Annotated in this window: 53 protein-coding genes (1 of these 53 only partly in view); 29 read left to right on the top strand and 24 right to left on the bottom strand. The window is 72.6% G+C overall.

The features are described from left to right. Positions 1–108: 108 nt before the first annotated feature. Positions 109–2,076, bottom strand: a complete 1,968-nt coding sequence (locus ACIBVP_RS32200) for an alpha-1,4-glucan--maltose-1-phosphate maltosyltransferase (protein ID WP_396110168.1) — start codon at positions 2,074–2,076, stop codon at positions 109–111. Between the two features lie 124 nt (positions 2,077–2,200). Between ACIBVP_RS32200 and glgP the strand changes: the two genes are divergently transcribed. Then, a complete protein-coding gene (glgP, locus tag ACIBVP_RS32205; RefSeq protein ID WP_396110169.1) occupies positions 2,201–4,705 on the top strand; it encodes an alpha-glucan family phosphorylase in 2,505 nt (834 codons plus the stop codon). On the opposite strand, the gene ACIBVP_RS32210 is transcribed toward glgP, so the two are convergent. Next, positions 4,702–5,802, bottom strand: coding sequence for a hypothetical protein (locus ACIBVP_RS32210; protein WP_396110170.1), 1,101 nt, complete (start codon positions 5,800–5,802; stop codon positions 4,702–4,704). The genes glgP and ACIBVP_RS32210 overlap by 4 nt on opposite strands. Positions 5,803–5,923: 121 nt before the next feature. On the opposite strand from ACIBVP_RS32210, the gene ACIBVP_RS32215 reads away from it, so the two are divergent. Next, a complete protein-coding gene (locus ACIBVP_RS32215; protein ID WP_396110171.1) occupies positions 5,924–6,466 on the top strand; it encodes a dihydrofolate reductase family protein in 543 nt (180 codons plus the stop codon). On the opposite strand, the gene ACIBVP_RS32220 is transcribed toward ACIBVP_RS32215, so the two are convergent. The 6 genes from ACIBVP_RS32220 to ACIBVP_RS32245 all read right to left on the bottom strand — a co-directional run bounded on the left by ACIBVP_RS32220 (position 6,467) and on the right by ACIBVP_RS32245 (position 12,080). Then, positions 6,467–6,859 (bottom strand): rhodanese-like domain-containing protein, encoded by a 393-nt coding sequence (locus ACIBVP_RS32220; protein WP_396110172.1) that lies wholly within the window; start codon positions 6,857–6,859, stop codon positions 6,467–6,469. Between the two features lie 73 nt (positions 6,860–6,932). Beyond that, on the bottom strand, positions 6,933–7,478 hold the full coding sequence (locus tag ACIBVP_RS32225; protein ID WP_396110174.1) for a cysteine dioxygenase: 546 nt from the start codon (positions 7,476–7,478) through the stop codon (positions 6,933–6,935). Positions 7,479–7,640: 162 nt separating this feature from the next. Beyond that, entirely contained in the window at positions 7,641–9,755 is a 2,115-nt protein-coding gene (gene glgX / locus ACIBVP_RS32230; RefSeq protein WP_396110175.1) for a glycogen debranching protein GlgX, read from the bottom strand. A gap of 32 nt (positions 9,756–9,787) precedes the next feature. After that, positions 9,788–10,396 (bottom strand): hypothetical protein, encoded by a 609-nt coding sequence (locus tag ACIBVP_RS32235; protein ID WP_396110176.1) that lies wholly within the window; start codon positions 10,394–10,396, stop codon positions 9,788–9,790. A 110-nt stretch (positions 10,397–10,506) separates the two neighbouring features. Then, the gene (locus tag ACIBVP_RS32240) at positions 10,507–11,739 is read right to left on the bottom strand and encodes a hypothetical protein (protein WP_396110177.1); all 1,233 of its coding nucleotides are present in this window, start codon (positions 11,737–11,739) and stop codon (positions 10,507–10,509) included. Next, complete coding sequence (locus tag ACIBVP_RS32245; RefSeq protein ID WP_396110178.1) at positions 11,736–12,080, bottom strand: WXG100 family type VII secretion target; 345 nt, start codon at positions 12,078–12,080, stop codon at positions 11,736–11,738. Before ACIBVP_RS32245 ends, ACIBVP_RS32240 begins: the two co-directional genes overlap by 4 nt. A 137-nt stretch (positions 12,081–12,217) precedes the next feature. On the opposite strand from ACIBVP_RS32245, the gene ACIBVP_RS32250 reads away from it, so the two are divergent. Genes ACIBVP_RS32250 through ACIBVP_RS32265 form a run of 4 tightly spaced genes read left to right on the top strand, consistent with a single transcriptional unit; the run spans position 12,218 to position 15,900 of the window. After that, positions 12,218–12,985: an ABC transporter ATP-binding protein gene (locus ACIBVP_RS32250; protein WP_396110382.1), complete on the top strand. Its 768-nt coding sequence runs from the start codon at positions 12,218–12,220 to the stop codon at positions 12,983–12,985. Between the two features lie 44 nt (positions 12,986–13,029). Next, entirely contained in the window at positions 13,030–13,809 is a 780-nt protein-coding gene (locus ACIBVP_RS32255) for an enoyl-CoA hydratase/isomerase family protein (protein ID WP_396110179.1), read from the top strand. Then, complete coding sequence (locus tag ACIBVP_RS32260; protein WP_396110180.1) at positions 13,799–14,755, top strand: class I SAM-dependent methyltransferase; 957 nt, start codon at positions 13,799–13,801, stop codon at positions 14,753–14,755. The genes ACIBVP_RS32255 and ACIBVP_RS32260 overlap by 11 nt, the downstream gene beginning before the upstream one ends. After that, positions 14,752–15,900, top strand: a complete 1,149-nt coding sequence (locus ACIBVP_RS32265; RefSeq protein ID WP_396110383.1) for a class I SAM-dependent methyltransferase — start codon at positions 14,752–14,754, stop codon at positions 15,898–15,900. The genes ACIBVP_RS32260 and ACIBVP_RS32265 overlap by 4 nt, the downstream gene beginning before the upstream one ends. 1 nt (position 15,901) lies before the next feature. On the opposite strand, the gene ACIBVP_RS32270 is transcribed toward ACIBVP_RS32265, so the two are convergent. Then, positions 15,902–18,226: a hypothetical protein gene (locus ACIBVP_RS32270; RefSeq protein ID WP_396110181.1), complete on the bottom strand. Its 2,325-nt coding sequence runs from the start codon at positions 18,224–18,226 to the stop codon at positions 15,902–15,904. An 89-nt stretch (positions 18,227–18,315) separates the two neighbouring features. Continuing rightward, positions 18,316–19,254: a nucleoside hydrolase gene (locus tag ACIBVP_RS32275; protein ID WP_396110182.1), complete on the bottom strand. Its 939-nt coding sequence runs from the start codon at positions 19,252–19,254 to the stop codon at positions 18,316–18,318. A gap of 60 nt (positions 19,255–19,314) precedes the next feature. Between ACIBVP_RS32275 and ACIBVP_RS32280 the strand changes: the two genes are divergently transcribed. The 3 genes from ACIBVP_RS32280 to ACIBVP_RS32290 all read left to right on the top strand — a co-directional run bounded on the left by ACIBVP_RS32280 (position 19,315) and on the right by ACIBVP_RS32290 (position 21,720). After that, complete coding sequence (locus ACIBVP_RS32280) at positions 19,315–20,073, top strand: acyltransferase (RefSeq protein ID WP_396110183.1); 759 nt, start codon at positions 19,315–19,317, stop codon at positions 20,071–20,073. A gap of 62 nt (positions 20,074–20,135) precedes the next feature. Then, positions 20,136–20,756, top strand: a complete 621-nt coding sequence (locus ACIBVP_RS32285) for a hypothetical protein (protein ID WP_396110184.1) — start codon at positions 20,136–20,138, stop codon at positions 20,754–20,756. Positions 20,757–20,811: 55 nt separating this feature from the next. Further along, the gene (locus ACIBVP_RS32290) at positions 20,812–21,720 is read left to right on the top strand and encodes a hypothetical protein (protein WP_396110185.1); all 909 of its coding nucleotides are present in this window, start codon (positions 20,812–20,814) and stop codon (positions 21,718–21,720) included. 4 nt (positions 21,721–21,724) lie between these two features. On the opposite strand, the gene ACIBVP_RS32295 is transcribed toward ACIBVP_RS32290, so the two are convergent. The 4 genes from ACIBVP_RS32295 to ACIBVP_RS32310 are packed head-to-tail and all read right to left on the bottom strand — an operon-like array spanning position 21,725 to position 26,094. Next, positions 21,725–22,972 carry a glycosyltransferase family 4 protein gene (locus ACIBVP_RS32295; RefSeq protein ID WP_396110186.1) on the bottom strand — a complete coding sequence of 416 codons (1,248 nt, stop codon included), beginning with the start codon at positions 22,970–22,972 and terminating at the stop codon, positions 21,725–21,727. Beyond that, on the bottom strand, positions 22,972–24,465 hold the full coding sequence (locus ACIBVP_RS32300) for a 1,4-alpha-glucan branching protein domain-containing protein (RefSeq protein WP_396110187.1): 1,494 nt from the start codon (positions 24,463–24,465) through the stop codon (positions 22,972–22,974). The genes ACIBVP_RS32295 and ACIBVP_RS32300 overlap by 1 nt, the downstream gene beginning before the upstream one ends. Next, positions 24,462–25,220: a methyltransferase domain-containing protein gene (locus ACIBVP_RS32305; RefSeq protein ID WP_396110188.1), complete on the bottom strand. Its 759-nt coding sequence runs from the start codon at positions 25,218–25,220 to the stop codon at positions 24,462–24,464. The genes ACIBVP_RS32300 and ACIBVP_RS32305 overlap by 4 nt, the downstream gene beginning before the upstream one ends. Before the next feature lie 31 nt (positions 25,221–25,251). Further along, on the bottom strand, positions 25,252–26,094 hold the full coding sequence (locus tag ACIBVP_RS32310; RefSeq protein WP_396110189.1) for a DegV family protein: 843 nt from the start codon (positions 26,092–26,094) through the stop codon (positions 25,252–25,254). A 175-nt stretch (positions 26,095–26,269) separates the two neighbouring features. On the opposite strand from ACIBVP_RS32310, the gene ACIBVP_RS32315 reads away from it, so the two are divergent. Both ACIBVP_RS32315 and ACIBVP_RS32320 read left to right on the top strand, forming a co-directional pair. Further along, positions 26,270–27,049 carry an electron transfer flavoprotein subunit beta/FixA family protein gene (locus ACIBVP_RS32315; RefSeq protein ID WP_396110190.1) on the top strand — a complete coding sequence of 260 codons (780 nt, stop codon included), beginning with the start codon at positions 26,270–26,272 and terminating at the stop codon, positions 27,047–27,049. 13 nt (positions 27,050–27,062) lie between these two features. Continuing rightward, the gene (locus tag ACIBVP_RS32320; RefSeq protein WP_396110191.1) at positions 27,063–28,019 is read left to right on the top strand and encodes an electron transfer flavoprotein subunit alpha/FixB family protein; all 957 of its coding nucleotides are present in this window, start codon (positions 27,063–27,065) and stop codon (positions 28,017–28,019) included. A 169-nt stretch (positions 28,020–28,188) separates the two neighbouring features. Here ACIBVP_RS32320 and ACIBVP_RS32325 read toward each other — a convergent pair whose 3' ends face one another. Beyond that, positions 28,189–28,719, bottom strand: coding sequence for a putative immunity protein (locus tag ACIBVP_RS32325; RefSeq protein WP_396110192.1), 531 nt, complete (start codon positions 28,717–28,719; stop codon positions 28,189–28,191). A 132-nt stretch (positions 28,720–28,851) separates the two neighbouring features. Here ACIBVP_RS32325 and ACIBVP_RS32330 point away from each other — a divergent pair, with 132 nt between their 5' ends. The 13 genes from ACIBVP_RS32330 (at position 28,852) to ACIBVP_RS32390 (ending at position 43,173) form a co-directional block, all read left to right on the top strand. Further along, positions 28,852–29,622, top strand: coding sequence for a GNAT family N-acetyltransferase (locus tag ACIBVP_RS32330; RefSeq protein WP_396110193.1), 771 nt, complete (start codon positions 28,852–28,854; stop codon positions 29,620–29,622). Continuing rightward, entirely contained in the window at positions 29,619–30,473 is an 855-nt protein-coding gene (locus ACIBVP_RS32335; protein ID WP_396110194.1) for a lysophospholipid acyltransferase family protein, read from the top strand. The genes ACIBVP_RS32330 and ACIBVP_RS32335 overlap by 4 nt, the downstream gene beginning before the upstream one ends. Positions 30,474–30,561: 88 nt before the next feature. Continuing rightward, positions 30,562–31,857 carry an MFS transporter gene (locus tag ACIBVP_RS32340; RefSeq protein WP_396110384.1) on the top strand — a complete coding sequence of 432 codons (1,296 nt, stop codon included), beginning with the start codon at positions 30,562–30,564 and terminating at the stop codon, positions 31,855–31,857. 40 nt (positions 31,858–31,897) lie between these two features. Further along, complete coding sequence (locus ACIBVP_RS32345) at positions 31,898–33,133, top strand: cysteine desulfurase family protein (RefSeq protein ID WP_396110195.1); 1,236 nt, start codon at positions 31,898–31,900, stop codon at positions 33,131–33,133. Beyond that, positions 33,130–34,218, top strand: a complete 1,089-nt coding sequence (gene mnmA / locus ACIBVP_RS32350) for a tRNA 2-thiouridine(34) synthase MnmA (RefSeq protein ID WP_396110196.1) — start codon at positions 33,130–33,132, stop codon at positions 34,216–34,218. The genes ACIBVP_RS32345 and mnmA overlap by 4 nt, the downstream gene beginning before the upstream one ends. Before the next feature lie 107 nt (positions 34,219–34,325). Next, positions 34,326–35,969, top strand: a complete 1,644-nt coding sequence (locus ACIBVP_RS32355; protein ID WP_396110197.1) for a S8 family serine peptidase — start codon at positions 34,326–34,328, stop codon at positions 35,967–35,969. 62 nt (positions 35,970–36,031) lie between these two features. Further along, positions 36,032–38,608 (top strand): CHAT domain-containing protein, encoded by a 2,577-nt coding sequence (locus ACIBVP_RS32360; RefSeq protein ID WP_396110198.1) that lies wholly within the window; start codon positions 36,032–36,034, stop codon positions 38,606–38,608. A 147-nt stretch (positions 38,609–38,755) separates the two neighbouring features. Further along, a complete protein-coding gene (locus ACIBVP_RS32365; protein ID WP_396110199.1) occupies positions 38,756–39,361 on the top strand; it encodes a DUF4178 domain-containing protein in 606 nt (201 codons plus the stop codon). Next, a complete protein-coding gene (locus tag ACIBVP_RS32370; protein ID WP_396110200.1) occupies positions 39,358–39,843 on the top strand; it encodes a DUF2617 family protein in 486 nt (161 codons plus the stop codon). The genes ACIBVP_RS32365 and ACIBVP_RS32370 overlap by 4 nt, the downstream gene beginning before the upstream one ends. Continuing rightward, on the top strand, positions 39,840–40,256 hold the full coding sequence (locus ACIBVP_RS32375) for a DUF4247 domain-containing protein (protein ID WP_396110201.1): 417 nt from the start codon (positions 39,840–39,842) through the stop codon (positions 40,254–40,256). The genes ACIBVP_RS32370 and ACIBVP_RS32375 overlap by 4 nt, the downstream gene beginning before the upstream one ends. Next, entirely contained in the window at positions 40,253–41,185 is a 933-nt protein-coding gene (locus ACIBVP_RS32380; protein ID WP_396110202.1) for a hypothetical protein, read from the top strand. The genes ACIBVP_RS32375 and ACIBVP_RS32380 overlap by 4 nt, the downstream gene beginning before the upstream one ends. Positions 41,186–41,193: 8 nt before the next feature. Next, on the top strand, positions 41,194–41,619 hold the full coding sequence (locus ACIBVP_RS32385) for a DUF350 domain-containing protein (protein ID WP_396110203.1): 426 nt from the start codon (positions 41,194–41,196) through the stop codon (positions 41,617–41,619). Continuing rightward, positions 41,620–43,173: a polyamine aminopropyltransferase gene (locus ACIBVP_RS32390; RefSeq protein WP_396110204.1), complete on the top strand. Its 1,554-nt coding sequence runs from the start codon at positions 41,620–41,622 to the stop codon at positions 43,171–43,173. On the opposite strand, the gene ACIBVP_RS32395 is transcribed toward ACIBVP_RS32390, so the two are convergent. Genes ACIBVP_RS32395 through ACIBVP_RS32405 form a run of 3 tightly spaced genes read right to left on the bottom strand, consistent with a single transcriptional unit; the run spans position 43,170 to position 45,123 of the window. After that, on the bottom strand, positions 43,170–44,132 hold the full coding sequence (locus ACIBVP_RS32395; protein WP_396110205.1) for an S-adenosylmethionine:tRNA ribosyltransferase-isomerase: 963 nt from the start codon (positions 44,130–44,132) through the stop codon (positions 43,170–43,172). The two genes, ACIBVP_RS32390 and ACIBVP_RS32395, sit on opposite strands and share 4 nt — an antisense overlap. Then, positions 44,129–44,473 (bottom strand): VOC family protein, encoded by a 345-nt coding sequence (locus ACIBVP_RS32400; protein WP_396110206.1) that lies wholly within the window; start codon positions 44,471–44,473, stop codon positions 44,129–44,131. Before ACIBVP_RS32400 ends, ACIBVP_RS32395 begins: the two co-directional genes overlap by 4 nt. Next, positions 44,470–45,123 (bottom strand): SDR family NAD(P)-dependent oxidoreductase, encoded by a 654-nt coding sequence (locus tag ACIBVP_RS32405; protein WP_396110207.1) that lies wholly within the window; start codon positions 45,121–45,123, stop codon positions 44,470–44,472. The genes ACIBVP_RS32400 and ACIBVP_RS32405 overlap by 4 nt, the downstream gene beginning before the upstream one ends. 115 nt (positions 45,124–45,238) lie before the next feature. On the opposite strand from ACIBVP_RS32405, the gene ACIBVP_RS32410 reads away from it, so the two are divergent. From ACIBVP_RS32410 to ACIBVP_RS32420, 3 genes are read left to right on the top strand one after another with little or no spacing between them, the layout of a single operon-like run. Beyond that, complete coding sequence (locus ACIBVP_RS32410) at positions 45,239–46,354, top strand: GAF domain-containing sensor histidine kinase (RefSeq protein ID WP_396110208.1); 1,116 nt, start codon at positions 45,239–45,241, stop codon at positions 46,352–46,354. Then, complete coding sequence (locus ACIBVP_RS32415; RefSeq protein ID WP_396110209.1) at positions 46,351–46,971, top strand: response regulator; 621 nt, start codon at positions 46,351–46,353, stop codon at positions 46,969–46,971. Before ACIBVP_RS32410 ends, ACIBVP_RS32415 begins: the two co-directional genes overlap by 4 nt. 42 nt (positions 46,972–47,013) lie before the next feature. Next, a complete protein-coding gene (locus ACIBVP_RS32420) occupies positions 47,014–47,883 on the top strand; it encodes a glycerophosphodiester phosphodiesterase (RefSeq protein ID WP_396110210.1) in 870 nt (289 codons plus the stop codon). Here ACIBVP_RS32420 and ACIBVP_RS32425 read toward each other — a convergent pair. Further along, positions 47,829–48,719, bottom strand: coding sequence for an EamA family transporter (locus tag ACIBVP_RS32425; protein ID WP_396110211.1), 891 nt, complete (start codon positions 48,717–48,719; stop codon positions 47,829–47,831). The genes ACIBVP_RS32420 and ACIBVP_RS32425 overlap by 55 nt on opposite strands. A gap of 73 nt (positions 48,720–48,792) precedes the next feature. Here ACIBVP_RS32425 and ACIBVP_RS32430 point away from each other — a divergent pair, with 73 nt between their 5' ends. Then, a complete protein-coding gene (locus ACIBVP_RS32430) occupies positions 48,793–49,689 on the top strand; it encodes a LysR substrate-binding domain-containing protein (protein WP_396110212.1) in 897 nt (298 codons plus the stop codon). Here the strand turns inward: ACIBVP_RS32430 and ACIBVP_RS32435 are convergent. Genes ACIBVP_RS32435 through ACIBVP_RS32455 form a run of 5 tightly spaced genes read right to left on the bottom strand, consistent with a single transcriptional unit; the run spans position 49,686 to position 54,951 of the window. Further along, the gene (locus ACIBVP_RS32435) at positions 49,686–50,246 is read right to left on the bottom strand and encodes a GNAT family N-acetyltransferase (RefSeq protein WP_396110213.1); all 561 of its coding nucleotides are present in this window, start codon (positions 50,244–50,246) and stop codon (positions 49,686–49,688) included. The two genes, ACIBVP_RS32430 and ACIBVP_RS32435, sit on opposite strands and share 4 nt — an antisense overlap. A 10-nt stretch (positions 50,247–50,256) precedes the next feature. Beyond that, positions 50,257–51,477: a glycosyltransferase family 87 protein gene (locus ACIBVP_RS32440; protein WP_396110214.1), complete on the bottom strand. Its 1,221-nt coding sequence runs from the start codon at positions 51,475–51,477 to the stop codon at positions 50,257–50,259. Positions 51,478–51,520: 43 nt separating this feature from the next. After that, positions 51,521–53,416 carry a S9 family peptidase gene (locus ACIBVP_RS32445; RefSeq protein WP_396110215.1) on the bottom strand — a complete coding sequence of 632 codons (1,896 nt, stop codon included), beginning with the start codon at positions 53,414–53,416 and terminating at the stop codon, positions 51,521–51,523. Positions 53,417–53,436: 20 nt separating this feature from the next. After that, positions 53,437–54,027: a hypothetical protein gene (locus ACIBVP_RS32450; RefSeq protein ID WP_396110216.1), complete on the bottom strand. Its 591-nt coding sequence runs from the start codon at positions 54,025–54,027 to the stop codon at positions 53,437–53,439. A gap of 33 nt (positions 54,028–54,060) precedes the next feature. Beyond that, on the bottom strand, positions 54,061–54,951 hold the full coding sequence (locus tag ACIBVP_RS32455; protein ID WP_396110217.1) for a serine/threonine dehydratase: 891 nt from the start codon (positions 54,949–54,951) through the stop codon (positions 54,061–54,063). A 33-nt stretch (positions 54,952–54,984) separates the two neighbouring features. On the opposite strand from ACIBVP_RS32455, the gene ACIBVP_RS32460 reads away from it, so the two are divergent. Further along, positions 54,985–56,008: the 5' portion of a hypothetical protein gene (locus ACIBVP_RS32460; RefSeq protein WP_396110218.1), read on the top strand. The gene runs 254 nt beyond the window's last position; only the first 1,024 of its 1,278 coding nucleotides appear in the window; the start codon lies at positions 54,985–54,987; the stop codon falls past the right edge of the window.

Consider the following 56,008-nt stretch of genomic DNA (forward strand, 5'->3'; position numbering starts at 1 on the left):
TCCCCCCCTGTTGTCGTGGTCAGTCTCATATCGCGGGCCCCCACCCCCCCCACAACGGGTTGTGTAGCTGCGCCCGACTCGCGGTGTCTGGGGGCGCGACTCGCGGGGTTAGTGGGTTACGGAGAGGATGTGGGAGACGGCTTGTACCGGGTCCAGGCGGACGTAGTTCGCCTGGTGCCATTCGTACGTCGCGCCCGTGACCTCGTCGTGGACGACCAGGGTGTCGCTCCAGTCACGGCCGATGGCGGGCAGGTCGAGGTAGACCATGCCCTCCTGGGGGTGTTCGGGGTCCAGGTTCACGACCACGATCACCGTGTCGCCGGTGCCCGGGTCGCGCTTGGAGTACGCGAGCAGGGCGTCGTTCTGCGTGTCGTGGAAGTGCAGCGTGCGCAGCTGCTGCAGAGCCGGGTGGGCGGCTCGGATCGCGTTCAGCCTGGTCAGCCACGGTTCCAGTGAGCGGCCCTCGGCGAGGGCGCGCTCGAAGTCACGCGGTCGCAGCTCGTACTTCTCCGAGTTCAGGTACTCCTCGGAGCCCTCGCGCACGGCCTCGTGCTCGAACAGCTCGTAGCCCGAGTACACGCCCCAGCTCGGCGAGTACGTCGCCGCCAGCACCGCGCGGATCGCGAACATCGCGGGCCCGCCGTACTGCAGCGACGCGTGCAGGATGTCCGGCGTGTTCACGAACAGGTTCGGCCGTGCCTCGTCCGCCCGCGCCACGATCTCCCGGCCGAACTCGATCAGCTCGGACTGATGCGTCCGCCACGTGAAGTAGGTGTAGGACTGCGTGAACCCCAGCCGCGCGAGCCCGTAGAGCCGGGCGCGGCGCGTGAACGCCTCGGACAGGAACAGCACGTCCGGTTCGAGCGCCTTCACCTGGTGGATCAGCCAGTGCCAGAAGTTCGGCGGCTTGGTGTGCGGGTTGTCCACCCGGAAGATCCGCACGCCGTGGCTGACCCAGTGCATGACCACGCGGAGCACCTCCGCGTAGATGCCCTCCGGGTCGTTGTCGAAGTTCAGCGGGTAGATGTCCTGGTACTTCTTCGGCGGGTTCTCCGCGTACGCGATCGACCCGTCCGGCCGGGTGGTGAACCACTCCGGGTGCGCGGTGACCCACGGGTGGTCCGGCGCGCACTGCAGTGCCAGGTCGAGCGCGACCTCCATGCCCAGCTCGTTGCACCGGGCGACGAACCGGTCGAAGTCGTCGATCGTGCCCAGCTCCGGGTGGATCGCGTCGTGGCCGCCCTCCGCCGAGCCGATGGCCCACGTCGAGCCGACGTCCTCCGGCACCGAGATGACGCTGTTGTTGGGTCCCTTCCGGTTCACCGCGCCGATCGGGTGGATCGGCGGCAGGTAGACGACGTCGAAGCCCATGCGGGCGACCCGGTCGAGCTGCTTGATCGCGGTGTCGAACGTGCCGTGCACCGGCTTGCCGAACTCGTCGAGCCCGCCGGTGGACCGGGGGAACAGCTCGTACCACGACCCGTACAGCGCCTTGGGCCGGTCGACCCACACCTGGTACTTGCGGCCGCGGGTCACGAGGTCGCGCAGCGGGTTGTCCTGCATGTACCGCTGGATCGGCTCGTCGAGCGCCTCCGCGATCCGGCCGGGCAGCGGCCGGTCGGTGTCGCGCAGCGCGGCGGCGGCCGACACGAGCATGGCGCGCTCGCCGTTGTGCGGGAAGCGGCGGGCAGCGCGGTCGAGCAGCAGCGCGCCCGTCTCCAGGTCGTTGGCCAGCTCCTCGGCGGTCTGCGCGGCGCCGACCTTCACCTCGACGGTGTGCCGCCACGTCGCCCACGGGTCGCTCCACGCGTCGACGCGGTAGGTCCACATGCCGGTCGCGTCGGGACGGATGTGCGCGATCCAGGTGTCGTCGTTGGGGTCGTCGACCGCCATCCTGGTGAGCCGCTCACCCTTGTCGTGTGGGCCGCGCCACACCACGGTGGCGGCCACGGCGTCATGGCCCTCCCGCCACACGGTGGCGTGCACGGGGATGTGCTCGCCCACCACCGCCTTCGACGGATAGCGGCCACAGCTGATAACCGGGGAAACGTCGTCGATGCCAAGGCGGCCACTCACCGGGCAAGCCCCTCCCGCAGAGGTCCTTCGGTTGATATCGAGAAGTGTGCCCGTTGACACTCTCGGCCACACCCCCGCCCCACACCTGATTTTCTGTCGGGGGTGACCGCTAGGGTCGGTCGGCGTGAAAGCTGTACGCCGCTTTACCGTGCGCGCCGGTCTGCCCGAGTCGCTCGCCGAGCTGGAGACGCTCGCGACCAACCTCCGGTGGACGTGGCACCCGCACACGCAGGACCTGTTCGCCACCATCGACCAGGGGATTTGGGACCGCCTCGGTGACCCGCTGCGCCTGCTCGCCGAGGTGCCCGCGAGCAGGCTGGAGCAGCTGGCGGGCGACGAGTCGTTCCGCGGGCGGCTCGCGGAGACGTCCGACGACCTGCGCCGCTACCTGTCCGAGCCGAGGTGGTACCAGCAGCGCCGCAGGGAGCTGTCCGGGCAGGGCAGGATGGCGGAGTCCATCGCGTACTTCTCGATGGAGTTCGGCGTCACGGAGGCGCTGCCGAACTACTCCGGTGGTCTCGGTGTGCTCGCGGGTGATCACCTGAAAGCGGCGTCCGACCTTGGTGTTCCCCTGATCGGTGTCGGTCTGCTGTACCGGTCTGGCTACTTCCGGCAGTCGTTGTCACTCGACGGGTGGCAGATCGAGCACTATCCGGTACTCGATCCGAACGGGCTGCCGCTGTCGCCGCTCACCGAGCCGTCCGGCGCGCCGATCCTCGTGCACGTCGCGATGCCCGGCGGCCGCGTCCTGCGGGCCCGGATCTGGAAGGCGCAGGTCGGCCGCGTGCCGCTGCTGCTGCTCGACTCCGACGTGGACGGCAACGACGACGACCTGCGCAGCGTCACCGACCGGCTGTACGGCGGTGACCAGAACCACCGCATCCGGCAGGAGATCCTGGCGGGCATCGGCGGCGTGCGTGCCGTGCGCACGTACTGCGAGCTGACCGGGCACCCGCAGCCCGAGGTGTTCCACATGAACGAGGGGCACGCGGGTTTCCTCGGCCTGGAGCGGCTGCGCGAGCTGATGTCCGCGCACCAGCTGACGTTCGACGAGGCGTTGTCCGCGGTGCGCGCGGGCACCGTCTTCACCACGCACACCCCGGTCCCCGCCGGCATCGACCGGTTCCCCGTGGACCTCGTGCAGCACTACTTCGGCGACGGCGCGCTGCTGCCGGACGTCGACATCCGGCGCGTGCTCGCGCTCGGCGCCGAGGACAACCCCGGCATGTTCAACATGGCGCACATGGGCCTGCGGCTCGGGCAGCGCGCCAACGGCGTGTCCAAACTGCACGGGCACGTCAGCCGCGAGATGTTCGGCGGGCTGTGGCCGGGCTTCGACACGCACGAGGTGCCGATCACGTCGGTCACCAACGGCGTGCACGGTCCCACGTGGACCGCCCGCGAGATGGCGTCGGTCGGCACCGACCTCGACGACAACGGCCTGTGGGACCTGCGCTGCAGGCTGCGCAAGACGCTGGTCACCGAGGTGCGGCGGCGGGTGCGGGAGGCGTGGCTGCAGCGCGGCGCGTCGCCGCTGGAGCTGGCGTGGACCGACACGGTGTTCGACCCGGACGTGCTGACCGTCGGGTTCGCCCGGCGCGTGCCGACGTACAAGCGGCTCACGCTGATGCTGCGCGACCACGACCGGCTGCGTGCGCTGCTGCTCGACCCGGACCGCCCGGTGCAGATGGTCGTGGCCGGCAAGTCGCACCCGGCCGACGACGGCGGCAAGGCGCTGATCCAGCAGGTCGTCCGGTTCGCCGACGAGCACGACGTGCGGCACCGGATCGTGTTCCTGCCCGACTACGACATGTCGATGGCCCGGTACCTGTACTGGGGCTGCGATGTGTGGCTGAACAACCCGACCAGACCTCTGGAGGCGTGCGGCACGTCCGGCATGAAGGCGGCGCTCAACGGCGGGCTGAACCTGTCCATCCGCGACGGCTGGTGGGACGAGTTCTACGACGGCTCCAACGGCTGGGCCATCCCGACCGCCGACGGCGTGTCCGACCCGCTGCGCCGCGACGACCTGGAGGCCGCGGCCCTGTACGAGCTGCTCGGCTCGCAGGTGGCGCCCCTGTTCTACGACCGGTCCGAGCGCGTGCCCCGCCAGTGGCTCGCCATGGTGCGGCACACGTTGTCGTCGCTCGGGCCGCAGGTGCAGGCGTCGCGGATGGTCGAGGAGTACGTCGAGCGGCAGTACACCCCGGCGGCGACCGCGGTCGAGCTGGCTGACGCGGAGGGCTTCCGCGCGGCACGTGAGCTGGCGGCGTACCGGGAGCGGATCTCGGGTTCGTGGCCGCACATCCGGGTCACGTCGTGCGAGCTGTCGCTGAACGGCTCGGACACCCCGGTGCTCGGCGAGCGGGTGGCGGTCCGCGCGTCGGTCGACCTGGCGGGACTCACGTCCTCGGACGTCCAGGTGCAGGCGGTGATCGGCCGCGTCGCCGACAGCGACGAGCTGTTCGACGTGGTCACGGTGCCGATGACGCCGGACACCGACGGCCGGTACGCGGCCGAGGTGTCGCTGCCGCACGCGGGTTCGCTCGGCGTCACCGCGCGGGTCCTGCCGAACCACGAATTGCTGGCGAGCCCGGTGGAACTGGGTCGGGTGGTCCTGGCGGGTTAACCAGCCACCTCGAGACGGGTGCGGGTGGTGGCCACTCGGGGCCACCACCTCGCCAGCTTCTCCGCCTCCGTCAGCACCTGGCGGGCGGTGCGGTTGTCGCCCGCCGCCATGTGGGCGCGGGCCAGCGTGGCCAGGTCGTCGGCGCGGCACAGGACGTCGTCGGTGGCGCTCGCGGCCATCCGCGCCAGCGTGATGGCCTCCTTCAGGTTGCCGCGCAGCAGCTCCACCATCGCCCGTGCGCCGTTCAGGCGGTGGCGTGGGTAGCCGAGCGCGGTCGCGTTCTCGATCGCCAGGCACGCGGTGACCAGTCCGGTCTCGGCGTCCAGCTGCCCGGACTCGACCGTCGCGCACGTCAGACCCGCCAGCACGGCGAACGCGCCCGGGTCGTGCCCGGCGGTCAGGCGGACCGCGAGTACCACGGCCTCCGCGTACCGGCCCTGCGCGGCCAGCACCCGGATGCGTGCGGCGAGCGCGGGCGGCAGGTCCGGGTGGTGTGCGCGGAGCCGGACCGCGAGCTGTTCCGCGGTCCTGAGGTCACCGGCCTGCGCCGCCCGCAGCACCTGGTCCACCAGCGGCGCCGCCTGCCCGGCGGCCGACCGGGGCAGCCGGAACAGCAGCCACCCGGTGGACGTCGACGTGGCGGTCCGCGCCGGGACCAGTGACACCGCCAGCGCCGCGACCGCCGCCGTCGCGAGGCCGCGGGTGAACGGCCCGTCCGCCAGCAGGACCCCGCCGGCCGCGGGCACGGCCTCGCACACCAGCCCGCACAGCGCGACCACGCGGATGCGGCCCGCCGTGGTGGCCCGCACCGACACCGACAGGATCACCGGCACCGCGCGCACCGTGACGATCCGGTCCGGTGTGGACCGGTCCGCCACCCGTGGCCCGGTGCCGAGGACGAGCTTGCGCAGGGTCACCCCGGGCACGAGCACGCTCGCCAGCAGCCCGGCCTGGTTGGCCACGACCGCCGCGAGGCCACCGGCCAGCGCACCGAGCAGCCCGGTCACCACGTCCGGCCACGACAGCACGACGGCCACGGCGACCGTCACGGCCGTGGCGAGACCGCCGGGCCGGAACAGAACGTGAACAACCCGCACCGTCCCGACGCTACGCGGCCCGCGCGCCGCGCCCACTGTCTTCCTGGACAGCCGAAAGGGCAGCTGCGATGAGTTCCGCCGCTCCCGCTGGTCTACCTGCCACCACGACCAGGAGGCAACAATGAGCAAGGTTCTCGTCTACGCGGCCATGTCCCTCGACGGTTACATCGCGGGCCCGGACGTCTCGCACGATCACCCGATGGGTGTCGACGGCGCGCGGCTCCACGAGTGGATGTTCGGCGAGCACGTCGACCCGGCCGACCGGGTGATCACCAAGGCGGTGTCCGCGGACACCGGTGCGGTGGTGCTCGGCAGGCGCACGTTCGACGTCGGCCTGGCGCACTGGGAGGACGTGCCGTATCCGGCCCCGTCGTTCGTGGTCACGCACGAGACGCGGCCGGACCTTCCGCAGAAGAGCGGCACGTTCGCGTTCGTGCCCGGGGTCGAGGCCGCGGTCGAGCGCGCGAAGGCGGTGGCGGGGGACCGGACCGTGACGGTCATGGGCGCCGACATCCAACGGCAGGCGCTGGCGGCGGGCCTGGTCGACGAGGTGTTGATCAGCCTCGTCCCGGTGCTGCTCGGCGCGGGCGCGAAGCTGTTCGACGGCCTGCCCCCGATGGCGTTCACGGGGCCGGTCACCCACGTCCGGCTCGGGACGGCATGATCAGGTGATCGCCTGCGTGCCGCCGTCCCGGACGGGCAGGCCCGCGTCGCGGTAGGCGCGGAAGCCGCCGACCAGGTCCGTCGCCTTCCGCAGGCCGAGTGCTCGCAGGTCGCGGGCGGCGAGGCTGGACGACCAGCCTTCGTTGCAGAACACCACGACCGTGGTGTCCTCGGTGAACCCGTCGATGCGGTGGTCGCCGCGCGGGTCGAGGCGCCACTCGAGCACGATCCGCTCGATCGGCACGGCGCCGGGGATCTCGCCGTCGGCCACGCGGTTGTGCAGGGGGCGGATGTCCACCAGCAGGTGGTCGTCGGGCAGCCTGGCCACGTCGGCCGCCGCCACCCTGACCAGGTCGGCGCGGGCCTTCGCCAGCACGTCGTCGATCGCGCTCACGACGCCCCCTCGCAGGCTCCGGGGCGCCGCTCGCGGTCGCCCTGCGTCCATTGGTTCGCTCCGCAAGCTGCGCTCACTGTTCGACCGGCTCCTTCCGCAGTTCGTCGAGCGACCGCCGGGGCGGCAGCGGCGGGATGACCGCCGGGATGTCCCACAACGAGTTGTACTCCCTCGTCGGCACGAGCGGCGGTGAGTACGCGTGCACGGTGGCCGCCTTCCCGGAGTCGGTGTTCCACACCTGGTGGGCGCGGCCGGCACCGAAGCCGACCGCGTCGCCGGTCCGGTGGGTGCGGGTGTGGACGTCGGCGCCGGGGTAGCGGTACGTCTCCGACACGCTGCCGAGCACGACGGAGAACGCACCTGCCGCGCCGCCGTGGTCGTGCGGGGCGGTGTGCTGGCCGGGCAGCCACGACAGCAGCCAGACCTCCACCTCCTCCGTCAGCTCCAGGCGCGCCCACCAGCGTTGCGGGCTCGCGAACCGGACCTGTGCGAGCAGGCCGTCGCGGTGGACGGTGCCGATCGTGGTCACCAGGTGGCGCAGCTCGGCCGGGGTCCAGAGCGGACCGCGGGCGCGGACGAGGGACGAGATGGGCAGGGCAGGGGAAAGGGCCGTGGACACGGTGGTGCTCCCGGAGAGGTCGAGGACGCGGCGTGGGGTCACACGGCGGTACAGCCGCACGAGGCGACCAGGAGCAGGTCCACCGTGCGGTCGCGCCAGAACGTCAACGACCGGGGCATGCCTCGCATCGTGGCAGGGGCCGCCACATGGTGGCCACTGATCTCACCGTGTGATACGCGGCGTGCGGTACACCAGCAGGGTTCGAGGTGGCACCGTGACGACCTTGCCCGCCTCCAGCGGGCTCTGGTCGACCGGCTCGCCACGCGGGGTGCCGCTGTCCAGCACGGGCACGAACACGTCACCGAAGCCCGGGCCCGGCAGCGCCATCTCGACCGGCTGCTCGCCCGCGTGCAGCAGCACCAGCCAGTTGTCGTCCGCGATCAGTTCGCCGTCGCGGTCGCGGGACAGGCTCGTCGAACCGTCGATCCACATGCCGATGGTGCGGCGGTCCTCGTCGAACCACTCGTGGTCCGCCATCGGCTCGCCGTCGGGGGAGAACCACACGAGGTCCGGCTGGCCGGAGTACGTGGGGCGGCCGTCGAAGAACTGCGGCTGGCGCAACGCCGGTGAGCTCGCCCGCAGCGCGATCACCCTGCGGGTGAACGAGAGCAGGTCGTCGGCGCGTGCCGACGGTGCCCACGACACCCACGAGACCTCGTTGTCCAGGCAGTACGGGTTGTTGTTGCCGCCCTGCGTGCGCCACCGCTCGTCGCCCGCGGTGAGCATGGGGGTGCCGGTCGACAGCAGGAGCGTGGCGAGGAGGTTGCGTGCCTGCCTGTCCCGCAGCGCCAGGACCACCGGGTCGGCGGTCTCGCCTTCGACCCCGCAGTTCCACGACCGGTTGAAGTCGGCGCCGTCGCGGCCGCCCTCGCCGTTCTCCTCGTTGTGCTTGTGGTTGTAGGACACCAGGTCCCGCAGCGTGAAGCCGTCGTGCGCGGTGATGAAGTTGATCGACGCCCACGGCCTGCGCGTGTTCGCCGCGTACAGGTCCTCCGACCCGGACAGGCGGTAGGCGAGGTCGCGCACGTTCACCGCGCCGCGCCAGAAGTCCCGGGCACCGTCGCGGAAGCGGTCGTTCCACTCCGTCCACTGTGGTGCGAACCCGCCGACCCGGTAGCCGTCCGCGGTCGCGTCCCACGGCTCGGCGATCAGCTTGCAGCGTGACAGCGACGGATCGACCATGATCGCGGTCATCAACGCCGAGTCGGGGTCGAACCAGCCGCCGCGCGGGCGGCCGAGCGCGCTCGCGAGGTCGAAGCGGAACCCGTCGACGCCGAGGTCGTTCGTGAAGTACCGCAGCGAGTCCGTGACCAGCCGGACGACCTCGCGCGAGCCGGGGTTGAGCGTGTTGCCGCACCCGGTGAGGTCCACTGTGGAGCCGTGGCGGTCGTGCAGGTAGTAGGCGGGGGCGTCGAAGCCGCGCAGCGACAGCGTCGGCCCGTCCACCCCACCCTCGCAGGTGTGGTTGAACACCACGTCGAGGATCACCTCGATGCCCGCGGCGTGCAGTGCGGCGACCATCGTGCGGAACTCGGCGACCTCGTTGCCCGGCTCGCTCGCGTACGCCTCGTGCGGTGCGTGGAAGCCGAGCGTGGAGTAGCCCCAGTAGTTGCCCGCGCCGCGGCGGCGCAGCGACGGCTCGTCGGCGATCGTGTGCACGGGCAGCAGCTCGACCGCGGTGACGCCGAGGCGGACCAGGTAGTCGATGACCGCCGGGTGCGCGAGGCCCAGGTAGGTGCCGCGCTGGTGCTCCGGCACCTCGGGGTGCAGCTTGGTGAACCCGCGGACGTGCAGCTCGTAGACGACGGTCTCCTCGAACGGCGTGTTCGGTTTCACGCCGGTGGACACGCCGCCGGGCGCGGTGACCACGGACAGCGGCACATGCCCGAGCGAGTCCCGCGTGGACGGCCTGCCCGTCATCGGGTCACCGTCGTAACCGAGCGTCGCGCGGAGGTCGCCGACAGTGCCGGTGATCCGCCGCGCGTACGGGTCGACGAGCAGCTTCGCCGGGTTGCAGCGCAGGCCGCGGGCGGGCTCGTACGGGCCGTGCACGCGGTAGCCATACCGCTGACCTGGGGTGACGCCGGGGAGGATGGCGTGCCAGATGCCGAACGTGTGCTCGGTCAGCTCGACGCGCCGTTCGCCGCCGTCCTCGCCGATCAGGCACAGCTCGACGCCCTCGGCGACCGAGGACGCGACCGAGAACCGGACCCCGCCGGCCTCTGGGTGTGCACCCAACGGGAACGGGTGTCCGGGGAGCACGTGGTCGGCGGGCATTCCTCCATCTTGCCTGGGACCGGCCCCGGTGATCAGAGCCGATAGGTGTGATTCTCGAAGGACTCCTCGGACGTGTCGGCCGGGACGGTCGCCCGCTCGGGCCGCGCGGACGTCACGACCTGCCCGAACAGCAGCTGGTGGGTGGCCCAGCCGACCTCGGACGGGCAGGCCAGCGTGAGCAGCAGCAGCTGTTCGCCCTGAGCGATGAATGCCTGGAGCTGCAGCGTGAGTGGTCGTCGTGCCCGCACCTGCTCGACCCCGGGCACCCGTTGGGCGATCACGGCGGGCCCGAGCGCGGTGCCGACGACCAGCGTCTCCCGCACGTCCGGGCCGCCGACGTCCTCCAACGAGTCACGCAGCGCCGCCGCGGTGTCGGCGTCCCAGCCCGGCGGCCGGTCGAGCACGACCCCGGTGAGCACGGCCGGGGCCGCGTCCGGTGGTGCGACGATCGCCATGAGCACCGCGCCCTCCCGCACGGCCGTCTCGACCGCCTCGGTGGCGAGCGCCTCCAGGTCCGCGCGCCCGGTGGTCAGCCCGCGGAGCCGGCCGACCAGGCCCGCGTACTCCTGGATGGCCAGGTCAGGGTGGTCGAGCGGGAGCCGCCACACGGTGTCGGGGAAGTCGAGGATCACTGTGTTCAATGGGTCGCTGCGCTCCTCCGCTAAGGCCCCGTCTTCCCTCGTCGCGTGCTCGGCGCTGGCGCGCCTGCGCGCGCTCCTCAGTCCAGACGGGGCCCGCTCCGTCGCTCCGCTCACTTCAACGCTTCCTTGCCGAAGTCCTCGATCGCCTTCTCCAGCTGCTTCGGGGTCGGGTTGATACCCTGCTGCAGGAACTTCAGCTCGGCCTTCTGCTGCGGCGTCAGCTCGACCCCGGCCTTCTCCGCGATCGTGGCGCCCTTGTCGACCAGGTCCGCGTACGCCTGGTGCTGCTTGGCCTCCAGGCCGAGGCGCTGCAGTTCGGCCTTGCGGTCGGCGAGGTTCGCGGGCAGTTCGATGCCCTCCCGCTTGGCGACCTCGCGACCCGCCGTCGTCAGGTCGCGGGACACCTTGCCCTCCAGCCCGTGCCGCCGCATCCTGCCGACGTTGTCGATCAGGCCGGGCAGCGCGCCGCCGCGGGCCGCGGCCTCGATGTCCTTGCGCGCGGCCCGGATCGCGGTCTTCGACCCGCGCTTGACGACGATCCGGCCGCCGCTGCGGACCGCCGCCGCCGCCGTGCCGCCACCGGGGATCACGCTGGTGCCCAGCCCGAGCGCCACCGCACCCCAGCCCGGCGCGTTGCGGGACCCGGACAGCTGCTGACCCAGCGCGGCCAGCGACCCGACCGCGCCGGAGCCGGTCGACGCGGCCTCCAGCACCGCGGCGGCGGGCAGTCCGACACCGGTGGCGGCGAGCCCGGCCGCCGCGGTCGCCGTGGCGAGGGAGACGCCGTCGGCCGCGACGGCGAGACCGTCGAGGCCCTGGACGTACCAGGTGTCGTTCTCCGGCTTGAACGGGTCGCCGTCCTTGCCCGCCCGGATGGCGTCGGCGGTCGCGTCGGCCTCACGCAGGTGCCTGGCCTCCAGGCGCTTCGCGTCGTCGACGATCCGGGCGAGCCGCGTACTGACGGCGGTCGACTCCGGGGTGCACCGGTCGAAGGTCGCGAGCTTGGCCTTGAGCTTCTTCGCCGCCGCCTCCAGCACGTCCGCGCGGGCCTGGTTGGTCGTGAGCTTGCCGAACCACGCCGACAGCGCGCTGGTCACGGCGTTGATCGCCGCACCGCCCCTGCCGAGGCCCTGGGGCAGGTCGTCGCCGTGGTCGCTGAACTCCTCGGCCGCGCTGCCGCCCCAGTCGGCGTCGTCGGTGATCTTGCAGGCCTCCTCCAGGCGCGGGAGGGTGGTGCCGATCGTCTCGGCGGCGACGGCGAGCCGCAGCATCAGCGTCTTGACCGCGTCCGCCTCGCCGGGCGTGGGGTCGAAACCGAGGGCGGGGAAGGAACGGGTGCTCATGGCCGCGGCCTCGCGTTCTTCAGCGCCTCGAAGACCTGGTCACCCGCGGTGCCCTCGGCCAGGGCGCGCATGCGGTCCTCGCCGCCCTGCTCGACCAGCTCGTAGTTGGCGACCGCGCCACGCACGTTGTCCGCGATCGTGCCGATCTTGTCCCGCATGTCGCCGAGGTTGTCGCGCCACGTGCCCGCCACCTCGGCGACGGCCGCGGCGATGTCGCCGGGACCCAGGTCGCCGCCGGTGAGGTCGAGTGCGCCGATGATCTCGCCGACCTGGTCGGCGACGGCGTTCAGCTCGCCCACCCTGATCGCGAGGCTCGTGGTGTTCACGGTGTAGCCGGTCATGGGGTGAGTCAACTCATGGCGACCCGCCGCGACCACCGCCGTTGCGCACGGAGGCAAACCGAGGGCACGCGTGTGCAAACCCTCATGTTGAATAGGGCACCGTGACGGGAGTGGAGCTCGAGGACCTGGTCGTGCACATGGCCGACGTCGGAGTGCGGCGTGGCGGCAACAACCTCCTCGCGGAGGTGAACTGGAACGTCGAACTCGACGAGCGCTGGGTGATCCTCGGCGAGAACGGGGCGGGCAAGACCACGCTGCTCAAGCTGGCGGCGGCCGAGCTGCACCCCACCACCGGCGCGGTGCACGTGCTCGGCGAGAAGCTCGGCCGGGTGGACGTGTTCGAGCTGCGGCCGCGCATCGGCTTCTGCTCGGCGGCGCTGATCGCCCGCATCCCGCCGGAGGAGACCGTCCTCAACGTGGTGGTGAGCGCGGGCTACGCGGTGCTCGGGCGCTGGCGCGAGGCCTACGACCAGCTCGACACCGGCCGGGCCGTCGACCTGTGCAAGGGCCTTGGCATCGGGCACCTCACCGACCGCATGTTCGGCACGCTGTCCGAGGGCGAGCGCAAGCGGACCGTGATCGCCCGCGCGCTGATGACCGACCCGGAGATGCTGCTGCTCGACGAGCCCGCCGCCGGTCTCGACCTCGGTGGCCGCGAGGACCTCGTGGCCCGGCTCTCCGAGCTGGCCCGCGACCCGGACGCGCCCGCGACGATCCTCGTCACGCACCACGTGGAGGAGATCCCGCCCGGGTTCACCCACCTCATGCTGATCGCCGAGGGCCGCGTGGTCGCGCAGGGTCTCCTGGAGGACGTGCTGACCAGCGAGAACCTGTCGAAGACGTTCGGTCAGGACCTCGAGGTGGACCGGCTGGGCGACCGCTACTTCGCGCGGCGCCGAGCGTGAGGCTAGGTTGATCGGAAGTTACTTCTCGGTAGGGAGGCAGTCGCGTGGGTGAGTTCGTCAGGCTCGAGGTCGACAGCGGCGTCGGCACCATCCGGTTGGACCGGCCGCCGATGAACGCGCTCAACCGGCAGGTGCAGGAGGAGATCCGCGCCGCCGCGCAGGAGGCGGCTGCCCGCGACGACGTGCGCGCGGTGATCGTCTACGGCGGCGAGAAGGTGTTCGCCGCGGGCGCGGACATCAAGGAGATGGCCGACATGTCCTACGCCGACATGTCCGCCCGCGCCGGTCAGCTGTCGTCGTCGTTCTCCGCGGTCGCCGCGATCCCGAAGCCGACGGTCGCCGCGATCACCGGCTACGCGCTCGGCGGCGGCCTGGAGCTGGCGCTGTGCTGTGACCGCCGCATCGCGGGCGACAACGCGAAGGTCGGCCAGCCGGAGATCCTGCTCGGCATCATCCCGGGTGCCGGTGGCACGCAGCGGCTGCCGCGGCTCGTCGGCCCGAGCAGGGCCAAGGACATCATCTACACGGGACGGTTCGTCGACGCGCAGGAGGCGCTGCACATCGGCCTCGTCGACGAGGTCGTGGCGCCCGACGACGTGTACGAGGCCGCGAAGAAGTGGGCGTCGGCGTTCAGCGGCGCCGCCGCGCAGGCACTCGCCGCCGCGAAGACCGCGATCGACGGCGGCCTCGACGGTGACCTGAACAGCGGCCTGCGGCTGGAGAGCAACGTGTTCGCCGCGCTGTTCGCGACGGAGGACCAGAAGACGGGCATGCGGTCGTTCATCGAGAACGGTCCGGGAAAGGCGACGTTCAGTGGCAAGTAACGACCCGGCACCGAACCCGCACGCGACCGCGGAAGAGGTCGAGGCGGCCCGCAAGGACCCGAAGCTCGCGAACATCCTGTACCACGACTGGGAAGCCGACACCTACGACGAGAAGTGGTCGATCTCGTACGACGAGCGCTGCATCGACTACGCCACCGGCCGCTTCCGCGCGGTCGCCGGTGACGAGGACTGGCCGTACGAGCACGCGATGGAGCTCGGCAGCGGCACCGGGTTCTTCCTGCTGAACCTCATGCAGGGCGGCGTGATCAAGAAGGGCTCGGTCACCGACCTGTCGCCCGGCATGGTGCAGGTGGCGCTGCGCAACGCGCGCAACCTCGGCCTCGACGTCGACGGCCGCGTCGCCGACGCGGAGACCATCCCGTACGAGGACGACAGCTTCGACCTCGTCATCGGGCACGCGGTGCTGCACCACATCCCGGACGTGCCCGCCGCGTTCCGCGAGGTGCTGCGGGTGCTCAAGCCCGGCGGCCGGTTCGTGTTCGCCGGCGAGCCCACCAAGATCGGCGACACGTACGCGCGCAAGCTCGGCCAGCTCACCTGGTGGCTCACGACGAACGTGACGAAGCTCGGCCCGCTGTCGGCCTGGCGGCGCCCGCAGTCCGAACTGGACGAGTCGTCCCGCGCCGCGGCGCTGGAGGCGATCGTCGACCTGCACACGTTCGACCCCACCGAGCTGGAGAAGGTCGCACGCGAGGCCGGGGCGGCGAACGTGCACGCGCACACCGAGGAGCTGGCGGCCGCGTTGTTCGGCTGGCCGGTGCGCACGTTCGAGGCCGCGGTGCCGCAGGAGAAGCTGACGCTGGGCTGGCGGCTGTTCGCGTACAAGGCGTGGCTGCGGCTGACCTGGCTGGACGAGAACGTGCTGCGCAAGGTCGCGCCGCGCGACCTGTTCTACAACGTGCTGATCACGGGGACGAAGCCCTGACGTACGAGTTCACCCCGGCCGACGTGCGTTTCCTGCGTTCGCCGGCCGGGGTTTCTGCTGTCGCCGCGGTCGCGGACCTGCCGTTGACGTCGGCCAGCTATCTCGCGGACGTGGCGACCGCTCGTCGCCTCGTCGGCGAGCACGCGGGCCCGGTGCTGGAGACCGTGCTGCTGCGCCGCAAGGCCGCGGCCAAGGTGGACTCGCCGGACGACTGGCTGTTCACCGACACCGCGTTGCAGCAGGCGACTCCCATGCCGGTCGCCCGGCACCGGGCGGCCCGGTTCGCCGGTCTGTCCGTGCACGACGTGACCTGCTCGGTCGGCGTGGACCTCGCGGCGATCGCCGAGGTCGGCGACCACTGCGTCGGTTCGGACCTGGACGAGGTGCGCCTGGCGATGGCGGCCCACAACGTGTCCGCACCGCTGGTCCGCGCCGACGCGCTCCGGCCGGTCACGCGGGACGCGGTGGTGTTCGTCGACCCGGCCCGCCGCGACTCTGCCGGGCGTCGCCGCTGGCACGCGTCGGACTTCGTGCCGCCGCTCGACGAACTCGCCACCGCCTACCGCGGCCGGGACCTCGCCGTGAAGTGCGCGCCCGGCATGGACTTCGCCGAGTTGCCGTGGGACGGCGAGGTCGAGCTGGTGTCGCTCGACGGGCAGGTGCGGGAGGCCTGCCTGTGGACGGGTGCGTTCGCCGGTCCCGCACGCCGCGCCACGGTCCTGCGCAGCGGCAGTCCGACGTGGACGGTCACGTCCGACGAGCCGGACGACTGCCCGGTCCGCGAGGTGGGGGAGTGGCTCGTCGACCCGGACGGAGCGGTCGTGCGCGCGGGCCTCGTCCGCCAGTACGCGGCCCGGCTGGGCTTCGGCCAGCTGGACGAACGCATCGCGTACCTGACGGGGGATGCGAAACCCGAAGGCGTGCGGGCGTTCCGGGTGCTGGAACACGGCCACTACTCCGAGAAGTCGTTGCGCCAGACGCTGCGCCGCCGCGGCGTCGGCCGCGTGGAGATCCTGGTCCGCGGCCTGGACGTCGACCCGAACACGTTGCGTCCCAGGCTGAAGCTGTCCGGCCGGGAGCCGGCCACCGTCGTGCTCACGAGGGTGGGCCGGACCCCGACCGCGTACGTGTGCGAACCGGGCTGAGTCACAGCCCGTCGACCACCGCCGTCGCCGCGGTCTCCGTCAGGTCGCACACGTCGTGGGTGCGCTCCGCCCCGGGATCGTCGGCCGTGCGCTTGACGTAGATGTCGATGTTCTGCCCGTTGTCCTCCTCGAACGACGACGGTAGGTAGCTCACCGAGAGGCCGCACAGGTTCTCGTCGGACCTGGTTCGCTTGCCCGCGAGCATGCCCACCCGCACCCGTTCGTCGCCGGACGGCGCGCCGCCCTGCTCGAACGCGATGTCGAACTCGTAGTGCTCGCCGTCCCGGCTGAGCGTGAACCGGCAGTGCGTCGCTCGGTACCGCGCCACCGGTCCGGCCTCCCAGCCCGGCATGTCGTGCGCCACCGCGTCGGCGGCGCACGGGTCGTCACCCTCCAGGGACGGCTCACCCGCGGGCTCGGCCCGGGCGGGCAGCGAGGCGATCAGCTCCGCGAGGTGTCCGGTGTACCGTTCCGCCACCTCGCACGGCGCCGGTCCGGTGTCCGCGCCCACCCGTTCGACCGACACCTTCGCGCCGAACCCGGAGTCGTCGTACGGCACGAACGACGAGCAGGACGTCGCTTCCCCGTCCGGCCGTTCGTGGTAGACCTCCTGGTCGCCCGCCACTTCCCGGGTCATACCGGCACGGTCCCTTTCGGACAGGAACGCGTCGAGCCCGAGCCTGAGCTCGGCGACCGGTGCGCGGCCGTCCGAGATCACGAGCCCGCACTCGGTGAGCCGCATGCCGTCCTTCGGTGCGGGGACGACCTGCCCGTACCGGCGCAGGAGCGCGGCGGCGTGGAGGTGCGGCTCGCAGGGGTCGGCGGCGCGGACGCGCGCCATCAGCTTCTCGGTGCCGGGCGCGGTGGCGGCTGCCTTCGCCGCGTCCTCCCCGGCGGGCGTCTTCTCGGCCGGGGCACGCAGCCCGGTCATCACGCCCCTGGTCACCTCGATGGCCGTGTCCGCCAGTGTGCCGATGCCGGGCGCGTCGCCGTCCGAGCCGTCCGACTCGGCCCGGAACCGGGTGACGAGGACCAGGTTGTCGTCGCGGACGACGAGCACGTACTCGTTGACCACGTTGCCGTCGAACACCGAGACGGCCTGCTCGTACTCGGCGGTGTCGCCGAGCCCGTCGACCGTGCCCTTCTCCTCCTCGTTGCCCGCGACGTCCCAGCGGTCCTCGTCCTGCGCGTCGACCAGGAACGTGCGCGCGGTGGCCGCGTCGTCGGCGACCACGGCCGACAACGTGAAGTGCGCGAACCGGCCCTGGGGCCGCTCACCGCCGGTCTGTGCACCGCAGCTCAGGGTCTCGTAGCCGGGCTCGGTGTGCGTGCCGGACTCGTCGAGGACGTCCTTCTCGGTCGACCACGACGCCAGGACGTCCACGTCGACGAGGTGGCACAGGTTCCCGGTCCCGGCGGCGGTGTAGGTGTTCCGCCGTTCCTCCGCCGAAGGTGTGCCGGGTTCGGCGTCGCCCAGCAGGACGACCGCCGTGACCACGCCCGCGGCGAGCACCGCGACCAGGCCCAGCGCGCCTGCGACCAGCCACCCGCGGCGTGACCTCGCCGGTGGCGGGACCGGTCGGGCGGGCGGTGCGGCCGGGGTTTCGACCGGCTGGATCGGCGCGGTCGTCTCCGCCGTCTCGTGCCGCACCACGACGGGGATCGCCGGGTTGCCGAACTCCCGCACGGCCCACCGGACGTGGTCGACGTGCACCGTCGTCGCCGGGACCGTCGTGCACACCGGCAGGTCCGCCAGCACCGTCCCCGGCGCCGGCGTGCCGCCCACCACCTGGCCGGGTGCGAGCTGCACCCCGATCTCCACCGTCCCCGGCGCCGCGCCCGCGAGGTCGAGCCGCGCCGCCGCGGACCACGGCACCGTCGCCCGGCCCAGCCGCAGCCCGGTGGCGTCGACCTGGAACAGCGTCCAGCGCGCGGCGTGGGCGTTCACCACCCCCGCCAGCGCACCGACCACCACGACGACGATCACCGTGCGCGGCAGCGACGGCGCGTCGACCGCCGACGCGACCGCAACGGCGCCGGCGAGCCCGCCGAGCAGGCAGGCGACCTTGACCGTCAGCCACACGGTGGAGTTCGGCCGGTCGATCCGGTAGCGGACCGCACGCCGCAACCGTTGTGCCACCAGCGACGCCGCCACCAGCACCGCGAGCCCGCCGACGACCGCGACCAGCGCGCCGGGCCCGAACTCGTCGAACAAGGCGGTGCCCGCGATCAGCGCGGTGATCGCGCCCGCTGCCGCCACCACCTCCGCCAACCGCACCTGCCGCAGCCTGCGTTCTCGCCGCGCCAGCGCGGGAGCCGAATCCACCTGATCCCCTTCCGTCGACGAACGTCAGGGGTCATCACAGGGCAGGCCGTCACCGCGGGCCAGGCCACCTCCCGGCCATTTGTGGCCGGTCAGTCCGCCAGGTGGGACAGCAGGAACGCGCGCACCTGGTCGAGGTCCGCGGACAGCGCCACGTCGACCTCGCGCCGGTCGTCCGGCTGCCGTGCCGGCCGCCTGTCCGCGATCACGCCACCCCGGCCGGGCCCGAACCCGCAGTCGACGTCGACCGGCATCGCGGTCGTGTGCAGCAGGCCCGGCTTGACGGCCTCCGCCACCGCGACCGCGTCGTGGATCACCATGCCGTCCCGGCCCAGCGATCGTGCGTAGTGCTCGCGGTAGGCGGCCGTCAGCGACACGAGCGCCGCCCCGCGCGGGCCGGCGGCGGCCAGCGAGTCCAACCACGGCCCGTCGACCGCGCACCGCGTCGTCAGGTCCATCGGCACCAGCGTGACCGGCACCGACTCCTCCACGAGCACCCGCCGCGCCGCCTCCGGGTCGCTCCAGATGTTGAACTCGGCCGCGGCCGTCACGTTGCCGCCCGCCAGCGCGCCACCCATCACCACGAGCCGGGCGATCTTGCCGTGGACGGCCGGGTGCGCCGCCAGCAGCAGCGCGATGTTCGTCAGCGGGCCGATCGCCACGACCGTCACCGGCGACGGCGCCGACTCGAGCAGCGACACCAGCAGCGACACCGCGTCGACCCCCGCCACGCCCGTCGCCCGTTCCGGCAGTGTGCCGGACCGGCCGGACAGGCCGTCGGTGCCGTGGACGTGCCGTGCGCGGTGCTGGTGGGGGTGCACGAGCGGCCGTTCGGCGCCCGCCGCCACCGGCACGTCGTCACGTCCGCACAGCGCGAGCACCCGCAGCGCGTTGCGGGTCGTCGTCGCGAGGCCGACGTTGCCGAACACCGTGGTCACCCCGATCAGGTCCACGCCGGGGGCCGCGCACGCCAGCGCCAGCGCGAACGCGTCGTCGACCCCGGGATCGGTGTCGATGATGAGCGGTGACATGCACCAGACGGTAGCCGCCTGCTGCCACCGCACACGAGCCGTCGGATACGGTCACCTGCCATGACATCCATGTGGGGTTCGCCGGTCGCCGAGCGCGTTCGTGGCTGGCGGCGGGCACGCAGGGACCCGAACCAGGCGCGGTTCCTGACCGTCGACTCGCTGCGCTGGGTGATCCGCAACAAGGCGTGGACGCCGTGGTACCTGGTGCGCTACTGGCGGCTGCTGAAGTTCCGCGTCGCCAACCCGCACATCGTGCTGCGGGGCATGGTGTTCCTCGGCAAGGACCTCGACGTCCACTGCCGGCCCGGCTACGGCCGGATGGAGATCGGCCGCTGGGTCCACATCGGCGACGGCAACGCGATCCGCTGCCACGAGGGGTCGCTGCGCATCGGTGACAAGGCCGTGTTCGGCAGGCAGAACGTGGTCAACTGCTACCTGGACATCGAGCTCGGCGAGGCCGCGCTGGTCGCCGACTGGGTGTACATCTGCGACTTCGACCACGTGACGTCCGACATCGACATGCCGATCAAGGACCAGGGCATCGTGAAGGCCCCGGTGCGGATCGGGCCGGACACGTGGATGTGCACCAAGGTCACGATCACCAAGGGCAGCCGCATCGGGCGGGGTGTGGTCGTGGGCGCCCACGCGGTCGTGAAGGGCGACATCCCGGACTACGCGGTGGCGGCGGGCATCCCCGCCAAGGTGGTCCGCGACCGCCGCGCCACCTACGAGGCGGAGGCGCAGCGCCGTGCCGCCGTGGCCGACATGTCCCGCAAGGCCGCCGCCGCCCTGAAGAAGACCCTGGAGACGCACAACTGAGCCAGGCCGCTTTGGTCGTCGCGAAAGCGTGGTGAAAGCGGCGCCGTGAGAATCCCGGGCCCATGGCGTATCCACCACAGCAGGGACAGTACGGCGGCTACCCGGGGCACGGCGCCCCGCCGAAGAAGGACCGGGCGCCGCTGATCGCGAGCATGATCTTCGTGGTGGCGGTGCTGGCGGGGCTTGGCATCACGGGCTTCGTGACGCCCGGGTTCTTCCTCGGCGACGACGACGGCGGCGGGAACAGTTCCGCGAGCGGTGACTCCGGGGGCGGCGGGATCGAGGACGGCCCCAAGGACCCCGACATGCCGGGTGTCCCCGGGAGCGACGAGGACCCCGCTGGCGGTCCCGCTGACGGTCCCGCTGACGGCCCCGGCACGGACGGGGGTGTCAGCGCCGAGGACGGTGAAGCGTTCGTCGAGGAGTTCATCACCGCGGTCAACGACCTCGACAGCGTCGGGGCGAACGAGATGGTGTGCGCCGACGCACCGAGCAACAGCCTCGTCGACTTCGTGATCAAGAAGGACCCCGAGCTGGCGATCGACTCCGTCGAGAACACCAAGTACTTCCTGGACGTGGAACTGAAGGGCACGCTGGGTGGCGAGCCGCTGAACCTCGGCAAGGTCACCGTGAAGCTCACGGACTCGAACGCGCCCTGCGTCTTCACGTTCAACGCGGGCTGAGCCCTTTCACCAGCACGAAAGCGCGGTGAAAGGACGGGACCGAGAATCACGGCCCATGGCGTATCCATCGCAACAGGGGCAGTACGGCGGCTATCCGGGGCAGCAGGGACCGTACGGTCCGCCGAAGAAGGACCGGGCGCCGCTGATCGCGAGCATGATCTTCGTGGCCGCGGTGCTGGCCGGGCTCGTCATCACGGGCTTCGTCGCGCCCGGGTTCTTCCTGTCCGACGGCGACGGCACGAGCGGTGGGAACAGCGCCGGTGCGGGTGGAGCCGACTCACCAGGGTCGGCCGCCGAGACGCCCGCGGCGGACGGCGGTGACGCGGACGTCCGCGCGTTCGCGGACGACCTCGTCGCGGCGGCGAACGCCAAGGACAAGACCGCGTTGCGGGAGTTCCCCTGCCCCGACGCCCGGTCCGGCGTCGCGCAGGCCATCGCGGAGATCGTGACCATCGACGGCGCGGAGCTGCGCGGCATCAGCGAGGTCGACGCCGAGACCTACGTCGTCGGGGTCAGCATCACCTACGAGGGCCAGAGCGCGCCGTTCGCCGCCACGGTGACGAAGTCCGGTGACGGGTGGTGCTGGCAGGACTTCGCACCGGGCTCGGGCGGTTCCGGTGACTCCGGTGACTCCGACGACGGCCCGGCGTCCGGCCCCGGCAGCGGGTCCGGCGCGGACACCGGCGCGGCCGAGGCGTTCGCGGAGGAGTTCGTCGCCGCGCTCAACGCCAAGGACGCCGACAAGGCGAACGGCATGTACTGCCCGGACGCGGCCAAGGGCATCGTCGACTACGTGGTCGGCAAGAACCCGCGGCTGGCGATCGACGGCACCGACACCACCAACGTCTTCCACACGGCGATGCTGACCGGGACGTTGGACGGAAAACCCCTGCGCCGCGGCAAGATCACCGTGGAGCTCAAGGGCAGCCACGCCCCGTGCGTGTTCACGTTCAGCGCGGGCTGACGCCTCAGGTCGTGAACGCGTTGCCGCTCGCGATCTTGGGGCGGCCAAGCGGTTCGTGCTCGCGGACGGTGGCCGACTCGTACACGGCCACCGTCTGCTCCGCGATGCCCTGCCAGTCGAACTCCTTCGCGAGACGGGCCTTCGCGGCGCGGGCCCTGCGGGCGGCCGCGGCCCGGTCGGTCAGCACGGCACGCACGGCCGTCGCGATCCCGTCGACGTCGCCGGGGGTCACCGACAGCCCGGTCTCGCCGTCCACCACCAGCTCCGCCAGACCGCCTGCCGTGGACGCCACCAGCGGTGCCCCCGCCGCGGCGGCCTCCAGCGCGACGATCCCGAACGGCTCGTAGCGCGACGGCAGCACGACCGCGTCCGCGGTCGCCAGCAACGCCTTCAGCGCCCGGTCCGGCAGGTGCCCCACGAAGTCCACCGACCGCCGCACCCGCAGCTTGCGCGACTGCTCCACCAACGCCGACGCCTGCCTGCCCTGGCCGGCCACCACCAGCCGCGTGCCCGGGAAGGCCCTGCGCACCCGCGGCAGCGCGGCCAGCAGGTCGTGGACACCCTTCTCCCACTCCAGGCGCCCGAAGTACACGACCACCGGCGCCCCGGCCGGCGAGTACCGCTCCCGCGCCGCCTGCACGGACGCCGCCGACGGCCGCCAGCCCTGCGGGTAGATGCCGTTGTGGATCACGGCCATGCCGGTGACCTCGAACAGGTGCGACACCTCGGCCCGCATCGCCGTCGAGCACGTGATCAACGCGTCGGCACGGTTCGCCAGCCACCACTCGACCGAGTGAATCTGCTGGTTCAGCGACTGCGACAGCCACCCGCTGTGCCTGCCCGCCTCGGTCGCGTGGATGGTCGCCACCAGCGGCACGGCGAAGAAGTCCGCCAGCGCGATCGCCGGGTGCGTCACCAGCCAGTCGTGGGCGTGCACGACGTCCGGCCGCCAGCCACCCAGCTGGGACAGCCCGGCCCGCACCATCCCGTGACCCATCGCGAGGGTCCACGCGACCAGGTCCTTCTCGAACGTGAGGTGCGTCGGGTCCTCCGCGACCCGCACCACCCGCACGCCCTCGACCACAGTGTCGGTGGTCGGGTGGGTCAGCGCGTCCGTGCCCGCCTCGTGCCTGCACAGCACCACGACCTCGTGGCCGAGCCCGGTCAGCTCGGTCGCGAGCGCGTGCACGTGCCTGCCCAGCCCGCCGACGATCACCGGCGGGTACTCCCACGACAACATCAGCACGCGCATCAGACCAACAACCCCCGTGCGTCCAACCGCCCGAACACGCCGTCCTCGGCCCGCAACGCCGCCGCCCGCGCGAACCGCGACGGGTGGTCCGCCCGCAGCAGCGCGGCCAGCTCCGCGAACCGGTCGCCGTGCACCTTCGCGCGCCGCCGCGCGTAGTCCGCCGCCGAGTCCTTCGTGACCATGAACGCCCAGTCGCTCGACAGCGTCAGCAACGCCTCGCGCACCAGCTGGTCCCGCACCGGGTCGCGGTGGGGCACCGGCGGCACCGCCATCAGCTCCTCCTGCAGCGCGGCGCCCGCGCCGACGAGGTCCGACACCTGCTCGCCGTCCCACACACGCCAGTCCTTGCCGGAACCCCACGACGACGCGGGCAGCTCGACGGGTTCGCCGACGTGCCCCGCCTCGATCGCGCCGCGCAGCGTGGTGACCCGCACCCCGGCCTCGGGCAGCGCCCGCAGGACGGCGTCCAGCCAGGCCGGGCCTTCGTGCCACCAGTGGCCGAACAGCTCGGTGTCGTACGCCGCCACCACGAGCCCCGGCCGGCCGTGGCGGTCCCGCAGCGACCGCAACCGGGCGGCGACCGTCTCGACGAAGTCCGCCGCGTGCCGCGCGACCGCGGCGGCCGCGAGCGCCGGGTCGTAGGGCTTCTTCTCGTGCGACGGCACGTGTTTGCCGGTCACCCGGGACGGTTTCAGCCCGCTGGGGTGGTCGAACGTGTGGAAGTCGCGGTAGGCGCCGTCGCCGGGGTAACCCGCCTTCGGCGACCACACCCGGTACGTCACCTCGAGGTCGCGGCCGAAGCACAGCACGTCCGACGACCCGACCGGCCGCGCCGCGTGCGTGTCGCCGTGCAGCGCGGGCCCGTCGACGAGGAACCGTCGGACACCCGCATCCTGGTAGCCGGTCTCCATGCCGGGCGCGTAGCCGCATTCCGGCGCCCAGATGCCCTCCGGCACCCGGCCCACCCGGAGTGCGGTGTCCGCGAGGCCCGTCCGCAGCGCGAACCGGCGCACCTCCGGACGGAGCAGGGGCTGGAACGGGTGGGTGGCGGGGCCGCCGAGCAACTCGACGACGCCCGCGTCCACGAGCGGGCGCAGCACCGGCGAGAACCCGTGCCGCCACCGCGACTCGAACAGCTCCAGCGCGTGGCCCGCGGCACGGAACTCGGCGGCGGCGACGTCCCGCAGCAGCGGTTCGGTCCACCGGGTCGCCGCGAACTGCGCGCGCAGCTGCCAGTTGCCGAGCCAGTCGTGGCACGCCCGCAGCGCGTACGGGTCGTCGAGCTGCGCGGCCAGCACCGGCGTCACGCCGAGCGTCAGCACGTCGCGGTGCCCCTGCGCGGCGAAGCGGTCCAGCAGCTCGACCAGCGGCAGGTAGGAGTGCGCCCACGCCTGGTAGAGCCACTCCTCGCCGACCGGCCACGTGCCGTGGTGGGGGAGCCAGGGCAGGTGGCTGTGCAGCACCAGGCAGAACGAGCCGGTCGGTTCGGTCACGGCCGGACCGCCACGGCGACGATGTCGAGGCTCGAGTCCAGGTCCCGGTCGGAGATGCTGAAGTCGGTCGCCGCGACCGAGGCGACCGCGTCCCGCAACTCCTCCGGCCACGGCGCACCGGACAGCGCCACCGCGACCTGCGCGTCGATGAGCGAGCCGCCGAACTCGGCGTCCAGCGCCGCGAGCCGCGGCCCGTGCCGCAACCCGGCGAGGTACTCCAGCTCGAAACCGGCCCGCCGCAACAACTCCGCCATCTCCGCGGGCGCGAGTTCCCTGGTGTGGAACGGGTTCAGCGGCGTGTCCCGGCCGGGGGAGAAGGTGATCCGGTTCGGGGTGGTGATCAACAGCCGGCTGCCCGGCCGCAGGACGCGCAGGCACTCGCGCAGGAACCCCTCCTGGTCCCAGAGGTGTTCGATCACCTGGAAGTTCGCCACGACGTCCACAGTGGACGTTCCGACGGGCAGCGCGGCGAGGTTGGCGCGGGTGGTGTGCACGCGTGGGTAGGCCTTGGCGACGTGCGCGAGCGTCAGCGCGTCGTAGTCGAGGCCGAGCACGCCGACCGCGTCCCGTGCGAGCAGGTCAGCGCCGTAACCCTCGCCGCAGCCCGCTTCGAGCACGAACGCGTCCACGCAGTACGGCCGCAGCGCGAGGTAGGCGGCCTCATGGCGCCGGAACCAGTAATTTTCCTCGACGATCCCGGGCACGGTCCGCTCACCGGTCAACGGAAGCTGCGGCACTACGGACTCGTACTCCATCGCGGCAGGCTACTACGGGGTAGGAAGCGCGTTAGGCAGGGGAAATGGTGATCCCCACCGCGCCGGGGCCGAGGTGTACGCCGATCGTCGAGCTGACCTCGGTGAACGTGATCTCGCGTGCCGCCGGGAGCTGCGCCCGGACGCGCGAGGCGAGCCGTCCGGCGCGGTCCTGCGCTCCGAAGTGCTCGATCGCGATGTCCACGGACTTGCCGTTCGCCTTGCTCACCGCGGCGTCCACCAGCTTGCGCAGCGCCCGCTCGGTGCCGAGCGCCCGCGCCAACGGCGCCACCTGGCCGTTGATCATGGTGAGCAACGGCTTCAGCGACAGGGCGCCGCCGATCAGCGCGCTGGCCGCGCCGATCCGGCCGCCCTTGCGCAGGTACTCGAGGGTGTCCACGTAGATCAGCTCCGCGCTGCCCTCGAGCCGCTTGGCCAGCGCCTCCATCACCCGGCGTGGCCCGCCGCCCGCGCCCGCGACCCGCGCGGCGGCGAGCACGGCGTAACCGAGGCTCATGCCGGTCGTGCCGGAGTCGACGACGTGCACCGGTACCCGGCTCTGCGCGGCGGCCTGCCGGGCGATCTCGTACGTCTCGGACTGCCTGCTCGAGATGTGTACCGACACCACCTCGTCGGCGCCGCGCGCGGCGAGATCGTCGTAGGCCCAGCGGAAGCCGGCCGGGTCAGGGGGCGTCGTGGACACGTCCAAGTTCTCCTCGAGCGCCCTGACCAGCATCTCCTTGGGCACGTTGTGCTCGGCTCGCACGTGTTCCCCGATCCTGATCTGCGTCGGCACGACCGTGATCCCCCACTGCGCCGCCAACGTCGCCGGGATGCTCGAGGTGGAGTCCGTCACAAGTCCCACTCGTCCAGGCATGTGCATATGTTAACTAAGGATGCCCTGTGGGCACTGTCACGCAGACTTGAGGCGGACTCGGTTTGCCACTGAGCTACCGCTCAGTAACATGGCGGCCAGCCGGACAGACACGGGCAGACCTCGTATTGTTTGCCTCGCGCTTGCCGCTCGTATCCCAGGAGGTCGGAGCAGACCCATGCCAAATATCGTCGTGCTGGTCAAACAAGTCCCGGACACCTACTCGGAGCGCAAACTCTCCGACTCCGACTACACGTTGGACCGGGAGTCGGCCGACGCGGTGCTCGACGAGATCAACGAGCGCGCCATCGAGGAGGCGCTCGTGATCAAGGAAGCCCATGGCGGCGAGGTCACCGTCCTCTCCGTCGGCCCCGACCGGGCCACCGAGGCGATCCGCAAGGGTCTGTCGATGGGCGCCGACAAGGCCGTGCACGTGGTCGACGACTCCCTGCACGGGTCCGACCTGCTGCAGACCGCGAAGGTGCTGGCGGCCGCGGTGGGCAAGGTCGAGGACGTCGACCTCGTCATCGCCGGCAACGAGGCCTCCGACGGCCAGGGTGGCGCCGTGCCCGCGGTGCTGGCCGAGCTGCTCGGCTACCCCCAGCTCACGCACGCCCGCAAGGTCGAGATCGACGGCTCCTCGGTGAAGGTGACCCGGGAGACCGACGAGGGCCTGACCCACCTCGAGGCGTCGCTGCCGGCCGTCATCAGCGTCGGCGAGAAGATCAACGAGCCGCGCTACCCGTCCTTCAAGGGCATCATGGCCGCCAAGAAGAAGCCGGTCGAGACGCTGTCCGTCGCCGACCTGGGCGTGGACGAGGTCGGTCTCGCCGCCGCGTGGTCGACGGTCACCGAGGCCGCGCCGAAGCCGCCGCGCGAGGCGGGCCAGCGCGTCGAGGACGAGGGTGACGGCGGCGTGAAGGTCGCCGAGTACCTGGCCGCGCAGAAGTTGATCTGAGGAGGATTACCCAATGGCTGAGGTTCTGGTCCTCGTCGATCACACCGACGGCGAGGTAAAGAAGGTCACGTTCGAGCTGCTCACCGCCGCGCGGGAGATCGGCGAGCCGTCCGCCGTCGTGGTCGGCGCACCGGGCACCGCGTCGAAGCTGACCGAGCAGCTGGGTGCCTACGGTGCGGAGAAGGTGTACGTCGCCGAGTCCGACGACGCCGCCTCCTACCTGGTGACGCCGCAGGTCGACGTGCTCGCGTCGCTGGTCGCGTCGGCCTCCCCGGCCGCCGTGCTGGTGGCCGCGTCCGCCGACGGCAAGGAGATCTCCGGCCGTCTCGCCGCCCGCATCGGCGGCGGCCTGCTGTACGACGTGATCGGCGTCGACGGCGAGCTGACGGCGACGAAGTCGGTCTTCGGTGGCGCGTTCGTCGTGAAGACGAAGGCCACCAAGGGTGTGCCGGTCGTCTCGGTGCGGCCCGGTGGCGTGGAGGCGGTGCCCGCGCAGGGTGCCGCAGCCGAGACCGCCGTCGAGGTCCCCGCGGTGGACGCCGCGAAGGCCGCGAAGATCACCGGCCGCGAGCCGATCGTCGGCGGTGACCGCCCGGAGCTGACCGAGGCGTCGGTCGTCGTGTCCGGCGGCCGCGGCGTCGGCAGCGCGGAGAGCTTCTCCGTGGTCGAGCAGCTGGCGGACGCCCTGGGCGCCGCGGTCGGTGCGTCGCGTGCGGCCGTCGACTCCGGCTACTACCCGGCGCAGTTCCAGGTCGGGCAGACCGGCAAGACCGTGTCGCCGCAGCTCTACATCGCGCTCGGCATCTCCGGCGCGATCCAGCACCGCGCGGGCATGCAGACGTCGAAGACGATCATCGCGGTGAACAAGGACCCGGAGGCGCCGATCTTCGAGATCGCCGACTACGGCGTCGTGGGTGACCTGTTCAAGGTCGCCCCGCAGCTCACCGAGGAGATCCAGAAGCGCAAGTAGCTCGTGGTTGGGCAAGGCCGCCGCGACTGGTTCGCGGCGGCCTTTCCCGTGTCACGGCAGCGCACTGAAGGACCCTTCGTCGCAGCGGCGCAGCGGCGCAGCGGCGCAGCGGCGCAGCGGCGCAGCGGCGCAGCGGGCTTCGGCAGGCAGGTCCGTCGGCCGGGCACAGTCACCGGCCACGAAGCGACGTGTCCAGCCGTCGCACCAACTCGCCCACCCGGCCGCGGCCGGGTGGGGCGGCCGGGTAGCGCCCCAGGACGTCCACCACGACCGGACCGGCCAGACCGCGGGCCTTCCCGACGTACTCGTCGCCGACGGTCTCCTCGTGCGCGTCGAGTTCGAACGCCCGTGCCGCGTGGGCTGCGGCGCCGAGGATGTGCGGGACCTGCGTCGCCTTCGCCAACGGGTGGAGGTAGGCGGCGCTCGCCGCCGCGAGCGCGGACCGCGCCGCCTCGCTCGCCGCGGCCTGCCCGGCGTCCCGGGCCTCCTGGTACGCCCGTTGCGCCGCCCACGCGCGGTCCCGGATCGCCTTCGTCCGCGGCCCGCCGTCCGCGAACGCCCGCGCCGCGTCGATCGCGGCCCGGGGCCGGTCGTCACCGGGGCGGTCCCGTTCGAAGAGAGTCAGCGCGGGCTCGGCGCAGGTCACGGCGTACGCCGCGATCGCACGTAGTTCGTCCGTCCCCAGTTCGATCTCGCTCATGTCCTTAAACCGTAACGTTGAACCGCCGTCTTGAGACTCTCAGGGAGTTCTCAGGAAAGTTCACCCGGCCGCCATGGACGCGTCATCGGAACAGGCACGTGCTGGTTGCCGGGCGGCGCGTACACCAGAGGCATGACGCAGGCACAGCTTCTCGTCAGCACCACCGATGAGGGCGCCACCGCGCCCCGCTACTCGTTGCTCGTGGCAAGAGACGGCGATGAAGTCGTTGCCGCGCAACGGCTTCGCCACCAGGTGTTCGCCGAGGAGATGGGCGCGACGCTCCACACCGAGACCCCCGGCCTGGACGTCGACGCCTTCGACGAGCACTGTGACCACCTCGTGGTCCGCGAGGACGTCACCGGCGAGATCGTCGGCTGCTACCGGATGTTGCCGCCGGAGCGGGCGGGCGAGGCCGGGATGCTCTACTCCGAGACCGAGTTCGACCTCCGCAACCTCGCGCCGCTGAAGCCCGCGCTCGTCGAGACCGGGCGGTCGTGTGTGCACCCCGACCACCGCACGGGCGCGGTCGTCAGCCTCGTGTGGGCGGGCATCGCCCGGTACATGTACCTGTCCGGCCACAACTGGCTCGCCGGGTGCGCGTCCGTGCCGCTGCACGACGGGGGCACGCTCGCCGCCGGGGTGTGGGACACCGTGCGGCGCAAGCACTTCGCGCCCGCCGAGTACCAGGTGCGGCCGCTGCGCCCGTGGGACCCGGGAGGCGTCGAGACCCCGAAGCGCACCGTGATCCCGCCGCTGCTCAAGGGCTACCTGCGCCTCGGCGCGTGGGTGTGCGGGGCGCCCGCGCACGACGCGGACTTCGGTGTCGCCGACCTGTTCGTCCTCCTCGGACTGGACCGGGTGGACCAGCGCTACCTCAGCTACTTCCTCGGTGAGCAACGATGATCCACCCGTGGATGCCCACCTCGCCGTGCGGCACCGGCTGCCTCGGCGGGCAGGACGCGACGGTGCACCGGCTGCTGCGGATCCTGCGCGTGACCGCCGTGGTCGCGGTGGTGTTCCTCAGCCTCGTGAGCCTGCTGTTCCTCCCGTTCGTCGGCGGCCGCGGGCGCAACTGGCTCACCAGGGCCATCTTCCGCGCGGTGTTGCTCGCCATGGGAGTCAGGCTCGTCGTGCACGGGGAGATCCCCGGGCCCGGCCGTGGTGCGCTCGTGGTCAACAACCACACGTCCTGGCTCGACATCGTGGCCGTCAACGCGGTCCGGCCCATGCGCGCGGTGGCCAAGAAGGACATCGCGTCCTGGCCCGTGCTCGGCTGGCTGGTGACCGCCGCCGGTTCGGTCTACGTGGACCGGGAGAACATCCGGACGCTGCCGGGGACCGTGGCCAGGCTCGCCGACAGCCTGCGTGGCGGCTCGATGGTCAACGTCACCCCCGAGGGCACCACGTGGTGCGGGCTCACGCACGGGCGGTTCCGCTCCGCGCTCTTCCAGGCGGCCATCGACGGTGGTGTCCCGGTGCTGCCGATCGCGTTGCGGTTCCGGCAGAACGGCGGCACCACCACGGCGCCCGCGTTCATCGGCGACGAGACGATCATCGACTCGGTGCGGCGCACGGCCGCGCTCAAGGGGCTGGTGCTGGAGGTGCACGTCCTGGCCGAGATCGCGCCCGGCCGTGCCGCCGACCGGCGTGAGCTGGCGACGCTCGCCGAGCGCGCGGTCGACGAGGTGCTCGCGCCCGCCTCGCTGCCCGCTGAAAACCACTGGACCTCCAGCGTGGTGGAGGTTGCACGATGACTCGGTGAGCCTGGACGCGGTCGAGCCGCAACAAGAGGAGAGAGCCCCGTCGGTCTGGTCGTCGCGGTACCGCGCGACCACCGTCGGGATGCTGACGTTGGTCACCATCGCCGCGTTCGAGCACCTCGGCGTCAGCACCGCCATGCCGCGCATGGTGGCCGAGCTGCACGGCGAAGCGCTCTACTCCTGGCCGTTCACCGCGTTCCTCGCCGCCAGCGTCATGGCCACCGTCCTCTCCGGACGCTTCTGCGACCGCTTCGGCCCCGGGCTCGCGCTCCTCGCCGGCCCGGGGCTGTTCCTCGCCGGGCTCATCGCGTCCGGGGTCGCCACGGGGATGCCGGTGCTGCTCGCCGGGCGGGTGCTGCAGGGGCTGGGCCTCGGCACGCAGACCGTCGCGATCTACGTGCTCGTCGCGCTCGTCTTCCCGCACCGCAGCCGCCCGGCCGTGTTCGGGTTGCTCGCCGCCGCGTGGGTCGTGCCGTCGCTCGTCGGGCCCACCGCCGCCGGGCTGATCACCGAGCACGTGGGGTGGCGCTGGGTGTTCCTCGGCATCGCGCCGTTCGCGCTGCTCGGCGTGCTGCTGCTGGCACCGGTCATCCGCACGCTGCCCGAGGTCGACCGGGACGCGCCCGAGTCGACCGCCCGGCGCGGGGTCGCGCTCGCCGCCGTCGCCACCGCGTTCGGCATCTCCGCGCTCACCTGGGCCGCGCAGCACCCGTCGTTCGCCACGCTGTGGCTCGGGCTCGCCGGGTTGGCCGCACTCGTGCCCGCCATGCGGGTGCTGCTGCCGCGCGGCACGTTCACCGCCCGGCCGGGTCTGCCCGCGACCGTGCTGGTCAGGGGCGTGTTCGCGGGTGCGTTCTTCGGCGTGGAGGCGTTCGTGCCGCTCACGCTGACCTCCGTGCACGGCTTCTCGCCCGCCATGTCCGGGTTGCCGCTGACCGTCGGCGCCTGCGGGTGGGCGGCCGCGTCGCACTGGCAGGGCCGCAACCCCGACCTCGACCGGCCCACGCTCATCCGGGCCGGGCTGCTCGCGCTGTCCGCCGCCCTGGCCGCGATGGCGCTGGTCGGCGCCGACTGGGGGCTCGCGTGGCTCGTGCTGCCGTTGTGGCTGGTCGCGGGTGCCGCCATGGGGCTTGCGTACCCATCGATCAGCGTGCTCGGGCTGGACTACGCGGCACCGCGCGACCGCGGGTTCGTGTCCTCGGCGCTGCAGGTCAACGACATGACGTTCGCGGCCATCAGCGTGGGGCTGGGCGGGGTGATGCTCGCCACGTTCGCGTCCACGGCGGCGCCGTCGGCGGCGATCGTGCCGCTGAACCTGCTGCTCGCGGGCTTGGCGCTGCTCGGCGCGCTCGTCTTCCGCCCCATACGACAAGCCTGATGACCGAATTTCACTGGACGCGGACTACCCTTGTCGTTTGATGACCTATCTCGACCACGCGGCCACCACGCCGATGCTGCCGGAGGCGGCAGCGGCGATGACCGCACTCCTGAGCGACGCGCGTGCCGTCCGCGGCAACGCGTCGTCGTTGCACACCTCCGGACGCCGGGCCAGGCGGCTCGTCGAGGAGGCCCGCGAGGACATCGCGGCCGCGCTGGGCGCCAGACCGTCCGAGGTGATCTTCACGGCCGGTGGCACCGAGAGCGACAACCTCGCCGTCAAGGGGATCTTCCGGTCCCGGTGCGCCGCCGACCCGGCACGCAGGCGCGTGCTGGTGTCGTCGGTCGAGCACCACGCGGTCCTGGACGCGGCGGAGTACCTGGTCGAGCACGAGGGCGCCGAGCTGACGCTGCTGGAGGTCGACGCGTTCGGCCGCGTGCACGACGACACACTGCGGGCCGCGATCGCGGAGGACCCGGCGAGCGTCGCGCTCGTCAGCGTCATGTGGGCCAACAACGAGGTCGGCACGGTCAACCCGGTCAAGGAGCTCGCGAAGACCTGCGCCGAGCAGGGCATCCCGTTCCACACCGACGCCGTGCAGGCCGTAGGCGCCATCCCGGTCGACTTCGGCGCCTCGATGGCGTCCGCGCTCACCCTCACCGGGCACAAGCTGGGCGGCCCGTTCGGCGCCGGTGTGCTGCTGCTGGGCCGGGACGTGCAGTGCACACCCGTGCAGCACGGCGGGGGACAGGAGCGCGAGGTCCGCTCCGGCACGCTGGACGTGCCCGCGATCGTCGCGCTGGCCGCCGCCGTCCGGCACGCCGTCGACCACCGGCCCGCCGAGGCGGTGCGGCTCGCCGCGCTGCGTGACGAGCTGGTCGCGGTGGTGCGGGAGGTCGTGCCGGACGTGATCCTCAACGGCGACCCCGGTCAGTCCGACGTGGATGACGCCCCGTCCCGGCTGCCCGGCAACGCCCACTTCACGTTCCCCGGCTGCGCGGGCGACAGCCTGCTCATGCTGCTGGACGCGCGCGGCATCGAGTGCTCGACCGGCTCGGCGTGCACGGCCGGTGTCGCGCAGCCCAGCCACGTCCTGCTGGCCATGGACGTCGAGCCCGACCAGGCCCGCAGCTCGCTGCGGTTCTCGCTCGGGCACACGTCGACGCGCGCGGACGTGACCGCCCTGGCCGAGGCGCTCGGCCCCGTCGTCGAACGCGCGCGCAGCGCCGGTCTGGTGAACATGCGCCGCGCCGCTACCCGTGTGGAGATTTCGTGAGAGTTCTTGCCGCCATGTCCGGTGGCGTCGACTCCGCCGTGGCCGCGGCCCGGGCGGTCGACGCCGGGCACGACGTCACCGGCGTGCACCTCGCACTGTCCGCCAAGCCCGGCACGCTGCGCACCGGCGCCCGCGGGTGCTGCACGGTCGAGGACGCACACGACGCGCGCCGCGTCGCCGACATCCTCGGCATCCCGTTCTACGTGTGGGACTTCGCGGAGCGGTTCACCGAGGACGTGGTCGAGGACTTCGTCGCCGAGTACGCCGCGGGCCGCACCCCCAACCCGTGCCTGAAGTGCAACGAGCGGATCAAGTTCGCCGCGCTGCTGGACAAGGCGATCGCGCTCGGCTTCGACGCGGTCGCCACCGGCCACTACGCCCGGCTGTCGCTTGTGGACGGTCAGCCGGAGCTGCGGCGCAGCGCCGACGACGGCAAGGACCAGTCGTACGTGCTGGCGTCGCTGCGCCCGGACCAGCTGCGGCACGCGATGTTCCCGCTGGGCGGCTCGGTGAAGTCGGCCGTGCGGGCCGAGGCCGCCGAGCGCGGGCTGATGGTCGCCGAGAAGCCCGACAGCCACGACATCTGCTTCATCCCGGACGGCGACACCCGCGCGTTCCTCACCAAGCACCTCGGCGAGCGGCCGGGCGCGCTGGTCGACGACGAGACCGGTGCGGTGCTCGGTGCGCACGCGGGCGTGCACGGGTTCACCGTCGGGCAGCGGCACGGCCTCGGCCTGCGCGTCCCGGCGCCCGACGGCCGCCCCCGGTACGTGCTGTCGCTCGAACCGGTGAGCGGCAACGTCCGGGTGGGCGCCGCCGAGAAGCTCGGGGTGCGGGAGATCGTCGGCACCGCACCGACCTGGCCGTCCGGCACCGGCATCGCCGCGGGCACGCGCTGTGTCGCGCAGGTCAGGGCGCACGGCGGCACCGCGGCCGGTGAGGCATCCATTGTGGACGGTCAGCTGGTCGTGCGGCTCGACGAGGAACTGCGGGGCGTGGCGCCAGGACAGGCCGTTGTGCTCTACCGCGAGGACTCCGGCGGTGATGTGGTGCTTGCCAGCGCAACCATCGCGGCGACCAGGTGACCTGATCGGGGAACCGAGTCGACCCATTCGGCGGATATCCGTTACGCCGAGGGGCGGACCGTCGACGTATGGGGTGCGTGACATCCCGTACGTCGAGAGGTTGACCCATGACCAGCGCGTTCCCGAACGGCGACCGTCCACGTGGCGAGACGTCCCGGCGGAACCCTCTGATCCCCGACGCGATCGCCATCCCGCCCGAGGCCCTCGCGCGGCACCGCGCCCGTGTCCTCGACCCGGCCACCGCCGTGCGCCCGAACAGCGGGGAGCGGCCCTACTCCACGGTCTACCGCGCGGACACGATGCTCGTGCCGGCGGGCGACGTCCAGGGGCTCCTGCCGAACCCGGACGAGTCGAACGACGTCAACCGCCACCTCGCCGAGATCGGGCTTGAGCTGCGGCCCTCCCGCGAGGAGGGCTGGCAGGGCAATGTCGGCAGGCTGCCAGCCGACCTCGGCGTGCCCGTGCCGCTCGTGCGCAAGGACACCTCGAGCGCCGACCGCGCCCCGGACCCGTGGGCCGCGCTGGTGTGGCTGCGTGACCGGCTCACCGACCGGGTGAAGAGCTACTCGCTCGACCACCTCGTCATGTCGGCGTCGGTGGCGGTCGAGGGCGCGCCGGTGAGCAACGGCGGCGCCGTGGGTGGCGTGCCGGTGTCCAACGGGGGCAGCGTCGGCGGCGCCATCGCGCTCTACACGGGCAGCCGCAACCCGGTCGCCATGCTGATGCCGCAGCCGGTCCGGCCGGACGCGAAGGCGCTCGTGGGTGGCCGCCGTCCGGTCGTCGCGGTGCTCGACACCGGCATCGGCCCGCACCCGTGGTGGGGCGACCTGGAGAACCCGGGCACCGACCCGATCGTCGAGGTGTCGCAGGACTTCCAGGACCTGCTCGCCCAGCAGGAGGTCAACGACCCGAACATGGCGGAGCCGTACCCGCTCGACACCCCGTGGGAGGAGCGGAACCTGGTCCAGCCGCTGCTCGGGCTGCTCGACTCGCACGCGGGACACGGCACGTTCGTCGCCGGGCTGGTGCACCAGCTGTGCCCGGCCGCGAAGATCCTTTCGCTGCGGGTGCTGCACAGCGACGGCTACTCCACCGAGGGCGCGCTGCTGCTCGCGCTCAACCACCTGGCCGAGCGCGTCGAGTCCGGCGACCCGGCGCTGATGGTCGACGTCGTGTCGCTGTCGCTGGGCTTCTACCCGGAGACCACCCAGCCCGCGCAGGTGGCGCAGGTTCTGAACGCCATCGACCGGCTCACCGCCAAGGGCGTGCTGGTCGTGGCCGCCGCCGGCAACGACGCCACGACCAGGCCGTTCCTGCCCGCCGCGTTCGGCAGGGGCACCGGGGACGCGGCGTCCGGGCTCGAACTGCTCAGCGCGATCGGTGCCCGCAACGCACCCGGCCTCACCACGGCCGCGTTCAGCAACTGGGGCGAGTGGATCAGCCGCTGGGCCCCCGGCAACGCGCTGGTCAGCACCGTGCCCGTGTGGGAGGGCGCGGCGGGCGCCGGCCTGACCTATCCCGACCCGCTCGGTCTCGGCCCGTGGCTGCGCACCGCGCCCGACCCCGACGACCTGCGGTCCGGCTTCGCGGTGTGGGCGGGCACGTCGTTCGCGACACCGGTGGTCGCCGGTCTGCTGGCGGGCGCGCTGGCGACCGACGAGCAGTCCGCGTCCGCGACGGACGGGCCGAGCCGTGCCCAGCGCGCGCTCATCGCGACGGACGCGGAACTGGTCCGTCGTCACTGGCAGTGACGTGCGGCGGACGACGCGTCGCAACGGCCCCGCGCGGTGGCCGCGGGTCCTAGTGTTGCCCTATGGCGAGTTCCCAGCCTGACGACCGGCGGGCTCGTCGCCCCGACCTGCTCGCCAAGGTTGTCGCCCTGCACCAGCGTGCCCGCGAGGCGGGGTGGGCGTACCGGTTCGACCGGGCGGTCGCCCTGCTGCGGGACGCGCTGCGGCTGCTCGACACCGTCGGGCCCGACGCGCCCCGGGCGGCGGTGCTGCGTGTCCGCGTGCTCGTGAGCCTCGGGTACGCGCAGGCGGAGTCCGGGTCGCACGCCGGGGGACTGGCCCGGCTCGACGAGGCCGCGGCGCACCTCGCCGCGCTGCCCGCCGGCCCGGAGCGCGCCGGACTGGACGGCCTGGTGCTGTGCAACCGCGGGCTGCTCATGCACCGGGCGGGCAAGATCGTCGAGGGCGTCGACCTGTTCGACGCGGCGATCACCCGCTTGGCCGGCGACCCGGTCATGCTCGCCAGCACGTACCTCAACCGCGGGCACGCCTACATCGACCTCGCGCACGCGACCCAGGCGGCACGGGACTTCGAGCGGTGCATCGAGGTCTGCGACGAACACGGCATCGACTGGCTCGCGGCCAAGGCACGGCACAACCTCGGCTATGTCGCGTACATGACCGGCGACCTGCCGACTGCGTTGCGGCACTTCGCGGAGGCCGAGCGCAGCTACCGGGACAGCACGCCCGGCCTGCTGCCCGCGTTGCGGCTGGACCAGGCACGGGCGCTGCTGTCCGCCGGGCTCGCCGCCGACGCCGCGACACACCTCGACGACGTGATCCCGCGGCTGCGTGCCCAGCGCGCCGGGCAGGACCTCGCGGAGGCGGAGGTGACCGCCGCCGCGGCCGCACTGCTCGACGGGCGGGTCCGGGACGCACGCCGCCTCGCCGGGTCCGCGGAGCGGCGCTTCACCCGGCGCGGCAACGAGCGGTGGGCCGCGGTCGCCGCGCTCGCCGCGCTGCGGGTCGACACGGCGGCCGCCCTCGCCAGTGGCCGGGTACCGGCCCGGCTGCCGGTGCGTGCGGTGAAGCTGGCGGACACCCTGCGGACGCTCATGCTGGAGGACGAGACCGGCCTCGCGCTGATGCTCGCGGTCCGGCTCGAACTGCGCCGCGGCGACCCGGCCGCCGCCGACCTGCTGCTGGACCAGCTGCCGCGCCGGCGCCCGACCACGCCGCTCGACCACCGGATGCTGCTGCGGCTGTGCCGTGCCGAACTGGCGGTGGCCCGTGGCGACCGGCGGCGTGCCCTCGCGGAGGCCCGCACCGGGTTGCGGGAGCTGGGGCGGGCGCGGGACCGGATGGGTGGGCTTGAGCTGGTGTGCGGCACCGCTGTCCACGGCCAGCAGCTGGGCGAGCTGGCGGTGCGGCTGGTGCTGGCCGGGTCACGCCGCAACGCCCGGCAGCTGTTCGGGTGGCTGGAGCGCACGCGTGCGCAGGTGTACCGGTACGAGCCGCTGCCCGCCATCGACGACCCGGTCCTGGCCGAGCGGGTGTCGGAGGTGCGGTCGCTGCGCCGGACGGCCCAGCTCGCGAGGTTGGCGGGCCGGTCACCACGGCGCGAGGAGAAGCAGATCGTCGCGCTGGAGCGGGACGTGGTCCGCCACGGCTGGTACGCGACGCCGTGGGGGCGGCCGCGGCCCGTCGCGTCGCGCGCCGCCGTGCGCTCGGCCCTCGGGGACCGGGCGCTGGTCAGCTTCGCGGTGTCCGGGGACGAGCTGGTGGCGGTGGTCGTCGCGGGCGGCCGGACCCGGCTGGCCCGCCTCGGGTCCGCGGCGGAGGCGTTCGAATGGGCGACGCGGCTGCACGCCGACCTCGACACCTACGCGCCGGACGGGTTGCCACCCCAGCTGGGCGCGGTCGTCGAGGCGTCCGCCAGGCGCGACGCCGATCTCGTCGACACGCGGTTGGTGGCGCCGCTGTCCCGGTACATCGGGGACCGGGAGCTGGTGATCGTGCCGACGGGCGCGTTGTACGCGGTGCCGTGGGGAAGCCTGCCGTCGCTGCGGGGACGGCCGGTGGTGGTGGCGCCGTCGGCGACGGCGTGGCTGACGGCGGTGTCGGCTCCGGTGCCGTCCGGGCGGGTCGTGCTGGCTCGTGGGCCGGGGCTGCGGGACGCGGTGGCGGAGCAGGGGCGCCTGACGTCGACGTACCCGGACGCGGTGCTGTCCGCGGGCACGGTCGCCGACGTGCTGTCCGCTTTGGACGGTGCGGCCGTCGCCCATCTCGCGGCGCACGGGGAGCATGAGCCTGCCAACGCGATGTTCTCGCGGTTGGAGCTGGCCGACGGGCCGTTGTTCGCGCACGAGCTGGCTCGGTTGTCGCGACCGCCCGGGCATGTGGTGCTGGCGGCCTGCGAGTTGGCGTTGCACCACATCCGGCCCGGGGACGAGGCGTTGGGGTTCGCCGGGGGGTTGCTGGCGAGCGGGGTGCGGACGGTGGTGGCCGCGACGAGCCGGGTCGGTGACGCTTCCGCTGCCGCGATGATGGTGTCGTATCACGAGTTGGTCGCGGCCGGGGTCGCGCCCGCCGCCGCGCTCGCCTCGGTGGTCGCGGAGGATCCGTTGCGTCGGCCGTTCGTCTGCCTCGGGGCCAGCTGACGCTGCGCCGGGTTGTCTATGTCGCGAGGGTGCCATTCGGGACGTTCAACGTCCCCAAGGTGCCCTTCGGGACATCGGACGAAGTTTCATCGGCATCTTTGCTGATCCCGGCGTGAGCGCCCGTTTCCTCCTACTATGCTCGCGGCCATGACCGAGCTGTTGCTGGTGCTGATCCTGCTCGCCGTCGTGGCTGTCGGGGTGGTGCTCTACCTGCGCTCCCGGCAGAACCGGCCGTCGGTGGACGAGCGGCCGGGCAAGCCGGTCGACCCGCTCGCCGATCACCAGGGGGTCACCGACATTCGCACGGTTCGTGCGGGCGACATGATCGACTACGGCGACCAGTTGTACTTCGTGCGCGGGTCGTTGCGGCTCACCGAGGGTGGGTACTCCTGGGCGGAGCACTTCCTCGACGACGCGCGCGGGTCCCGCGTGTGGGTGTCCGTCGAGGAGGATCCGGACCTGGAAGTGGTGCTGTGGCGGGAGACCGACCTGGTCACCGAGCCCGGCGGCAAGACCATGGAGGTCGGTGGCGTCACCTACCGCAAGGAGGAGGACGGCACCGCGACCTACACGTCGGAGGGCACCACGACCGTCGCGGAGCGTGGTTCCGTCGAGTACGTCGACTACGAGGGGCCGGAGGGCAAGGCGTTGTCCTTCGAGCGTTTCGACGGCGGCAAGTGGGAGGCCGGGCTCGGCGAGTCCGTCGCGCTGCCCGCACTGCGTGTCTACCCGGCCGGTAGTGATCGCACGTGAGGAAAGCCATCCACACCCGGTTCGCCGACTCGCGGGCCGCGGACCTCAGCCTTGCCTACGGGCTTCGACCGTTACCGGCCCTGGGCACCCACTCGGTGACGCTGGGTGGGGTGACCGTCGAACTGCGCGTGCTCGGTGCGTCGCACCAAGTAGTGCTCGGTGACTGGTCCGAAACCGTTGCGTGCCTTCCGGACCGGCCCGGTGCGCTGCCCGCGCGCCAGGAGCAGGTCATCGGTGACCACCGGGTCACGTTCGAGGCCCGTGTGGACCGTCCGGCCGACTTCGGTGCCGAGGTCTCGCGGGTGATCGCGGCCTGCGAGGCGGACTCGGACGCGCTCGTCGCCGAGTTTCCCGGGTCGCCGCTCGCGGTGACCGCGTTGTCCGCGTCCACGTGCGACGGTGGCGTCGCCTGGGAGACCTGGCACGCCTACCCGCAGGCGGGCGAGCTGGTCCACACGAAGAGCGTGGTGAGCCTCCGATGACTTTCCGTACCAAGATGATCGTCGCCTGCGCGATCGGTGGTGTCGGCCTGATCGTGCTGTTGTTCGCGATCTTCGGCGGCGGCGGCATCCGGTCCTATCTGGACGACAACTTCCGCCGCCAGTCCGCCAGCGGCGACTCGATCGTCTACACGTCGACGGCCAAGCCCAAGGCGGTCTACGACCAGATCCGCGCGGCCCGCCCGCCCGCGGACACGCGGCTCGACCCGTCCGGCTACTTCCTGCGCTACTCCGACGACATCGTCGCGGTCACCGCGAGCGGCACGGGTTCCCGGATCTACGTCGACGACGAGCGCCGCGGCTACGCGCACTGGCTGCCGTACGTCGGCGGGGTGTGGGGCAGCGGCGGCCCCGGCGACAACTTCCGCGGCGGCGGACCGGGAGGCGGCAAGTGAGGGCGCTGGTCGCGGTCGGGCTGTCGGCACTGCTGGTGCTGGCGGCCCCGGCCACCGCGTCCGCGGACGTGATCTTCGACCCGGCCGACGCCGACGACCTGGCCGCCACCCTCGCGGAGGCGACCAGGGCCCAGGGCGTGTGTTACGGCTGGGACGTGCAGGTCAACGACCAGGTGTCGGGCGACAGCGAGAGCGTCGGCTCCGACCGCGGCGCGGGCATCGCGGTGGACGAGTCGTCGTGCTCGGAGTACGTGGTCCTCAACGTGTACATCACGTGGACCAGTGAGTCGTCGGAGTCGGAGGACTCGGCGTCCTACGACGTGGTCAGCTCACCCGGCGGCCCGAGCCGGTCCGACCTGGAGGAACTCGGCCTGAACATGGACGGCCTCACCGGTGACGACGTGGACGTCGCCATCGGCCTCGCGGTGGCCGCGCTGCCGCTGCTGGCCGCCGACACGGGCATGGCCGACGGGATCGAGGCTGCCCCGCAGAGCGGCGACGCCCCCGCGGACGCGTCACTGACCGACGACCCGAGTTCGGACTGGTGGCGCAACAACGGCGGCACCCTGCTGTGGGGGCTCGGGCTGCTGCTCGCGGGCGGGCTGTTCGCGTGGTGGGTGTTCCGGTCGCGGCCGCGCAGAGCGAAGTCGTACCGTGTTCCGGACACGGTGCCGGACGACCTCGTCGTCCCGGCGACCTACGAACCGCCGACCGGGCCGATCGCGGTGCGGCCGGAACCGCCGACCGAGCCGGTGCCGGTCCAGGAACCGGAAGCCGCTCCGGCGAAGGAGAAGGATCCGGAAACGGCCGAGAAGCTCGACGAGCCACCGGAACTGGACCCGCCCGTCGAACCCGAGGCCCCAGAACCCCCGGCCGCGCCGAAACCGTCCGCGGACGTCGCGTCACCTGACCAGAAGGATAAGGAGTAAACCCCGACATGGTTTCCGACGTCTTTGGTGAAGTCGGCATCGCCGCCACCTACGGCCTGGTCGGTCTGGTGCTGATGGCCCTCGGCTTCGTGCTGGTCGACCTGCTGACCCCCGGCAACCTGCGCGAGCAGGTCTGGGTGCAGCGCAACCGCAACGCCGCCATCCTGCTCGCCAGCAACCTGCTCGGCGTGGGCATCATCGTGGCGACCGCGATCGCCGCCAGCCAGGGCGACTGGGGCGAGGGCCTGCTGTCCACCGCCGCGTACGGCATCCTCGGTCTCGTCCTGATGGGTGTGTCGTTCGTCGTGATCGACGCGTTCACGCCCGGCAAGCTCGGCGAGATGCTGATGGCCGAGGAGGCGCACCCGGCGGTGTACGTCAGCGCCGCGTCGCACCTGTCGGTGTCCGCGATCGTGGCCGTCGCCATCTTCTAGGTGGTCACGGCAACCGAGACGAGGACCCGCGCCGCACGCGCGGGGCTGCTGTTCGCCACGTTCGTCTGCGCGGCGTGCGGGCTCGTCTACGAGCTGGCGCTGGTCGCGCAGGGCTCGTACCTGCTCGGCGACTCGATCACGCAGGCGTCGGTCGTGCTCGCGACCATGGTGTTCGCCATGGGCGTCGGGTCGCTCGCCGCGAAACCGTTGCAGCGCAGGCCGTTGCTGAGCTTCGCGATCGTCGAGGCGCTGCTCGCGTTGTTCGGTGGCCTGTCCGTGCTGGGGCTGCACGCCGCGTTCACGTGGCTGGACCTGTACTGGCCTGCCCTGATCGGCATCGCGCTGCTCGTCGGTGCGCTGATCGGCGCCGAGATCCCGCTGCTGATGACGCTGCTGCAGAAGATCCGCAAGCAGGACGCGGGTTCCGCGACCGCCGACCTGTTCGCGGCCGACTACATCGGGGCCCTGATCGGCGGTCTCGCGTTCCCGTTCCTGCTGCTGCCGCTGCTGGGCCAGACCCGCGGTGCGCTGCTCGTCGGCATGGTGAACGCGGTCGCGGGCGCCGCTGTCGCGTTCTTCCTGTTCACGGTGACCGCGCAGCGCAGGTTCGCGCTCGCCGTGGGCACGGCCGGGGTGCTCGCGGTGCTGGTGTTCGCGTTCGCCCAGAGCGACGCGTTCCTGCGCTACGCCCGCGACGAGCTGTACGAGGACCCGGTCGTGTACTCGGAAACCACGCAGTACCAGGAGATCGTGCTGACCGAGTCGACCCCGCTGGTCGGCGGTCCGACGGACACGCGGCTCTTCCTCAACGGCGACCTGCAGTTCAGCTCGCTGGACGAGTACCGCTACCACGAGGCGCTCGTCCACCCGGTGCTGGCGGGCAAACGCGACCGCGTGCTGGTCCTGGGCGGCGGCGACGGTCTCGCGATGCGCGAGGTGCTGAAGTACCCGGACGTGCGGGAGGCCGTCGAGGTCGAGCTGGACCCGTCGGTGCTGCGCCTGGCCCGCGAGAACCCGACGATCGCCGCGCTGAACCAGCGTTCGCTGGACGACCCGCGCGTCCGCCTGGTCACGGCCGACGCGTTCACGTGGCTGCGGGACGCCCGGGAGCGGTTCGACGCGGTCGTCATCGACATGCCCGACCCGGACTCGACGGCCACCGCCAAGCTGTACTCGGAGGAGTTCTACTCACTGGCCCGCCAGCGCCTCGCCCCGGGCGGGCGGATGGTCGTCCAGGGCGGGTCGCCGTACTTCGCGCCGAGGACGTTCGACTGCATCGACGCGACCGTCCGGGCGGCGGGCCTGTCGACGACGCCCTACCACGTGAACGTCCCCACCTTCGGCGACTGGGGTTTCATCCTGGCCCAGGCGGGTGACGCGCGGCCGCCGCTGCGCCTCGACCCACCCGAGCCGCTCCGCTTCCTCGACGAACCGAACCTCGCCGCCGCCGCGGTCTTCCCGGTGGACCGCCGCCCGACCGGCGCGGAGTCACCGTCCACACTGGACGACCCGAAGGTGCTGCGACTGGCCACCTCGGAGTGGCAGCAGTACTAATGCAACAACAGGTTCACGTCGCCGAACTCGTGCCACAGATAGCCCTCCGCGATCGCCTCGCGGTACGTGGCGCCCAGTACGTCCTCGTCGACGAACGCGGCGAGCATGTCCAGGTGTGACGCCTTCGGTTCGTGGAAGCCCGTCAGCAGCCCGTCGACCCGGCGCACCCCGCGGGACGGCGTGACGATCACGTCGGTCCACCCGTCGTCGCCGTCCGACTCGATGGCGCGCACCGCGGTCGTGCCGACGGCGATCACCCGCCGCCCCTCGGCCCGGGCCCGGTCGACCACCGCGCGGCTGGTCGGCGGCACCGCGAACCGCTCCGGGTACGGGCGTTCGTGCGCCTCCGCCGACGCGACCCCCGTGTGCAGCAGCACCGGCGCGAACTGCACGCCGCGCGCCACCAGCTCCGTCACGATCCGGTCGGTGAACGGCCGCGACGCGCTGGGCATCTCCGCGCTGCCCGGCGTGACCCCGAACACGGTCTGGTAGTACGACAGGGGCCACCACGACGGCACGTACGAGTACCGGATCGGCGTCCCGTACTCGGCGAGGTACGCGGGCACGGCCGCCGGCACGTCCACTTCGGCCGTCCACAGGCGACCGGACCCGAACGGCGCCACCAACGTCACCGAACCACCTGGCAGCGCGATCCGTCCCGCCCGGCCGGGAAACGGTCGCGTACCCTGCCGCAGTTCGACGAGCCACGTGCCGTCGGGCCGTTCGGTGGAGAAGTGCACCACCAGGTCCCCGGCCCGCACCGCGGCGGGCACGGTCGCCGACGTGTTCACCACCAGCACGTCCCCGGCCCGCAGCAACGACGGCAGGTCGGTGAAGCGGTGGTGCGTGATCCGCCCGCCCGACGTCACGAGCAACCGCACGCCGTCCCGCCCGAGCCCCCTGGCCTCGGGCGGTTCGTGCGCCTCCCGCGTCGCGGGCAGCGTGAACTCGAGCGTCATCGCTCCCTCCAGACCATGACGGTCGCCCCGGCCGGCCCGCGCACCTCGAACCCGCGGTGCCCGCGCGGGTACCGGTGCGGTGGCGCCAGCACGTCGCCGGGTGGCATCCGCGCGTGCACCGCGTTGACGTCCTCGTCACTGTCGACCTGGAACGCGACCGGCGCCGGCCCGGGAACGACCGGCGACACCAGCTCCACGAACGCCGACCCGGCGGCCAGGACCGCGCCCTCCTCGCCGTCCCGGGACCACCCGTCCACCACCGCCAGCCCGAGCCGGTCGCGGTAGAACGCGAGTGCGGGTGCCAGGTCCGGCACGGTGTACGGCAACCACAGATCGGTCACAGCCGGACCCGCCCCGACGGCGGCCGCTCCGTCACCAGCTTCACGAACGCGGGTACCACGGTCTCCGGCAGCGGCCGGTCGCTGATGTCCTCGCCGGGGAACGCCTCCTGGTGCATGCGGGTCCGCAGGTCGCCCGGGTCCACCCACCACACCCGCAGCCCCGGTTCCTCGGCCGCCAGCACGTTGCTCGCCTGCTCCAGCGCGGCCTTCGCCGACCCGTAGCCGCCCCAGCCCTCGTACCCCTCGACCGCGGCGTCCGAGGTCACGTTCACCACCGCGCCGTCGCGGGCCCGCAGTGTCGGCAGCAGGAGCCGTGTCAGCGCGAGCGGCGCGAACACGTTCACCTCGTACACGTCCCGGAGCACGTCGACCGGGTAGTCCGCGAGCCGCGGCCGCGGGCTCGGCCCGAGGATGCCCGCGTTGTTGACCAGCAGGTCCACGTCACCGGCGGCCTCGGCGAGCGCGGCGCGGTGCGCGGGGTCGCGGATGTCGCCGGGCAGGGCGGTCACGTCCCCGCCGATCCACTCGGCGGCCGACGCCAGGTCGGCGGGGGAGCGGGCGTCGACCACCAGGCTCCAGCCCTGCTCGGCGAGCCCCGTGGCGAGTGCCAGCCCGAGTCCCCTCGATGCTCCCGTGATGATCGCTCTCATGGCTTCGACGCTAGGGTCGGGCCGGGCGGAAACCATCGGCCTCCCGACCGTCGTGACCTCGGTCTTTGGTCCTAGGTCCGGCCCAGCGCACCCCTGCGGTGGGTACCGTGGACACGTGGAGGTCCGGGACGAGTTGCGGGACGTGAGCGCCGCCGTGCTCGCGGTGACGGCGCACCTGTCCGTCCGCGACGTGCTGGCCACGATCCTCACGTCCGCGCGGAAGCTGGTCGGCGCGCGGTACGCCGCGCTCGGCATCCCCAACGGGGACGGCGGGTTCGCCGAGTTCCTCGCCGACGGCGTCACCGACGAGGAGCGGGCCGCGATCGGGCCGCTGCCGCGCCAGCACGGGATCCTCGGCGCGATGCTCCGCGACCCGAACCCGGTGCGCCTGGCCAACATCCGCGATCACCCGCGCTTCGGGTGGTGGCCGAAGGCGCACCCGGAGCTGACCGACTTCCTCGGCATGCCGATCGCCGACGGTGACGAGATCCTCGGCGAGTTGTTCCTCGCCAACAGCTGCAACCAGGACGGTTTCACGGCCGAGGACGAGGAGCTGATGCGGCTGCTGGCGGCACACGCGGCGATCGCACTGGTCAACGCCCGCCTCTACGAGCACAGCCGCGAGCTGTCCATTGTGGAGGAACGGAACCGGATCGCCCGCGAGCTGCACGACGCGGTGTCGCAGAAGCTGTTCAGCCTGCGTCTCACCGCCGACGCCGCGTCCGCGCTGCTGGCACGCGATCCCGCCCGCGCCGCCGCCGAGCTGGCGACGGTACGCAGGCTGGCGGCCGAGGCCAGCGCGGAGCTGCGTGCCATCGTCGTCGGGCACCGCCCGGCCGACCTCGACGGCGACGGGCTGGACAGCGCGCTGCGCAAGCAGGTGGAGCTGCTGGACCGCGTGCACGAACCGGCGATCCGGTACGCGGGCTGCGGGTGCGTGCCGGAGCTGACGGAGGACCGCAAGGACGCCGTGTACCGGATCGCGCAGGAGGCCATCCACAACGCGCTGCGGCACGCGGGCGCGTCCCGCATCGACGTGGTGCTGACCGAGCACGACGGCGCCACACTGCTGCGGGTGACCGACGACGGCGCCGGTTTCGCGCCGGCCGACAGCGGTCGCGGGCTCGGTCTCGCGTCGATGCGCGACCGGGCCGCCGACGCGGGCGGCACCCTCACCGTCGTCTCCGAACCGGGCGGCGGCACCTCGGTCCGGTTGGTGGTGCCCGCGTGATCAAGGTGCTCGTGGTCGACGACCACCCGGTGGTGCGGCAGGGGCTGCGCACCTTCCTCGACCTGCAGGACGACATCACCGTCGTCGGCGAGTCGGCCGACGGTGAGTCCTGTGTGGACGAGGCGGAGCGGCTGCGCCCGGACGTGATCCTGCTCGACCTGCGGATGCCCGGCGCCGACGGTGTGACGGCGTTGCGCGGCCTGCGTGACAACCCCGCGCGCGTGCTCGTCGTCACGAGCTACACCGAGCCGAGCGCGGTCCTGCCCGCGGTCCGCGCCGGCGCGGCGGGCTACGTGTACAAGGACGTCGACCCGCCCGCGCTGGCGGCCGCCATCCGTTCCGTGCACGCCGGGCACGTGCTGCTGCACCCCGAGGTGGCCCGGCTGCTGGCCGAGGGCGAGGCCCACCCGGGGGCGGCCGAGTTGACCGCCCGCGAACGCGACGTCCTCGCCCAGGTCGCCCGCGGCCGCTCCAACCGGGAGATCGCCCGTGTGCTGTCGCTGTCGGAGAAGACGGTGAAGACGCACGTCAGCGCCATTCTCGGCAAGCTCGGCGTGCAGGACCGCACCCAGGCGGCACTGCACGCGGTCCGCACCGGCATCGTCGATGTTTTGTGAGGTTCTTGCGTACTGTCGCCGTTGTCAGCAAAGATCGGACATATGGCACGTACGCACGGAATCCTCGCGCTCACCGCCGTACTGGTCGCCGTCGGCACCGGTCTTGCCCAACCGGCCGCTGCCGACGTGCGACCCGACCTCACCAACGTCGCCCACCGTGGCGCCTCGGCGCACGCGCCCGAGAACACTCTCGCGGCCATGCGGCTGGGGGTGGAGATGGACGCCGACATGGTCGAGATCGACGTCCAGCGCACCGCCGACGGTCAGATCGTCCTGATGCACGACACGAACCTCGTCCGCACGACCGACGCCGAGGAGGTCTTCCCCGGCCGCCCCTCCTACGACGTCGGCGCGTTCACCCTCGCCGAGATCCGGCAGCTCGACGCCGGCGAGTGGTTCGGCCCGGAGTTCGACGGTGAACGGGTGCCCACGCTGGCCGAGGCACTCGACGTGCTGCACGGCGGTGACGTCGGGCTCCTGCTGGAGATCAAGGCGCCCGCGCGCTACCCCGGCATCGAGAAGCAGGTCGCGCGGCATCTCGACCGCTGGTGGCTCATGCCCGCGCCGCCCGGGCTGGCGCACCGCCTGGTGGTCCAGAGCTTCGACTGGGCGTCCATGAAGCGTTCGCAGGACCTGCTGCCGCGCATCCCGCACGGTCTCCTCGGCCGCGTCCCGGAGGCCGAGATCGCCGCCTACGCGAAGTGGGCCGACCAGATCAACCCGGGCTTCACGACCGTCGACGCCGCCTACGTGCGGGCCGTGCACGACGCGGGCCTGGAGATCTACGTCTACACGGTCAACACGGCCGCCGACATGCGGGCGCAGATCGACAAGGGCGTCGACGGGATCATCACCAACTACCCGGACGTGCTGGCCGGGATCATCGCCGGCGACGGCCGCGCCGCGGCCTGACGCCCCAGCCCGGCAAACACCCCCGAGAGGACGAGCACCCCGGCGACGACCTGCGCCGGGGTGACTCGTTCGCCGGTGAGGACGGCGGCCGCGGCCATCCCGAACACGGGCACCAGCAACGAGAACGGCGCGATCGCCGACGCCGAGTAGGTCCGGATCAGGTACCCCCACACGCCGAACCCGGCGACGGTCGCGAGCAGCCCGACGTAGAGCACCGCCCCGACCGCCGACCACGGCACGGTCGGCAGCGTGTGCCAGGCGTCCTCGACGACCGCGGACATCCCGAACAGCGGCAGCGCGGCCAGCGCGCTCACCCACACCATGAACCGCGACATGTCCGGTGGCCGCGCGTGCCGCACGACGACGTTGCCCACGCCCCACATCGCGGCCGCCCCGAGCAGCAGCAGGAAGGCGCCGACCGGGCTGGTCGCGCCGAGGTCGACGGCGATCAACGCGATCCCGCCGAGCGCGACCGCCATGCCCGCGAGTCGCCCGCGCGTGAGCCGTTCCTTCAGCAGCAGCACGGCGAACAGCAGCGTGAACGGCGCCTGCGCCTGCAACACCAGCGACGACAGGCCCGGTGGCATCCCGGCCGCCATGCCCGAGAACAGCAGGCCGAACTGCCCGATCCCGAGCGTGAGCGCCACCAGCGCCACCCACCGCCACGGCACGCCGGGGGAGCGCAGGAAGAAGATCGCGGGCACGGCGGCGACCAGGAACCGCAGCGCGCAGAACAGCAGTGGCGGGAAGTGCGCGAGCCCGACGTCGATGACGACGAAGTTCAGGCCCCAGACGGCGGCGAGCCCGAGCGCGAGCAGCAGGTGGCGGGGAGACACGTCGTCCACTCTCGACGGAGCGACAATGAAGCACAAGTGACGTGTTCTTGGGCGCAAAGGTTAGAGTTGCTTCATGCTCGATCTGGCCAGGCTCCGTGTGCTGCACGCCGTCGCCGGGCACGGCACGTTGGCGGCCGCCGCGCAGGCACTGCACCTCACCCCGTCCGCGGTCTCCCAGCAGATGGCGAAGCTCGAACGCGAGGCGGGTTGCGTGCTGGCCGAACGCCAGGGCCGGGGCCTGCGGCTGACCGAGGAGGGCCAGGCCCTGGCCGTCCACGCGGCCCGCATCCTCGCGACGGTCGAGGAGGCCGCGGCCGATCTCGCGGCCCGGCAGGGCAGGGTGCTCGGCACGCTCGCCGTCGGCGCGTTCCCGACCGCGGCCCGCGGCCTGCTGCCGTCGGTCATCACCGCCTGCGCGGCAGCGCACCCGGACCTGCGCATCCGGTTGCTGGAGGTGGAGCCGTACCAGGCGATGGGCAGGCTCACGGCAGGTGACCTGGACCTGGCGGTGACCCAGGACTGGGCGAACGTGCCGGTCGCGGTGCCGGACCGCCTGCGCGGCATCGACATCGGCCACGACCCGGCCGATGTCGCGGTCCCGGCCGGGCATCCGCTGGCGACCCGCACGTCGGTGGCCCTGTCGGAACTGGCGGGGGAGCCGTGGATCTCGTCCACGGCGGGCACCATCTGCCACGACTGGCTGACGAACACGTTCCGCCGCGACGGGCACGAGCCGGTGATCGCACACCAGGCGGCGGAGTTCCCGACGCAGCTGGCGCTCGTCGCCGCGGGGCTGGGGGTGGCGCTGATCCCGCGCCTGGCGACGGACCACGTCCCGCCGGGCGTGCGGCTGATCCCGGTGACACCCGCGTTGGACCGGCGGGTGTTCGCGGTGTGGCGTGCGGAGTCGTCGGGTCGTCCGGCCATCCACGCCGTGGTCGAGGCACTCCGTGCCCGGTGGTCGCGCTAGCCCGGTTCGCCGGGCAGCAGGCTGAACAGCATCGTGTCGCGGCGCCTGCCCCGGAACGGGAGGTGCGACCGCATCACGCCCTCGAACGTGAACCCGCATCGCTCGGCGACGCGCTGCGAGGCGTCGTTGTCCGGTCCGCAGGTCAGCTCCAGCCTGCGGACACCGAGGTGGTCGAAGGCCCAGCGGGCGATCAGCCGCAGCGTCCTGCTCGCGACGCCGCGCCCACGCGCCTCCGGCCGCAACCAGTAGCCGACCGCGGCACTCGCCATCATGTGGTCCACGTCGTAGACGGAGCAGCCGCCGAGGACGGCGTCGGGATCGGCCGCGTCGACCACCGCCAGGTGGACGTCGGTGCCCTGTGACCGCAGCCGCTCCTCGACACGGAGGCTCGCCACCACGTGCTTCTCCGCGAACGTCTCGAGGAGCGGCCACGAGAACCGCAGGCACTCGGGGTTGTCGAAGGCGGCGAACCGTTCCGGGACGTCCGCGTCCCGCCACGGCCGCAACACCACGACGTCGTCACCCAGCGGGGGATCGGGGAAGGGCAGGGCAGGCATTGATCACTGTCTACACGGCCGACTTCGGTGCGGCAACGTCATGCGCGCCGACCGTTGTTCGTTCGCGACGTGGTAGCGCGGCGGCGACGAGAACGATCGCGGCGGCCCAGACGTAGGCGTTTCCGGACAGCAGGCGCCAGCCGTGCCACGGCGTGCTCGGGTCCCACCACCAGTGCGGCGCGAGGACGAAGACCAGCGCCCCCACGGCCACGGCGGCGAGCGCGGCGGCATGCCGGGCCCGCCAGGCGTACACGGCGCCGGTGAGCAGGATCGGCACGACCCACACCCAGTGGTGCGAGTACGACACCGGGGAGATCAGCAGCGCGCCGAGCGCGTTGAGGCCCAGCGCCCACACCGGCCACCCCGAGGCGAAGGCCCGGCGCATACCGACGGCCGTGACGCCCAGCACCGCGACCGCGAGCAGCGGCCACAGCACCTTCGGGTCCACCCCGAAACGCACCAGCACCACCTTGAGCGACTGGTTCATCTCGTTGGACATGCCGCGGAACTGGGAGGAGTAGAACGCCTCGTGCGTCCAGAACCGCACGGAGCCCGACCAGCTCACCCCGAACCCGACGGCCGTCGCGCACAGGAACGACACGCCGGCGGTGACCGCGGCCCGGCGGTCGCCACGCAGCAGGAAGAACAACACGAAGACCGCGGGCGTCAGCTTCACCGCCGCGGCGACACCCACCAGCACGCCACGCGGCCAGCGCGGGGCGCGGATCAGGCAGTCCGCCACGACCAGTGCCATCAGCACCGCGTTGACCTGACCGAAGTGGAGCGTCTCGCGGACCGGCTCCATGAACAGGGCCACCGGCAGCAGCGCGCCGACGAGCACCGCGGTGGGGCGCACCTCCAGCGCGCGGAGCACCACCACGAGCACGAGCGCCACCGCCGCGATCGTGACGAGCGCGAAGACCGCACTGGCGAGCCAGAACGGCACGACGGCGAACGGCGCCAGCACGACGACCGCGACAGGCGGGTAGAGGTAGGGCAGGTGCCAGCCGTTCCGCAGCCGGGGCAACTCCCCGTACAGGTCACCGCCGCGCCACCACACGTCGACGGCGACGCGGTACACGTCCAGGTCCATGCGGTAGGCGCTGCCGAGCACCCCGTCCCGGAACGACAACAGGAACCACGCGACCACAACGACGTCGACCACGACCAGGACGAGGAGCACAACCTTGCGTACGGCGACCAACTCCGCTCTCCCGGGAGACGCGATCAAGCTGCGACCAGCATAAATGAGATGGCCGCGCCCGCTGCGCCGATCAGGTTCCCGTGGATGGCCCCAGCCAGCGGTCGAACCACGCCCGCGTCCGGTGGAGCAGGTCGAGTTGGTGGTCGCGGTGCCGGATGGCGTGTTCCTCCCCGGGGTAGACGACGAACTCGTGCTCGACGTCGAACCGGCGGAGCGCGCGGTGGAAGTACTCGGCCTGGGCGAGCGGCACGTTGGTGTCGTCGGCGCCGTGCACGATCAGCACCGGGGTGCGGACGGCGCAGGCGTAGGAGATCGGGCTGAGCACGTCGTGCGGGTGCGGGCCGGTGCCTTCCCATCCGGCGCTGCCGCCGAGCGCGGCGTCGAAGGGACCCCAGTCGCCCGCGGCGGCCTGCAGACCCCAGTCGCTGATTCCCGCACCCATCAGGGCGGCCGCGAACCGGTCGGTGTGGCCGACCGCCCACGCGGCCATGAACCCGCCGTGGCTCCAGCCCGCGATGCCCAGCCTGGCCGGGTCGGCGACACCGTCGGCGACCAGCATGTCGATCCCGGACAGAATGTCGGTCCACTCGTCCTGGCCGACGGCGCCCGCGACGGTGGCCACGAACTCGTGGCCCCGGCCCACTCCGCCCCTGGGGTTGGGCAGGAACACCGCGTAGCCCGCGTGCGCCAGCCACTGCCCGGACGGCGCCCAGTACAGCATGAACTCGTCGGCGTACCGGTCGTCGGGACCGCCGTGCACGATCGTCACCAGCGGGAAGGGGCCGTCCTGCCCGCTACGGCCCGGCGGCAGGATCAGCAGCCCGTCGAGGGCGAGGCCGTCGGCGGCCTCGTAACGCAGGCGTTGCTGGGTGCCCCACGGGATGTCACGCAGTTCGGGGCGTGTGTCGGTGCGGCGGGCAAGAGGGCCGTGGACCGGGCCTGCCAGGACGTTGTGCGGCTCGTCGGCCCTGCTCACGACCGCCGCGATGACGTCGCCGTCCCGGCTCGCGCTGAGGTGTTCGACCAGGCCCCTGGACCGTGACACCGCCACGAGCCCGTCGGCGGTCAGCTGGTGGATGCCGGTGTCCAGCCCGTCGGCCATCAGCACAAGCGGAGCACCTCCGTCGACCTGCACCAACTCCGCCGGGCACACGGGCATTCCGGCGGTCACGTTCCGGTGCGCCGGTTCGGAACCGGAGGGCTGGAGGTCGAAGACCGCGATCCCGGCCAGCAGCCCAGGTGGGGTGAGCGCCAGATAGGACAGGTGCCAGTCCTCACCACGCCACCACACCGGCGAGTGCGCGTCGACCGGCACCGGACCGAGGTCGCGAACCTGGCCCGAGGACAGGTCCAGCAGGTGCAACGCGGGATGGAGCAGCCCGGGGTCGAGCTCGGGCGTCGGCCAGGTGAGCACGGCGATCGGCCCGCCGTCGGGACGCTGGACCGCGTCGACCACGTGCCGGTCGCCGAACGCGGCGGGCACGTCGACCCGGCCGGTGCGCAGGTCCAGCAGCCGCAGGCGTGCCGGCCGTGTCCGGCCGCGCACGAAGGGGTCGTCCGGCTCCCGTTCGTCGTCGGGCGCGATGACCGCGACGACGCCGGGGTCGGCAAGGGGACGGTGGTTCTGCACCCCTGCTCCCCACCGGGTCAGCACCGTCATCGCGTCGCCGGCACGGCCGATCCGGTGCAGTTGCGGCGTGCCTCGGTCGGCGTGGTCCGACAGGAAGAAGATCGACTCGGAGTCCGCCGCCCAGCGCGGCGCGGACAGGTGAGCGGGCGGGATGTCCAGCCGCGTCGGCGCGACCTCGCCATCGACCGCCGTGACGTGGAGTTCGCTGACCGTGTGCGCGCCGGACTGCCCGATCGGGGCCACCACGTACGCCACCCACCGGCCGTCCGGGGACACCACCGGCGACGACGGCACACGACCGTCCACCACCAGTTCGGCCGTCAACCTCGTCGGCACGTGGATTTCCTTTCCGTTGACTAGCCGCGGTTGTGCCGGACGACGGGTACGCCCGGCGCGACGGAGGCGATGGCCGTCGCCAGCGCTCGTTCGTCGGTGTGCCAGTCCTTCATCGGGAGCAGCACGTGCACGCGGTGGTCGAGGTCCCGCGGCGACAGCCGCACCGGCCCGAGCGGCATCGACGCGTCGCGGATCGCGATGCCGACGCCGCGGTGGCGTTTGCGGGTCTCGTTGCCGGTGGTCCACTCCCGCACCACCACGCCGGCGACCTGTTGCCACGGCACGAAATTCGGCGCCTTCCTCGGCTCGGCGCCGAGGAAGATGCCGTGCGGGTCGACCGCGAAGGCCGCCCAGCCGCTGCGCGACATCCGGGTGAGCCGCGGCAGCACCCAGCGCCACAACACGAACCCCAGCGCGACGATCCACAGCACCGCGAGCACACCGAGCATGGCGCCGCCGTCCTCGGCGAGCTTGCCGCCGAGCACGCCCGCGACCATCGCGGCCACCAACCCGACGCAGACGACGATCCAGAGCACCGGCCGCGTCGGCCGGAACCGTGCCACCACAACGGTTCCGCGCACGGTCCGGTCCGGGAGCCGAACGTTCGACATGACGAATCCCCCTCGCGATGACCGGGAGGGAGCTTAGTCGGACGGAGTCCAGTCCGTGTTCGCTCCGCACAGAACGAGGCACGACAGGTCGCCGGGGACCGCGCCAGCGAGCCACGCCGCGAACGGCACCGCGCCCGCGGGTTCGACGGCCAGGCGGAACTCCTCCCACAGCCGGTCCCGCGCGGCGAGGATCTCCCCGTCGGACACGAGCACCGACGTGACCGACCGCAGGATCGCGAACGGCACCGCACCGACCCGCGTCGCGCCGAGGGCCGACTTCGCGACGCCGCCGACGGGGGAGTCCACCGGGCGCCCGGCCTCGAGCGCGTCGTGCAGTGCCTGGCAGCCCACGGGTTCCACCGCCACCACGTGCCTGCCGCCGGAGCCGAGCACGGTGCCAGACGCGAGCCCGCCGCCGCCGACCGCCACCACCAGCGCGTCGACGTCGGGGGCGTCCGCCACCGCCTCCGCCGCGCACGTGCCCTGGCCCGCGATCACCAGCGGGTGGTCGTAGGCGGGGACGTACAACGCGTCCGGCACCGCGGTCGCCGCCGACGCCGCCTCCGCGTACGTCGCGCCGTGGCGGATGAGCTTCGCACCCGTCGCCTCGATCCGGCGGGCCTTCGCGTCGGGCACCCACTCCGGGGTGTACACCGTCGCGGGCAGGTCGAGCAGGGCCGCGGCGGTCGCCACCGCCACCCCGTGGTTGCCGCCGGACGCCGTGACCACGCGTTCCGGCCGGGACGGGGCGCCCAGCAACGCGTTCAGCGCGCCACGCACCTTGAACGAACCGGTCCGCTGCAGGTGCTCCAGCTTCAGCACCACCGGCCGGCCGTCGACCTCGGCGCGCAGGATCGGGGTGCGCCGGGCGTAGGGGGCGATGCGGCTCGCGGCGGCCGCCACGTCGGGCGTGTCTGACAGCATGAACCCCACCGTAATCGAGTGAGAGGTGGCGGCGTGCTGACGGTCGTGGCGTTCGGGTTCGCCTGGTGGTTGGGCCTGTACCTGCTCGCACGCGACCCCCGCAAGCCCGTCCTGCGGCGCGCTGGCCTCGGCCTTCTCGCGTACGGGCTGGCGCTCGCCGCGGACCAGCCGTTCCTCGACGACCGGGTGCACGTCGTCCTGCTGTGCCTCCCGGCAGTGCTGTGGACCGGCGTGCTGGTCGCCCTGCTGCCGGAACCGGCCGGCCTCGACCGCCGGTGGTTCCGCGTCGTGTTCCCGGCGTCGCTCGCGGTCGCGCTCGCGAGCGCGTTGTTCCGGCCGTTGGCCGGGCTCGTGGTGCTCCCGCTGTTCTGGGCGCTCGCCCTGCTGCTGCGCCGCCGCGCCCGGATCGGCACGGGCTTCGGTGTGCTCGTGGCGGCGCTGCTGCTGTTCGGCCTCGGCTCCGGGCTCGTCCTGCTCGGTTTCCTCGACGACCTGCCGAGAACCCTCCTGCTCGCCGGTATCGGCCTCGACCTGCTGCTGCTCGGCGGCTGTGTCGCGGTGCTCGACGCGTTCGACGAGGGCGAGGCGATCCGCCGCGACATGGTGTGGTCGCTGCTCGTCGCCGGTGGGGTGGCCGTGCTGTTCGGCAGCCAGGTCGGGCTCGCCGCGCTGCTCGTCGACCGCTCCCTGGACCTGCTGCTGCACGGCGTGGTGGCCGCCGCGATCACCGTGCAGGTGCTGGCCAGGCCGATCAACGCGCTCGCCGACCGGTTCGCCTTCCGCGACGCACCCGACCTGCGGCAGGAACGCACCGAGTTGCGCGAGGTCGCCGCCGCGCTGCCGCGCCGCGCACCGGCTCCGCTGTTCGGCGTCGACGACGCCGAGTTCGCCCGCCTCACCCGCCGCGCGCTGTCCCACTACGGCGACCTCGGCAAGCTCGCCTCCAGCCCGCTCACGGCACTGCCGGTGATCACCGACCGCCTCACCGCCCGCGGCGTACCGGACGCGCCGCTGGCCCGCGCGACGGAGCTGAAGGCGTTGCTGCTCGAGACGATCA

The sequence above is a fragment of the Actinophytocola sp. NPDC049390 genome (genome assembly GCF_044466355.1).
Lineage (GTDB): Bacteria > Actinomycetota > Actinomycetes > Mycobacteriales > Pseudonocardiaceae > Actinophytocola.

What these genes read in the sequence shown, in the direction of transcription:
- ACIBVP_RS32215 (WP_396110171.1), top strand. Translation starts at nt 5,924, where the DNA reads ATGAGCAAGGTTCTCGTCTACGCGGCCATGTCCCTCGACGGTTACATC.
- glgX (WP_396110175.1), bottom strand. Translation starts at nt 9,755, where the DNA reads ATGCCCGCCGACCACGTGCTCCCCGGACACCCGTTCCCGTTGGGTGCA.
- ACIBVP_RS32240 (WP_396110177.1), bottom strand. Translation starts at nt 11,739, where the DNA reads ATGAGCACCCGTTCCTTCCCCGCCCTCGGTTTCGACCCCACGCCCGGC.
- ACIBVP_RS32245 (WP_396110178.1), bottom strand. Translation starts at nt 12,080, where the DNA reads ATGACCGGCTACACCGTGAACACCACGAGCCTCGCGATCAGGGTGGGC.
- ACIBVP_RS32250 (WP_396110382.1), top strand. Translation starts at nt 12,218, where the DNA reads ATGGCCGACGTCGGAGTGCGGCGTGGCGGCAACAACCTCCTCGCGGAG.
- ACIBVP_RS32275 (WP_396110182.1), bottom strand. Translation starts at nt 19,254, where the DNA reads ATGTCACCGCTCATCATCGACACCGATCCCGGGGTCGACGACGCGTTC.
- ACIBVP_RS32280 (WP_396110183.1), top strand. Translation starts at nt 19,315, where the DNA reads ATGACATCCATGTGGGGTTCGCCGGTCGCCGAGCGCGTTCGTGGCTGG.
- ACIBVP_RS32285 (WP_396110184.1), top strand. Translation starts at nt 20,136, where the DNA reads ATGGCGTATCCACCACAGCAGGGACAGTACGGCGGCTACCCGGGGCAC.
- ACIBVP_RS32290 (WP_396110185.1), top strand. Translation starts at nt 20,812, where the DNA reads ATGGCGTATCCATCGCAACAGGGGCAGTACGGCGGCTATCCGGGGCAG.
- ACIBVP_RS32295 (WP_396110186.1), bottom strand. Translation starts at nt 22,972, where the DNA reads ATGCGCGTGCTGATGTTGTCGTGGGAGTACCCGCCGGTGATCGTCGGC.
- ACIBVP_RS32305 (WP_396110188.1), bottom strand. Translation starts at nt 25,220, where the DNA reads ATGGAGTACGAGTCCGTAGTGCCGCAGCTTCCGTTGACCGGTGAGCGG.
- ACIBVP_RS32310 (WP_396110189.1), bottom strand. Translation starts at nt 26,094, where the DNA reads ATGCCTGGACGAGTGGGACTTGTGACGGACTCCACCTCGAGCATCCCG.
- ACIBVP_RS32315 (WP_396110190.1), top strand. Translation starts at nt 26,270, where the DNA reads ATGCCAAATATCGTCGTGCTGGTCAAACAAGTCCCGGACACCTACTCG.
- ACIBVP_RS32320 (WP_396110191.1), top strand. Translation starts at nt 27,063, where the DNA reads ATGGCTGAGGTTCTGGTCCTCGTCGATCACACCGACGGCGAGGTAAAG.
- ACIBVP_RS32325 (WP_396110192.1), bottom strand. Translation starts at nt 28,719, where the DNA reads ATGAGCGAGATCGAACTGGGGACGGACGAACTACGTGCGATCGCGGCG.
- ACIBVP_RS32330 (WP_396110193.1), top strand. Translation starts at nt 28,852, where the DNA reads ATGACGCAGGCACAGCTTCTCGTCAGCACCACCGATGAGGGCGCCACC.
- ACIBVP_RS32335 (WP_396110194.1), top strand. Translation starts at nt 29,619, where the DNA reads ATGATCCACCCGTGGATGCCCACCTCGCCGTGCGGCACCGGCTGCCTC.
- ACIBVP_RS32340 (WP_396110384.1), top strand. Translation starts at nt 30,562, where the DNA reads ATGCTGACGTTGGTCACCATCGCCGCGTTCGAGCACCTCGGCGTCAGC.
- ACIBVP_RS32345 (WP_396110195.1), top strand. Translation starts at nt 31,898, where the DNA reads ATGACCTATCTCGACCACGCGGCCACCACGCCGATGCTGCCGGAGGCG.
- ACIBVP_RS32355 (WP_396110197.1), top strand. Translation starts at nt 34,326, where the DNA reads ATGACCAGCGCGTTCCCGAACGGCGACCGTCCACGTGGCGAGACGTCC.
- ACIBVP_RS32360 (WP_396110198.1), top strand. Translation starts at nt 36,032, where the DNA reads ATGGCGAGTTCCCAGCCTGACGACCGGCGGGCTCGTCGCCCCGACCTG.
- ACIBVP_RS32365 (WP_396110199.1), top strand. Translation starts at nt 38,756, where the DNA reads ATGACCGAGCTGTTGCTGGTGCTGATCCTGCTCGCCGTCGTGGCTGTC.
- ACIBVP_RS32375 (WP_396110201.1), top strand. Translation starts at nt 39,840, where the DNA reads ATGACTTTCCGTACCAAGATGATCGTCGCCTGCGCGATCGGTGGTGTC.
- ACIBVP_RS32385 (WP_396110203.1), top strand. Translation starts at nt 41,194, where the DNA reads ATGGTTTCCGACGTCTTTGGTGAAGTCGGCATCGCCGCCACCTACGGC.
- ACIBVP_RS32395 (WP_396110205.1), bottom strand. Translation starts at nt 44,132, where the DNA reads ATGACGCTCGAGTTCACGCTGCCCGCGACGCGGGAGGCGCACGAACCG.
- ACIBVP_RS32405 (WP_396110207.1), bottom strand. Translation starts at nt 45,123, where the DNA reads ATGAGAGCGATCATCACGGGAGCATCGAGGGGACTCGGGCTGGCACTC.
- ACIBVP_RS32420 (WP_396110210.1), top strand. Translation starts at nt 47,014, where the DNA reads ATGGCACGTACGCACGGAATCCTCGCGCTCACCGCCGTACTGGTCGCC.
- ACIBVP_RS32430 (WP_396110212.1), top strand. Translation starts at nt 48,793, where the DNA reads ATGCTCGATCTGGCCAGGCTCCGTGTGCTGCACGCCGTCGCCGGGCAC.
- ACIBVP_RS32435 (WP_396110213.1), bottom strand. Translation starts at nt 50,246, where the DNA reads ATGCCTGCCCTGCCCTTCCCCGATCCCCCGCTGGGTGACGACGTCGTG.
- ACIBVP_RS32450 (WP_396110216.1), bottom strand. Translation starts at nt 54,027, where the DNA reads ATGTCGAACGTTCGGCTCCCGGACCGGACCGTGCGCGGAACCGTTGTG.
- ACIBVP_RS32455 (WP_396110217.1), bottom strand. Translation starts at nt 54,951, where the DNA reads ATGCTGTCAGACACGCCCGACGTGGCGGCCGCCGCGAGCCGCATCGCC.